This window comes from Mangrovimonas futianensis (assembly GCF_021245805.1).
In the GTDB taxonomy this organism is placed as follows: Bacteria; Bacteroidota; Bacteroidia; order Flavobacteriales; family Flavobacteriaceae; genus Mangrovimonas; species Mangrovimonas futianensis.
In genome coordinates this window covers 288,358-346,028 of record NZ_JAJJNF010000003.1, presented here as the reverse complement: position 1 = coordinate 346,028, position 57,671 = coordinate 288,358, and the positions used below count along the sequence as shown (strand labels likewise).

Sequence of the window (57,671 nt, the reverse complement as noted above, 5' to 3'; positions counted from 1 at the left end):
TTGTCCCCATAGGTTCTTGGGGATGGGTTCGTTCAAAAAAACACACAAGTCTTGCCAAGAAAGGTTTTTTATATCTACGCTCAAAACTTTTTCTGGATGCTCTTTTTTATAGGAAACAAAATGGTCATAGTACTGCTCAAAAAATCCCAAAAAGGCCTCTTGGTTCTCCTTAGATTTCGCTATCTTAAAATAAGGGTATGACAAATAATTAGTATCCTTTCCACCATAAGAATCATAAAAACTTCGCCACCAAGCGGCTTTTTCTCTTTTTAATTCAATAAACAAAACCCGATCATCTTCTCGAAACCGCCACCATTCAAAACACCAAGGGTAATCTTGAAAGCCATCAAAAATTTCAAATTGTTTTTTCAAATATGGTGTTTTCCCTATTTCAAAATGAATATCGGGTCCAGTGACTTGATATCCCAATATCCGTAACATAACGGTTATAGTCGAAGTTCCTGTCTTGGGTAAGCCTATAACAATGACTTTAAATTTTTTAAAACTCAAATCAAACTACCTTTTATAGAATTCAACAAATTTCCTTTGCTGCGCTTCCATATTAAACTTATCAGAAACCCGTTCTTTTGCCATATTTCTTATTTCTGTTAATTTACTAACATCCATCAAAAGAATCTCCTTTATTTTATTGGCTAAAATAATCGGGACTCTTTTAGGTATTACCCAACCTGTTTTCCCGTCTAATATATTCTCAGCCAATCCTTCGGCATTAGATACCACACAAGGTATGCCCATGGCTTGAGCTTCCAAAACCGCATTGCAAAAGCCTTCCTGAATACTATACTGTAGATAGATATCGGCCTCTTTGTAAGCCTGTTTGACTTTTGCAGGCGATTGCTTGCCTAAAAACCGAACTTCCTTTACTAAATCCAATTGGTGAACAGCAAAGACTAGGCGCTCATATTGATCACCTTCACCGATTATTGTATATTTAAAATCAATTCCCTCATTTTTAAGATGAGCTAATGCTTCCAAAGTATATTCCAAACCCTTTTTCCAGTGTAACCGAGTAACACTTAAAAACTTTATGGGATATGAAAACACTATGTCATCTACTTCTGAACGAAAAAAATCAACATCAATAGCAGGATAGATAACCTCTATTTGATTTGAATTCACTCCCTGATTAGTAAGGTCCAATCTCATTTCCTGTGAAAGTACATGATACCTACATGAAGTCGCAAATAATTCCTTATAAATATCGGGTTGTTTCAAAGGTGAAAGATATAAATCATATCCCCTAAAACTCACTGCCATGGAAGCTCCAATTACCTTAGCCACAAATTCCCTATTAACAGCCAAAACTCCAAAGCCAAAATGCAGCCAATCCAAGGATTCATTTAATAAGGGTTGAGCAAGAAGAACATTTTTGAAACTTCTAACTCTTGACCTTAAGGATTTTCGATGCATTCTAAAAAGCTTGTAAGACCTTTGTGGATGTGAAAAAAGGATATTCCATATCGAAAGAACCATTTTTAAATATCGCTTCCATTTCAAAGGATCTCCATAAGGCATACATTTTATTTTACAAATGAAATCCTTAGGAATTCCTACACTTTGATCTACAAAGAGAATAACCTCAATGCCTTGATTCTGCAATCCAACGATTTTGTTTACCAAAAAAGTTTCAGAATAACCGGGAACACGCGTCAATACAATACCTATTCTTTGGGGTTTATTCATTTATCAAAAAATAACGTTTTAGAATAAAGACCTATCATTTTATTAATCATTTCTTCAATATCGTGCTGTCTTTCAATCGTGTCCCTTGCATTCATCACTATGGTTTCATAAGTTGAATCCGTCATTTCAGATACTTCCTTCAAAGCCTCTGCAATAGCCTCTGGATCTCTTACAGCCACCAATAGACCGTTAACCTTGTGTTCGATAACTTCATTCATCCCTCCGCAATCAGAACTCACCACTAAAGTGCCCAAAGCCATAGCCTCCAAAACCACGTTAGCGATCCCTTCCTCAATACTAGGCAATAGCAAAACATCAGCCTCCTGAATATAAAAACGAACTAAATCCATAGGCAAGTGAGATTCTATTTTCACATGCGATTCCAAATTAGAATCTTTAAGCTGATATAATACTTCAAAATCTGGATTCAAACCAACAATTTGATAGTGAAAATCCATTCCTTGATTCTTTAATTTGCTACATGCATCCAAACTATAGTGGTAACCCTTTTTCCAATGGTCCCTTCCTATGGATAAAATTCTAAAAACCGGAGATTTTGATCTTCTTTTAGAAAATGGAAAGCTTTTTAAGTCCAAACCACTTAAAATGGTTAGTATTTTATTTTTATCAGCCCCATAAATGACTGCTTCCTTTCCAATGGCATTTGAAACAGCATGAAACGCATCCAATTTTGGGAAATTTTGTTTGTATACTTCTGCCAAATTTCGATCAGCAAGAGGCGAATAATTTATGTGCGCACCTCTCAAACTTAAAATTATTTTTATACCAAAATCCTGAACCCACATCCAATCTTGAATACCCTTTGCCCATTGAATATGAAAAATATCAGGTTTATACCAAAGAACAGGATAGACTTTTATCAAAACATTTAAGTGATATCTTGATAACTTTTTTAATTTAAGGTGTAAACGTTTCTTGTCCCTATTTCTAAAAATTGTAAGCCTTAACCAATAACTTAGTAAATAAACAATCTTAAAAAACCTGTTATTTCTATAGCCAAAATTCTTAACATTCTTCTTATTTGGATAATGGTTTGATGCTTTCACCCCAAACAAAAGAACATGGCAATCACTCCTTTCCAATCCATGAATAAGACGCTCAATAAAGGTCGTGCTTGGAATTTCTCCAGAATAAACAGCTATTTTCATGGGCCTTTTCATTTCTGTATAAGATTCAAATATAACACCTGGTGATTTTGAATAAATTCTTCAATTGAAAAAGATTCTATAACATGGTTCCGCATCCTTTTGGCCAATTTCTCTCTTGCCTTTAAATCAACCGAATACCAATAAGCAATTTTCTGTGCCAGCTCATTAATGTTGTCTGCCATAAACATACAATCTTGAAATTCTTCCAAGATATCCTTAATTCCTGATATACAAGAGCCCAACACAATACGTTCCATTGCCATGGCTTCTAATGGTGCATTAGGAATACCTTCTTTTCTACCTACATCTTTGGTTGGTATCACAAACAAATCCGATAGCGCCAAAAAAGGTTTGACATCCAATTGTTTGCCCATAAACTTTATAAAACTCTTATTTGAATAAATAGATTTTATTCTTAAAGCATATTCATTAGTATCATCTCCTACTATAAGAACCTTTATTTGAGGGTTATTTAGTTTTATTACCGCCTCTATTAAGGTTTCAATGCCTTTTACTTTTACCAAATTTGCAACGGTAATTATAACAAAATCATTTTCTAAATATCCTAATTCTTTTCTCAAATATAACGTGCCTGAGTTTGGTGCATAAACCTTAGTATCAATTGCTAAAGGAAAATTAGAAACCTTATGAGGTATATTGGTGAAATATTCCTTCATCATATCCTTGTTTACAGCAATGATTTTGGAGCTTAACCTTGATCGCCATTTCCAAAACCTGCTATGCCAGCCCATGGCTTTCTTGGTGTATACATAAGGTATTCCTGCTATTTTTGCCGCTAAAGGCTCACTAATATCAGAACTCCAATGCCAAGAATGAATCAAATCGAATTGGTTGCTTTTAAAAAACCGACTTATTTTTAGCACACGAAAAAAGAAACCTGAATAAGGTTTATAAGTGGTTGTAAAAGGAAATAAGTGAATCTTTACTCCCAAGGCTTCAATTTCATTATAAAAAGCCCCTTTTGCATGAAAACAACAAACTTCGGGTTCAAAAATAGAGCGATCTAACCCTTTTACTAAATCATAAACTGACCTACCACTACCTGCGGTATTAAAATTGGGGATTGTATATAGAATCTTAATCCGTTGACTCCTCATTTAATTACCTTTAAAATTCCGTTGATACCAAACAGATAAAGTCAACAACATACTTACTGGATGAGAATAAGGAATAGCATTAACCTTCCTAAACCTATTGTAAAAATCTTCAATAATAGCTCTTGGAATCCATTCATTAAACTTCTCATTATACAAAAAGTCTTTCAAACATTCCTCATTGTTTTCACCAAGAAATTGTAATTCCCAGTTTCTTTGAACGTAGGGATGTCCTAAAAAGCCTTGACCCAATCGCTTAAATTTACTCAAAACTCTATAGGGAAGGTTAAAAGGCATCTTATTTATAGAATAATTGTTGATATTAAATGGTCTTTGAGCTTGCCAAGTTATATTTGCGATCGTTTTATCTTGTCTTAAATGGCCAATTTGAAGTCTTCTATCAGCTAAATAGGCTTCTGGAATGGAACAAATAAATTCACACATTCGGTTATCATAATAAGGCATCGATATAGGGTGAGCTTCCTTGAAAATGGATAAATTAGTAGTTGTCCAACGATGCCCCCATTGGATTGTTTTAAATGCCCGTACTTTGGCACTTATATTGTCAATTTTTATTTTTTTCAATCCTGTTTCTATACGAGCTATTAAATATGATTTGAAATCTCCATCCAACCCCCAATGTTCCCACAAGCATTGGGCTAACTCTAGCCCCTTAGGTTTAACCATTTTTTTAAACACAAACGAAACTATCTCAGACTCATTAATACCTTCAGGCACCCCTCTATCAAATAACACATCGCCCCAATGTCCTAAGGAAAAAACTCCTTGGACCTGTTTTAATTCATCTAAAACAGCCATTTGACGGGGATGAGTGAATTCAGAATAACAACCATTGATGGTCGCCAAATCCTTAATACAATTCCAAAGGTATCCTTGTTTTATTATAAACTCCTTAAAATCAAAACCACAGACAGAGGCTACTTGTTTTGCTATTTGATGTTCTGGATATCCGTTTTGAAATGAATAACTAAATGCATGAACTGGATTTGTTAACTTTTTAAGAACCAATGCCTGACTGCGGCTATCCAAACCTCCCGACAATGGAAGGATAACTTCTCTTCCATTAGTTTGTTCTTTCAAAACTTGGGTTAATAGAGCAACATATTCTTCTAAAGCTTGATCAAAACTAATTTTCCTAGGAGTATAATGCCATTGAAAATTTGGGGAACTTTTAATAAGTCGTCCATTTGAATCAAATTCATGGTCATGTGCAGGAGCTAAACAAACCAAATCCTTCCAATAAGTATCTTCATCCATAAAAAAGCCGGTAGCCACAAAGACACAAATAGCCTCTAAATGAAGTGTGTGTTTTACATTTGACTTTTTTGCAAAAACATGTTCTTGAGGAAGAATAGAAGAACTAATTACCATAACTATTTATAAACAACGAATATAGCAATTATCATAAAACTCGATATTCTCATAAGTATTAATACCTAGAAATTACTTTAATTTAGTTGATTCAACCCAAGTATCAAATGAACTCAAATTTAAATGTTCTTCCCTAAACTTATTTAAAATTGAAAATTCGTAAAATTCGTTTTGAATACCATCCTGAATTTGATTAAAAAACGGATAGGGATGCTTGGATAGGACCGCCACTCCCCAATCGCAATCAAAACAAATAGTAAATAAATCTCTTTGGTGTCTTACTTTATAATAGGCTTTCCAAGTAGTTCCATTCCAAAAAGATCTAGCTGGGGACCACATAAAACCATAGGTTTCCCTTTGATGGTATTCAGTGGGAGGATTACAGTCATGCAAAATGATGACTCCTTTTTCTGAAAGATATTCAAGGCTATTCGAAATATCTTTTTCCACTTGATTGGCCAAGTGCAAACCATCAATAAAGATCACATCAAATTTTTCTTGAGGATTAATTTCTAATTCATTCTTTGCAAGCTTCTCAAAAAACAAATCCGAAGTCATCTTAAAATCAACTGGGTTCTCTTCAAATTCCACACCAGGATCTACAGAAAACTTTATAGGACATTGAAGTCGGTTAAAATTTTTTTCAGGGTTTCTAACTCCGATTTCCAAATATCTCTGTGCATCAACGAAACCGATAAAATAATTGATAATTTCGGTACGTCTCGGGGCTTTCAAAATCTCTAATTGAGAAAGCTCTTTAGTTTTGTTGAAATAAACGTCTGAATCTATGGCCTTCCCTAACTTATAAAATTTGGTCTTTTCAACTAAAAATTGCTTTAAAGGATTTATCATTTTAAAAATTTACTACGAATGCGACTTGTTATGTTATTAATGTACCGTCTATCTGTTGGACATTTTAAGTAATACTGAAACCATTTAAAAAGATATGATGTGCTGGATTTTCGGCCTAATTCTAATAGATATTGTGTTCTCATAGCATAGTCGAAGTCCTCCTGTTTAATATACTGAGGAAATTCATAAGCAAAAGCCCGTAGCAATTCCCTAGTTGCTTTAAACTGTTTCGTTTTATTAGAAGTCACTGAATCCCGGTCTGGTCGGCGGTCCAAACGTACGAGAACTTGTGGCAGACCATGTATGTTTGAAACAAGCGAAAATCGTAAGATGTAAGTCCAGTCTATACTTATACTAGGATAGTGTTGAGTAAAATACAATCCTTTATCTATATGAAGGCATTTCCTAAACATAATACAACTATTCACAACCTTTAAGTGATTCCTATAGTTTAGCAAAAACATTTCAACACCTTGTGGATACTTCTCCCCTCGAACTAAGAGCCCAGGAAATTTACCAACTACCTTCCTTCCATTATAAAATTCAGCGATCCCAGAAACCAAGCCAATAGACGGATTGGTATTCAACACATCAACTTGAAGCTGCAATCTTTCAGGATAGTAATAATCATCTTGTTCAGCTATGGCGATATATTTTCCCTTAGCCTCATGAACTAACCTGTTCATTGTTGGTCCGAGACCTCGGTTTAATTCATTTTTTAGAATAGTTATTTTTTTGAACTGAGCCCCATACTCCCTTAAGATCAGTTCAGAATTGTCTTGGCTGCCATCAATACAAGCAATAACTTCAAAATTCTTGTAGGTTTGAGCTAATAAACTGTCTAACGTACTGCAAAGCGTTTTTTCTCCGTTATAAATTGGCAATACAACCGATACTTCTATCATACCTGCTAATATAATAGAGATTTAACCAAACACAAAGGTCTACAACGACATAAATTTATTTCATCAGCTTACTTGAATAAATAGCGATTCCATTTCAGAAATAAAGAATCAGAAATTAATTGATAACGATACAGAAAAAGTAGAATAATTCCTTGGGCGGATTGATAAAAATTAATAAACCTTTTCTCCCTAAAAAGTATTAGACTTTGTTTGACAAAAACAACATCGCTTCTATTCTTTGTTCTTTGCAAATTTTTCACACAGGCAAAATAGTAAGCCTGCAGCAATTTAATCTGGCTAGCATTCAAAGAGTATCTCTGTTCTATCTTTGAAATCAAATAATTTACTGACCGACAAGACCTTTCAACTATGTCTGTTTTTGATCGAATTGGATTCGGAGTGTAATAAAAATCAATTTTATTATCTATCACTTGAAACTGATTACCAAGAAGCAACCCTCTAATAGAGAGCTCAACATCTTGCAATCGCTCTAAATTGGGATCAAATTGCCCAATTTGATTAAAAAATGATTTCTTCCACAAAATAGTACTCGTTTGCCATATAAATTTAGCATTCAAAAAACAGTTTAAATAGTCTTGCCTTTTGGTTCCCTTATTTACTTGACTACCATCTGCACCCAAAACAGCCCAATTTTTAAAAACCACAAAATCATTAAAAACCAAATGTCGATTCTTTACAAAATCTTTAGAAATTGTGTCATCAGCATCCAAAAATACCAGGCTTTCAAATCTTGCTTTAGTTGCCCCTTGATTCCGACACACTGATGCATTGGTTTTTTCAGAATTACAAACAAGAAGCACACGCTCATCATTAATTTGTTGATACCATTTTTTAGTAGCAGTTACTATAGCTTCATCAGAAAAATCATCCACAATAACCCATTGCCAATTCTTAAGAGTTTGCACTTTCAAGCAAGAATAAATTTTCTCTAGCCCCATTATATAATTATAATGGGGAGTGATGATACTTAAACCGTAATTCATTAACTAGCTATATCCATATTAAATTAATAGTTATTACGAATATAAAAACATATTTAAGCAAAACATGGATATCTAAAAACCAATTCTTAATACCTTCAAAATTTATAGGTTTTTTCTAAGAAAAAATTAAATTGCAATAGAACTGGTTGTGTGACTCAAACAATATTAAAACTATTAATTTATGATCAACTAATAATTGATTGAATATATATAAATGACAACTAGAAAATATTTTCATTGCTATGCAACTGCTAATGATTCTCGCTTATATCTAAAAGATTTGAGGAATCTGAATCGAATAAAAAATATGGACTCTGGGGTTGACAAAGTATTTTTATTTATTGGTATTAGTAAGGTTCATAATGTGAATTTTTTTGATAAAATTTTTGTGTGTATTATAAAAGTTATGTTCATGAATCATCATTCAATAGAGCTTAAACAGATTTTTTATAAAAGTAATCTTGGTAGAGATTTTAGCTCATATCAAATGATGCTTGAAAAAATTAAACCTATATCCACTGAAAATGATTATATATTTTTTCAAAATAGGAGTGGATATGGTCCTTTTCGAAAAAATTGGTACAAAAAATTCATTGAACAATTTGAAAAATTCGAGTCGATTGCTATAAGTGGTAGTACAATTAACTTCACTGATCATCCTTCTAGAAGCTTAAGAAATGATTTACCTCATGTACAGACTTATTCCTTTATTTCAAAAATGTATTTCTTAAAAATGCTTGATAATGAATTCCCTGGTGTAAAGGAGAAAATTAAAAGACATATTATTACCAATGGGGAAATAGAATTAAGTCAATTTTTTCTTAAAAAAGGGTATAAAATAACTTGTATTGAGTGGCCAGATATAGCTATTACAAGTCAAACTCCTACATTATGTAATTCAGATATTAAGAAAAATGTAAAATCAGAACATTATTTCTACCATAGAACATATTTTAAAAAGGAAAATGCATAATAAAAAGTTACATTCAGTGCCATAAAATAATGGTTTCATTGAATTGAATAAATTATAATTTAAGTTTAATACTTAATTTATAAAAGAGTAAGTGTTTTATTTGAAGTACTCAATGTAAAATAATGTTGAAAAACAATAAGATTAAAGTTTCAGTTATAATACCCAATTACAATCATAAACTGTATTTAAAGCAGCGTATAGAGAGTATTTTAAAGCAAACATATCTAGACTATGAAGTAATTATTTTAGACGATTGTTCTACCGATTCGAGCAAAACAATAATAGAAAGCTATAGAAACCACCCAAAGGTTTCAAATATTCTGTACAATCAAGAAAATTCAGGCTCTCCTTTTAATCAATGGATGAAAGGAATTGACTTGGCAAAAGGAGATTACATATGGATAGCTGAAAGTGACGATTACGCTTCACCTAATTTTTTGGAAGTAATCATGAAAGTCTTTACTTCTGATGAGAAAATTGACGTAGTTTTCACAAAAACAACTAATGTTGATAAACATGATAAGGATATTGGAAATACTACTCGAATAGAACGTAAATATAAAGACTTACTATCTTGTGATTTTAAGATTAAAGGAAATGACTTTTTGAAACTTTTCTTACCAGATTATTGCATAATTCGAAATGTTAGTAGTGCGGTTATCAAAAAAAAACACGCTATTTTGATAAGGAAAGTTAAAGACTACAAGACAATAGGTGACTTTTATTTTTGGATTAAACTATGTCTAAAGAATTGTAATTTTTGCTATGTTAACGAAAAACTTAACTTTATGCGAAGCCATTCCGGGAATGTTAGGAATAATCCAAAAAAAACTACATTCAAAAAGGCAGAATATAAACGTATACATTGGGAAGTTTTTAAAAAGCGATGGTATTATTTTTCTGTATTGCAAATTCTCCTTATTCATTATTTGAAAAAGCTTCATTCTAAATTATGAAGATATTATTGGTCACAGCAAATTTTTATTGGTCTGAAGGTACTATAGCCAAAGCAATCGTTAAAATACTTCCTGATTTTGAAATCTATTTTTTTTCTATTCATGAGTTCAAGTACCGTTTTGATGAATTTAATGAACTCCTAGAAAAAGTAGACGTTATACATTGGTTGTTTAATGTTGTTCATCTGGCCGAAAATTACAAACTATTTTTTAGGGAAATATCTATTCCTCAAATCTCCACCATACATCATGTGTGTAAAGAAGAATTCCAAAAAATTGAAGAGGCCTCTAAGGCTACTCTAATTCATGTAGTGGCACCAGAATGGTTAAGCTTTATAAGACAAAAAACAAATACTCCTATATTTTTAGCCTCTTTAGGAATTAATATAGAATCCTTTAAAGGAAGAAAAATAAACCTTTATCACGGAGAAGGTGTTTTTAAAATAGGAATGATGGGATCTTATCCTGGAAAATATAATAGAAAACGTTTGGATGTTGCCTTTGATGTGTTAAGTGAATTAATAAAAAAAAATGAAAATGTAGAACTGATTTTACAAGGAAATGGTTGGGAAAATTTATATGAAGTTATGGAAAGTCTCAATATTAAATACACCCATTTTAGGCAAACCTCTGACAAAAATGCCCATAAATTTTTTGAAAAAATACATCTTTATTTATGTACATCCGATTACGAAGGTGGTCCTTTACCTGTATTAGAAGCAATGGCTTGTGGAATTCCTGTCGTTTCTACAGACGTAGGAATGGCATCTGTGGCCTTATCTAAAGGAGGAGGTATTTTATGCCCTAGAGGAAATATCAAAGCTATTACTAAAAGCATACTTATTCTCAAAAATAATAATAAGCAATATTTAGATTATGCCAATCAAACCAAATTATTAATCAAATCTTTTGATTGGAAACAACAAAAAAACTCATTTGAAGAATTATATAGAAGTGCTATAATATTGTGGGAGAAAAAGAATAAAAGGTCTTGGAGGTTTAAAGAAAAAAAAACGAAAGCTATAAAACAACGTAAAAAGGAATTAATTTATGATAGTTACAGAGAGTCTATAAGCTTATTCCAAAAAGGTAATTTCAAACAAGGCCTTTTAATAAGTTCAAAGTTTTTGTTTAGTTCTAAGGTGGATTTAATTAGAAAAAAAATGATGCTTTATAGAATTTTAAGAATAATTGTAAAAACCAAATGAGTTAGTCACAAAAAACATAGAAAAGAAATAAAAATCAAATCACAATACAAGATAACTATTATATTTAAAAATCTTAGCATCACCCCAATTTTAGATAAAAAAGCTATTAAACACCTCAATATGACTTTCGATCAAGTAAACCAAAAAGTTAAAGGCGTGCCTTACATCTCAAAAAATAACGCCAAATCTCTATATGATTTCATTATAAAAAACAGACCCAAACACATTTTGGAATTGGGCATTGCTCATGGCACTGCCAGTTGCTATATGGCTGCAGCACTTGATGAAATTGGAGGAGGAGAGCTAACTTGTGTAGACCTTTTAGAGGTCAAAGACAGTTTCAAACCCTCCATAGAAGAACAACTTAAATCATTGGATTTGGAAACTTATGTAGAAATTCACAGAATGACCTCTGGATACAATTGGTTCTTGCATAACGATATTAAATCCAGCTCCACCAATGAAAATAAAATCTGCAAACCAAAGTATGATTTAATCATCATTGATGGGCCAAAAAACTGGACCATCGATAGTAGTTCATTTTTTCTTTGTGACAAGTTATTGAATCAAAACGGTTGGATCATTTGGGACGATTATAAATGGACCTATGCAAGAGCAAACAAAAGAAAAGATGCTACTGACGGGATAACCCATAGAAGCATGTCTCAACAAGAATTGACAACACCTCATATTAAGGAAATTTTTGAACTGTTGGTTATGCAACATCCCAATTACGATAATTTTATAATTCAAGAAGATTCTGATTGGGTATGGGCACAAAAAACCAAACAGACATCAACTAAAAAAATAACATATTCCCATTCCCACTCCATTCAATATTACATCATTCAGAAAATAAGAAAATTTCTAAGAAACTAAATACCCATGCTATTTAACTCCATCGATTTTGCTATTTTCTTACCAATTATTTTTTGCCTTTATTGGATCGTTACCAAAAATAATTTAAGGCTACAAAATCTTTTAATTGTCTTAGCGAGCTATGTGTTTTATGGTTGGTGGGATTGGCGGTTCTTATCCTTGATTGTTTTTAGCACCTTGGTCGACTATACGATAGGCCTTTCTCTACAAAAAGAGTCCAGGCAAATTAAGCGTAAAGCTTTACTATGGACAAGTATTTTGGTTAATTTGGGCTTTTTAGGCTTTTTTAAATATTATAATTTCTTCTTAGAAAACTTTATAACCGCTTTTTCCTTTTTTGGGCACAAATTAAATGTCAAAAATTTAAACATTATTTTACCTGTAGGAATTAGTTTTTATACCTTTCAAACATTGAGCTATAGCATCGATGTATATCGAAAAAAACTAGAGCCAACTAAAGATATTATTGCCTTTGCCGCTTTTGTTAGTTTCTTTCCTCAATTGGTTGCGGGTCCCATTGAGCGTGCCACCAACCTATTACCTCAATTTTACATTAGAAGACAATTTCAGCATGCCAAAGCCGTAGATGGGTTGCGACAAATACTTTGGGGGTTATTTAAAAAAATGGTCATTGCAGATAACTGTGCTGCTGTGGTTAATACAGTTTTCAATGAGCCTCAAGATTTCTCAGGAAGCACCTTGGCTTTAGGAGCTATATTTTTCGCCTTCCAAATTTATGGCGATTTTTCAGGCTATTCAGATATCGCCATTGGTACGTCCAGACTTTTCGGGTTCAACCTCAAGCAAAACTTTGCATTCCCTTACTTTTCTAGAGACATCGCCGAATTTTGGCGTAGGTGGCACATCTCTCTCTCCACATGGTTTAGAGACTATCTATACATTCCACTAGGAGGCAGTAGAGGCTCTAGAATAAAAGTGATTAGAAATGTATTTATCATCTTTATTATAAGTGGCTTTTGGCATGGTGCCAATTGGACCTTCATTATATGGGGAGCTTTAAACGCCATATACTTTTTACCATTATTGTTGACCCATAGAAATAGATCTCATTTGGATGTGGTGGCATCTCACTCTAGATGGCCTTCCTTTAAGTCATTCTTAAGCATGTTGGGGACCTTTGTGTTAACAACTATTGCCTGGATTTTCTTTAGAGCAGAAAACATGCACCAAGCCATTTTATACATAAAAGGTTTATTCAATAAATCCCTGTTTTCTATCCCTGAAATAAGACCAACAAATATTTTAGTTCTCCTTATGATTTTCATTTGGATCGAGTGGCTGGGAAGAAGAGATCTGTATGCTATTGAAACACTGGGTCTAAAATGGAAACGACCTTTGAGACTGGCGTTTTATTACATCGTGGTCATTATCATTTTCTTGTTTAGTAAAAACGAAAAAACGTTTATTTATTTTCAGTTCTGAACCAATGAAGGCATTTACAAAAAAAACAATCTTCTTTTTTAGCCTTCTTTATATAGGTATTCTAGCATCAGTGGGCTTGAGTAATGGGGTCATCAATTCAAAAGCTAACTTCAAACTAGAACCTAACATCAACAAAATAGTCTTAGGCAACTCCCATCCTGCAGGCACGTTTAATGATTCCTTGATTTCAAACTTTAAAAATTTGGCAGACCCTGGGGACTGTTATTTTTATGGATACCTAAAATTAAAAGAGCTATTAAAACAAAATCCCCAAATAGATACCGTTTTTATTGAATTCAATCCCAAAACCATACTCAAGTGGGAAGATAGCAAGCTATGGCGAAAACATCAAATACCAAATTACCTCCCATTTTTTGAATGGCAAGATCATTACTTACTTGCTAAAAGCAATGCATTAGCTTATCAACAAGAACTGATAAAAGGAATAGTCAAAAACATAAAACGCATCAAAGAAAACCAATACCAATACATTGATTCCATTGGTGGTTTTAGGCATGTCACTGCCTCCCGTATACATGCTATTCTTGACACCATTACATACAACCCAAAGAAACAATATAAAATGTCGGATATCCAGCTTTCGGAATATGACATAAAATATCTTAAAAAAATGGTAGCATTGGGAAAGGATAAAAACATTCAATTAATTTTTGTAAGATCACCCTACCATAAAAAATTTGATGCTCGCAACTATGAAGACCTATTTCAAGCCTATAGAAAAGCGCATTTTGGAACGATTCCTTTCTTAGATTTTAAGGACTTCAATGTTGATGATTTAGAGTTTAAAGACCCTGAACATTTAAATTATAAAGGAGCTAGAAAATTCTCGGTTTGGTTTGAAAAACAATCTCTAAAAAATGAGTAATATGAATTATTTATTTCTCATCAATCCAGTTAGCGATGATTGTTGATACAACCTTTCCTGACTCTTTTTGTAAATGATTCCCATCAGTATAATGAAATTCTGTATTTAGCGATGTCATATCGAGATAGCCGTCACACAAATCAATAGCACTTTCAATATCTTTATCAAAATAAGGCATTAAGTAATCATCCAGTTCCATCATTTTAGGATGCACGGGTAACCTGACTAAATAAACTTCTCCATTTTCTTTTAGAAATTTAATCGTTTCCTTCAAATACTTAAACCGGTTTTGTGAAAATTGAGCATTTTGAAGCATCCCTTCTCGGTACTTTTTAACTTTCTTAGAAACATTTTCTATTTCAGTAAGGGAATCAAGCTCTACATTAACTTCAAGCCACCCATTGTCATGTAAAAACATATTTGATTGCTTATCAATTATTAAGTCGTAGTACCTGCCTTCCCTATTTAATAATAAATAAAAAGGATTAGGTTTAATATTTACAACGGGAGTATTTCCTAGTGCCAATTTTACCTCTCTAAAGGATAAAGAATCATCAGGTACTTTTGTAAAACTACTCAAGCTCCAAGGGTCTACTGTAACTATAAAAATACCTTGCTTTGAACTAGTGTCTAGTTTTTTCTTAACACTGTTTAAATAAGTACTACCATAAGGGCTGTGTAATACCGAAAAAGAATAATTAGAAAATTTTATTTTAAGGATAGAATCAAATACCTTTGGTTGCAACCCTTGTGCCGCCCTTGAAGTACCTAAAATTAAGCTGCTTTGTTTTGGGGTAGTAAACTTAATATAAAAAGAATCTGAGTATCCATCGGCTTTTGAAAAAATACCAAACAGTAATAAAAGAGAAACAAACAAAAAGACACCTGTTTTGAAGATAAAAGGTTTCATGCTTGGATAAATTTATTTTTTATAAAACCATTTACTTAAAACCTCCTGTTCAACAAGCTCATCTAAGCCCAATAATTCATTATAAAAATAAGTGTCTAAAAATTTTTTGGTTTCAGGGTTTATAACGGGTGGCGCCTGCTCTTTTCTCGGATTTAATTTTGAATGAAGTTTATTCACTACCTTAACGAAAAATGGCCGGTTTTTCTCTTCCTGAGCCCAGATAAAAGGCAAGTCATTAGTGTATTTCATATTACCCAAGCCACGTAACAAATTATTTTTTTGAATTTGAAGCTTGGTACTTTTTGGTAGCACAGCCTTATTGGTATGGTTATCCCAGACTTGTTTGGGAAATTCAGCAAACTCTATATTTAGAAATTCGCACAAATCTTTGATAACAACCTGTTGATTACTGATTAAGTCTTCAAATACAATAATTTTAATTTTTTCTTTAGGAATAAATTTAAAGTAATTTTCAATCTGGTCTTTATAAAGACTTCTATGGACTATAGAAAAGGGATTAAATCTTAAGGTATCCTCAAAAGTATAAGTAGCTCTTCCCGTTCGTAATAGGTGGTAATAATTGGAATAGGCTCTCATGGTTGGCTGTCTTAAAACAAAAATAAGTTTAATTTCCTTCTTCTGTAAGGCAATCCTTTTAGCGGCTACTTTAGAGGCTAAATAGGTAGTTGAGTCTTCTCCCTTTAACAAAGATTCCTTACCCCTAAACTTGCTATGATACCAATCCCACATGACCCTAGGATTTTCTTCCATAGATTGAAAAACCCACTTTTTATTATTGTAAAAATTGAAATCACTATGTTCTAATATATTGTCAATATCAAAAAAACCAATCTCCTTTTTTGGGATAAATATTTTAGGGTGACTGCTTAAAATTCGGTGAATCGTACTCGTTCCGCTTTTCATAGCACCTCCAATAATAAAATCTGGTAACAAGTCTTCTTCTGGAGCAATCCAATTAGTCATAAGTTTTAATTTTTGTACAAATTAATAAAGCGCTCAGTCATCAATTCCAATGAGAAATTAGTCATAGCAAAGTCTCTTGCTTTTAGACTCATCTTCTTGTATAGAGACTGCTGTTCTAAAAATGTCAAAATAGCCTGAGCATAAGCTTCTACATCCTTTTCTTTAACCAACCTCCCTGTTTCACCATCCTGTATGGTATAGGGAATGCCTCCATTATTAAAGGCAACCACGGGCAAGCCCATGGCTTGAGCCTCTGCTGTTACTACCCCCTGGGTCTCACAACGTCCTTTAGAATCGGTTATGGAACACATTAGATATAAATGATGGGTTTCTAATTCTTTTTTAATCTCCTGTTGAGACAACCTCCCTTCTAATTTCACTTTGTCTTTGAGGCCTAAAGCCTCTATTTGTTGCCGCAAACTAATATCTAAAGGCCCATCACCCACTATGGTATAAACCACCTCAACTCCTTGATCAATCAACAATTTAACAGCTTGAATGGCATAATTAAAACCTTTAAACTCAATGAATCTTCCAACTGATATTAATCTTACAGCTCCTTTAAGCGGTAATTCCTTGCCTATTTCCCCCTTAAAATAACCCAGATCAACCCCCATTGGGATAACGTGTATTCTTTCCCTTTTACATCCCAATGCGAGAACCTTATCCTCCAAATAAGGAGTATTTACCGTTACATGTTCACTTTCTTGAAACAAGGTTTTATATATACGTTTCAGATGATTTAGTTCATTAGCGTTTTTAACATGGGCATCATGCCCATGAAAGGTGGTGATAATTTTGCCCTTAATGAGACCTGCCTCCTTCATTTCCGAAAGACCTATACCTCCCGAGGCAAACTGCACATGAAACACATCAATGCCTTGAAGCTTTCTGTAAAATCTAATCAAGTAAGGTCTGTTTAATAGACCATGTCTTAAGGTTCCCTTGAAAGATTGCCGCCAATATTTAAAAAATCGAACAGCCAAAATCCCTCCCAACAATAACTGTTTCCATTTTGTTTCAGGAATATGATAATTAATCATCAAAGTATCCTTTAATAAATCATGAGCTTCAAGAAGTTCTTTCTGTGATGATTGTTCTAAAGATCCCAACCTATGGGTTAAGACCTGTACATTAAATCCCCGGTTTTTAGCCGCTATCATTTGATTGACCACAAAAGTTTCAGATACACTGGGAAAGTCTGGCACAACAAAACAAATGGTTTTCATGAGATTTAAAATAACTTCAAATAATCAATAGAAAGCTCTTTTTTTAAGAGCCCAAATAGGTTGCAACCAATTATAAAATTGTGCCCCACGATAAAGTCCAAACCATTGGATAAACCTCCAATAATAAGTTTTTTCACTTAAAAAACTGGGAGCCCTAATGTCATCAAACCGTTTAGCAGCCCGCTTAGCTAATTTAGGAAACCTTTTCCTTATTCGCCTATATTGCATGTAATATAAGCGTTTGGGATAGCTCAACAATAAAGGATCACAATCAACCAATAACGCTTCTATTTTAATGTAACTATTAAAAGATGATTTTACCTTAGCTTCACTATTTAATTTCCCCAAGCTATTAGGCAACTGCCTATAGTAAGCTAAGATTTCGTTACAACAAACTACTTTTTCAGCCCAAAATAATATTCTCGAAAAATACTCACCATCATTATTGTTCAATATGTTAACATCCCATATACCCGCTTTAGTAATCAAGGACTTTTTAACCAGCCAAGAAACGGTAAGTATAAACCAGTTCTCCATCCCAAAACTAATCATTAGTTCTTTCCCAGTTCGAACCTGATCATGTTCTAAGTAAGTAAAACGAAATTGCTTTTGGGCATCTTCCAAAGTGTTTTTAAAATTTATCCAAGGACTATAACATAAATCAGCATCATGCTGCTGCATGAGGTTTATCTGTTTTTCAATTTTAGTTGGCACCAAAAGATCATCGGCATCCAAGAACTGAAAATAGTCCCCAGTAGCTTTGCCTAAACCAAAATTTCGAGCATTAGAAGCGCCACCGTTAGGGATACTGTAACATTGAACCCCTTGAGATTGAAATTCAGGAAACAAATCTAGGGTGCCATCGGTAGAACCGTCATCCACCACTATTATTTCAATATGCTGAAAGGTTTGGTTTAGGGCACTATTAACTGCTTGCTTTAAATAATTCTTTGAATTAAAGGTTGGGATGATAATGCTTACTAAAACATTACTTTGAATCATATTCTTTTCTTTAATAGTAGGCTTTCTTTTCGCTTCTGTAGCCATAAGGCAATTTTAACTATTCTATGACCCCTCAATTTATTATAAGCTTTGTTCTGTTTTTTGTATTCCTTGAGGAGTTTCAAAAAATAGGGGTCAAAATTTTCCCGTAAATAACGTTTACGTTCTTGATGTCTTAACTCAAAATCACTACTTATGCCAGGGTTTTCAAAATAGCAAACAACCAAATCTATGTACCTAGAAGAGGCATTTTTGAAAATTATTGCTTGGATGGTTAAATTCCTATCACTGCTGCATTTATAACTAGTATCATATCTCAAACCATCTTGAAACAACGATTGTTTATAAAACTCCGCTTGATGAGCTAGAGTATTAACCAAAACAGTTCCAATGTTTAAAGTTGTGGGCATATATTTCCTACTCCATCCTTTACCACTTCTTACCAAAGGATCGCCATAAACAATGTCTTCTACAGGTTTAAAGGCAACAAAATTTTCTATGACTTTAGAGTGTACTAACCAGTCGCCACTATTTAAAAATAATAGGTAAGCCCCAGTAGCTTTTTCAATGCCTTTGTTCATGGCATGATAAATCCCCTTATCAGGTTCACTCACCGAATAGGCCAATTGGTCATTATTTTGCTCTATAACCTCCACACTGCCATCGGTAGAGCCTCCGTCAATCACAATATATTCTATTAAATCATAGGTTTGCTCCAACACACTGGTCATGGTTTTTTTCAAACCTTCATCATTATTGTAATTTATGGTGATAATGGAAATAGTCATGACAGTTAATTAGTTCATTTTAAATAGCCGTTGAACCGCCTTTAAAGGTTTCAATATTAAATCACCAACTTGAAAAGTAGTAGAAGACCTTATGTCATTTAATTGCCTGTTCAATTTCCAAATCAAATCTTCCATATTAAAAAAGGTATTGAAGGTCTTTGTTTCTTGTCCTCCATTACTTTTATAACCTCCGTATTCAAACAAAAAATCCTCCGTTAAATAAGCCTCATACCCCAATAAAAATTGATTGGTAAAATAAGATTCCCTATTAATATCCGTACTTTTTTTAACCGGCTTTACAGAATTTTGCCTTGGATCACCAAACTTCCCTTTATACTTAATATTATTAGTGGTTTCTAAAACTTCTTCTGAATACTCAATATCCAACCATTTGTATAGTTTTTGAGTCGTTCCGCTCAAATCTGATATTAGTTCTTCATAGGTCAACCCAAAAACTTGAGGGTTGTTGTTGTTTTTCTGTAGAAATTCATGTAGAACTTTAGGTGCCAACAATAAATCTCGTTGAAATCTAAAAAGTTTCTCTATAGATGTTGTATTCCAAGTATTTATGATTGACCTGCCCACATCCAATGGATTACGTTTTAGTACAATGAAATGGCTTTTAGGAAACAATGCCATGAGTTCTTCAATTATCTCCCAATACCTTGGAGTTTTATCTATTACAAAATCATAACCTGAAGCCATAGGCTGATATAGTTGCAAAACAAATGATTTCAACCTCTCGTTGAAATCTAACTCTGGATACTTTAATAAAAATTCTTCAAATGCATCATAAGTCCAACGCTGATTATACCCTGACTGAATCAATTTAGGTTTTAAAAATGGAGTGAAATTGAGCATAATCCATGGTTCGCTACAAGTATTTACTTGGTTGTTATTAGACAACAAATTCTGCAAATAGGTTGAACCACTCCTAGGTTGTGAAATAATAAATATGAGCTTTGACTCTTCCAATTTTCAACAATAACTTTTAAAGTAATTTTTCGTGAATCCAATCATGCCTTGTCCAAACAAACCCCTTACTATTGGTCAAAAGGTGTCCACTATTATATACATCGAATGGTTCAACTTCAAAAGAAAGTACATTATCTACCTTAAAAAACCAGTTCATATTAGCTCTTGTAAATCCTAAATTCAACCAATACTGTCCACCCGTTAAGGGTAATTCATCTATTTCCAAAATCATTTTACCTTGTTCATAAAGTGAATCGATAGGCTTCCCACTTATTGGAAAGTTACTAAATCTCATCATTTCTACATCATTTTCATTCATTATCTGCACCACAAAGGATGGACTTATTACCTTCTTTTTCAATGAATAAACGATTTCTATTTGAAGGTCAAATCCAGACTGTATTGTTCTGTGTTTTGATTTGAGGGAAATATCTTCAATTTTAATTTCCTGAGATTCACAGCTCAACAATTTTGTATTATTTAAACCGAAATTAATGACGCCATCATTCAAATATCTATTTACCACTTCTTCTGATGTACCTTCAAATACAAGTTTACCATATTCTAGCATAATAGCCCGAGTACACAAGCTTTTAACCGCTGCCATATTATGGCTCACAAACAAAACGGTACGCCCTTCACCTTGACTTATATCCTGCATCTTCCCAATAGCTTTTTTTTGAAACTCGGCATCTCCTACAGCCAAAACTTCATCAATAACCAAAATATCAGGCTCTAAAAAAGCAGCTACTGCAAAAGCCAGTCGAACCCGCATCCCACTGCTATAACGCTTCACTGGGGTATCCACGTACCGAGCACACCCGCTAAAATCAATAATGGCATCTTCTTTGGCACGTATTTCCTTTTTGGTCATGCCCAAAATTGCTCCGTTCAAATAAATATTCTCCCTACCCGTGAGCTCGGGGTGAAACCCAGTTCCTACTTCCAGCAAACTGGCAATCCGTCCTCGGGTCTTAATCTCCCCTGTAGTAGGCGACGTCACCCGTGATAGTATTTTAAGCAGCGTACTCTTACCGGCACCATTCTTACCAATAATTCCCAACACCTCGCCTTGTTGTACTTCAAAATTAATGTCCTGCAACGCCCATACATAATCGCTATCAGCCTCCGTACTTCTATCATTAACTGAACCTACCTTCAAATAAGGATCCTCCTTTCCTCTCAATCTATGCCACCACCTGTTAAGGTCATGACTCAAAGTACCCGTACCCACCGTTCCTAGGCGGTATTGCTTGCTAATGTTTTCGGCTTTTAAAATAACTTGACTCATAAACTACACAGAATCCACAAAGGTTTTTTCAGTTTTATTAAAAACAAGCAACCCAATAAAGAAAGTAAAAACGCTTATGATAAAAGTAAGCAACAACTTATCCCAATCAAAAGTTCCCGAACTTAAAAACATAAAACGAAATCCTTCCACAATTTGAGAAACCGGATTATACGCAACAAACTGAGCTACAAAATCTGGGAATTTTCTATGGGCTTCAGCAATAGGATAAGGTACCGCCGAAAGATACATCAATAAAGACACTCCAAAACCCAATAAAACATTCAAATCTCGATATTTGGTGGTCCAAGAGGAAACCAACATCCCCAATCCCAATCCCAGCAAAGCCATCATTAGTACATAGATAGGAAACAACAACAAGTAAAAATTGGGACTAATGGTTTTCCCATCAATAACATAATAAAGATAAAAACAACCGAAAATAAATAATTGAATGCCAAACTTAAGCAAGTTGGAAAAGGTAATAGATAAAGGCATAATAGCCCTTGGAAAATAGACCTTCCCAAAAATCCCTTGGTTCTTCAAAAAGGTACTTGAAGTCCCCATAAAGCATTCCTTAAAATAGTTCCAAGCAGTAATACCTGCCAAATTAAAAAGAAATGGTGGAACAGGACCCGTTTGAATCCCTCCCATACGGTTAAAAATTAAAGTAAAAATAACCGACGTGAACAATGGCTGAATAAGATACCATAAAGGTCCTAAAATGGTTTGCTTATAAACGGTAACAATATCCCGTTTCACAAACAAAAACAACAAGTCGCGATACCGCCAAATCTCCTTCAAATTGAGATCCAACAACGAATGCTTAGAAGATATGGTATAAAGCCAAGGGGCTTCTTGCTTGGTATTCAAAAATAGCTTGATTAATAGGTTGATGCTAAGATAAGAATTGCAGAACCTTATAAAAATGTTTTGGTGAAAAATGGATGAAGTTGTTAATAAAATGAATGTTTTTGAAAAAGTATGAAATTGAAGGTAGAAGTTAAGTGATGTTTAAGCAAATAAGATAACCACAACTCAATCCCACTTGGCTTGGTTCTCGATACACCTCCCTACAGTCGGTACTCGAACTGACAACGTCTTTTTAACCTCCCCATGTCACTTCGAGTGATTTAATGGAGCGCAGCGGAATAAAATTGTATCGAGAAGCTTGTCACTTCGAGCTTTGTCACGACATTCATCGTCGGGATGGTTCGAAGAGCAACGGAGAACGATTGTATGGAGAAGTCACCAAACACCAACAACTAAAAACCAAACACTAAAACAGTTAATTAACTACGCTGAACCTCCAATTTCAAGTTGACAGATGTCTTTTCAACTTACTAGCGCAACCTCGTTTTTCATTATTCATTATTAATTATTCATTGAACATAGTCTTGGTTCTAGGCTCTCACAACTAAACATTAATCAGAAATCAGGAATTAAAACCACATTACTAATCGTTAATTGATAATTGTTAATTGCTTAAGCTATTTCCTGAGCTTCATCATCCTCCAACTCCTGATCCCTATTCTTTAAAGACTTCGGACTACAAAAAATATCAAAATCGGGATGGTGTAAATAAGAATTCACATCAATTTTTCCTTCCTTCATCATATAACCTTGACGCAATTCTTCTTGGGTCATCGAAGGTAAATTTTCAAATCGCGTGGAGTTAATATATTCAAAAACCACATTCAAGGGCACCGAAAAACAATAACAAAAATCATAAATACTAACAGGCGATCGGGAAGTCAATCCACGTTCATCACGCACATACTTCAACATCCTTCTAGCAGATCGAATGCATTGACCTGTCATATGGGATACGTCCGTAGAATCAATAAATAACTTCTTTTTTTTAGGGGACATGCTCATAACATAAGACTTTAAAATTCAATAAATTAACTAATGAATCCCAAGCTAATAAGTAATACGTTTAAAAAATATAGAAAGCAAAAACTTTCGACAAACAACATTATTTAAACATGTTTTTTCTGACATATTGTAATATTTGTAAGAAATTTTACGTATTAACCTACTTTTTAAAACGCTTCATCGATTAACATATACAAACATCGATAAAATATAATTCATCCTACAATTTACAATTTCATGTTTAAATGCGGTATAGCTTAAGTATGGCTCAAGTACGGATAGTGTATGGTAAGTGTATGAAACCCCAAAGCAATTTGACCCTTTCAACAAGGTCCTTGAGCCATAAAACAAGAAAGTTTTCCAAATTTTAAGACCTGTTTCGGACAAGAAACCCCAAAAAGGTCATATTCGGACATCTGGAAAAATCCACTGCCCTTTAATTCCCAACTTGCTTCTCGAAACAGAACAGCTCCATAGTCCCAAAGGCGCCAGGGTAAGAAAGCGAGCAGTTCCTTTCAAAAGTTTATATATTAATTTTAATAATTTTAACATGGCGAAACTTCGCAGCTTAATAAAGATCGAGGGAACCCTGGACGATCTTACCTTTTACAAGGGCAAAGAGGGGTATTTGGTGAAAACCAAAAGTGGAGTGAGTGCAAACAGAATCAAAAACGATCCTGCTTTTGCCAGAACTCGTGAGAACGGATCCGAATTTGGAAAATCGGCTTCTAGTGGTAAAATACTTAGAAGAGCCATTTTACCATTGATGGAAGATGCCAAAGACAGTCAGGTCACCGCACGGTTAACCAAAGTGATGACCCAGATTAAAAATTTGGATACCACCAGTCCTCGTGGACAACGTGTTGTGGAAGTGGGAATTACTACTCCTTCAGGTCAACAAACCCTAAAAGGGTTCAATTTTAACGACCGGGCCATTCTTAGCACGGTACTGCTGAGTGATGTAGGTTTAGATACAGCCACAGGAGAAATCACTTTAACCGATTTCATCCCAGCTCAAAACCTATCGGTTCCAGTGGGAGCAACCCATGTAAGCTTAACAAGTGGTTTTCTAAATTTGGATTTCGAAACGGGAGATAAGGACTTACAACTTAGTCCAGTTTCCAACTTACCTATTGATAATACAACCACCACGGTGACCCTAACCCCTGCCGCTGTTCCCACAGGAACCGGCACCCAAGGGTATTTCCTAAAAGTGGCCTTTTATCAAGAAGTAAACGGAATCCAATACCCGTTAAACAATGGGGCATATAATGCCCTGGAAATTATGGAAGTCTTATAACCAAAAAGACTCCCGCTCCAAAAGACCGCCCCTAATCAAGGCGGTCTTTTTTTTTTAAAAGGCTCCCCTCTTTAGACAAAGAGGGGTGGACAGCACCAAGCATACTTGGGGCTGAACGGGGTGTTTGACCCTAAGCCAAAAAAAATAATGATTCACCGTGTCTCCCCGAGCGCAGTCGAGGGGTTACTTTAAAATCAATTTCCTTCTAAGAGGTCTCGACTGCGCTCGACCTGACAACTAACTTTTAATTATTAAAACGCCTGTCGTCCAGAACTGTCACACTGAGCATGTCGAAGTGTTGTTTCAGGATCTCCTTGAACTCCATTTCGGCAACGCCGAATAACCACCGACCTAGTTTTTAAACCGTAGTAAAATCAAAAAGCTGCTTTGCTTGGGTAAAGGAGCGCCGGACAAGCGTAGCGATTGTGGCGCACAGGATAAAGCAGATTTGTCAGATTTTCATGGTGTAAAAAGTAAGTAGTAAATTCCAATAAAAAGGAACAAAATGTAAGGCGCTTCGACAAGCTCAGCATGACAAGGAATGTTTGAAGTAATATTGAAGAATCATTTCGGCAACGCCGAATAACCACCGACCTAGTTTTTAAACCGTAGTAAAATCAAAAACCTGCTTTGCTTGGGTAAAGGAGCGCCGGACAAGCGTAGCGATTGTGGCGCGCATGATTAAGCAGGTTTGTAAGATTTTAAAGGTGTAAAAAGTAAGTCTAGCATTTTTTGTTACTTTTTTGGGCGATGCAAAAAAGTAAATCCAAATAAAAATGAGCAAATATGCTTCGACAAGCTCAGATGACAAAGAAAGTTTAAAGAAAACAGGGCGCCCTTTTTGGTTCTCGATACACCTCCCTCAGTCGGCACTCAAACTGACAGACGGCTTTTTAATTCACTTTCTTGTCACTTCGAGTGATTTTATGGAGCGCAGCGGAATAAAATTGAATCGAGAAGCTTGTCACTTCGAGCTTTGTCACGACATTCATCGTCGGGATCGTTCAAGGAACAACGGAGAACGATTGTATCGAGAAGTCAATTAACAAAGGACTCACTATTCCCCATTCACTATTCTATTTTCTATGCTCTATATTCTTTTCTCTTAAAAATAATCCGTCTTGACTCCTAGCTCTAGCATCCTGTATCTCCAATTGATAATTGTTAATTGCTAATCGGTCATTGTTCATTGAAAACCTTCCAGGTCAAGCCCAACCCTTCCTTCACAGTTACCTCGGGTTCATAGCCCAACAAGCGCTGACCTTTAGAAATATCTGCCAACGAATCCCGCACATCTCCCATACGTGGCGGACCATAAATGGCTTCAAGATCTGATTCTGCGGCTTCCTTTAAAGTATGCCACAAAGTATTGACCGAGATTCGCTCCCCACAAGCTACATTAAACACCTCATTGGCAGCCTCCTTGCCAGCAAAAAAACCTTTTACATTGGCTTGTACTGCATTGGCTACATAAGTGAAATCACGGGTCTGCTCCCCATCGCCATTAATCTTAGGCGGTTGCTTTGTTTTCAGCGCTTGCATAAACAAAGGAATAACCGCGGCATAGGCACCATTTGGACTCTGCTTGGGACCAAACACATTAAAGTAGCGCAGTCCAATGACATCAGTACCATAGGTTTTACCAAACACATCGGCATACAATTCATTCACATACTTGGTTACAGCATAGGGCGATAAAGGCTTTCCAATAATAGCTTCCACTTTGGGCAAACTGGCACTATCGCCGTAAGTGGAACTAGATGCCGCATAGACCATTCGTTTCACAGACGGACTATCTTTCAAGGCAATCAACATATTCAAAAATCCTGAAATGTTCACGGCATTGGTAGTCGCTGGATCATCAATCGATCGAGGCACCGATCCCAAAGCTGCTTGGTGAGAGACATAATCCATCCCTACCATGGCTTTATGACACATATCCAAATCACGAATATCCCCTTCCCATAGCTCAAATTGAGGGTGCTCCATAAACTCGGTAAGATTCTCCCGGTATCCATTGGAAAAATTATCCAACACGCGCACTTTCTTGGCTCCATGGGCCAATAAATAGGCTACTAAATTAGAACCGATAAAACCTGCACCACCAGTCACTAAAAATGAACATTCCTTGATTAGATCTGTTACCATACCTTGTCTTTAAGTAACGTAAAGATAGCGCTTTATATAGGCTTTAAAAATCATCTAGCCAGATTTTAATCGAAATTATGGAATGAAGAAAGTTCCCTATCCCTTTATATTCACTCATTATCTTCACTAAACCTGAAAGCTCCCCTCTTTAGTTAAAGGGAGGAGCCATATCTGATATCCTTAAGACTACAATGAAAACCCATTGCAATAGTTTTTATCCGTATAAAAAGTCAAAACCATATTTCGGCAAAGCAGAAAAACCGATGTTTTTGAATCGTTTTGGATTAAGGTAATTACGAAGCATATCATGATTCCATAAAAAATAATGATTCACAATGTCTCCCCGAGCGCAGTGGAGGGGTTAATTTAAAACCGTTATTCTTCCAAGAGGTCTCGACTGCGCTCGACCTGACAACTAACTTTTAAATATAAAAACGCCTGTCATCCTGAACTTGTTTCAGAATCTCCTTGAACCCCTTTCCTGCAAAGCCGAATAACCACCGACCTAGTTTTTAAACCGTAGTAAAATCAAAAAGCTGCTTTGCTTGGGTAAAGGAGCGCCGGACAAGCGTAGCGATTGTGGCGCGCATGATTAAGCAGGTTTGTAAGATTTTCAAGGTGTAAAAAGTAAGTCTAGCATTTTTTGTTACTTTTTTGGGCGATACAAAAAAGTAAATCCAAATAAAAATGAACAAATATGCTTCGACAAGCTCAGCATGACAAGAATGTTTGAAGTAATATTGGAGAATCATTTTGGCAAAGCCGAATAACCACCGACCTAGTTTTTAAACCGTAGTAAAATCAAAAACCTGCTTTGCTTGGGTAAAGGAGCGCCGGACAAGCGTAGCGATTGTGGCGCGCATGATTAAGCAGGTTTGTAAGATTTTCAAGGTGTAAAAAGTAAGTCTAGCATTTTTTGTTACTTTTTTGGGCGATGCAAAAAAGTAAATCCAAATAAAAATGAGCAAATATGCTTCGACAAGCTCAGCATGACAAGGAATGTTTGAAGAAAACAGGTAGCCCTTTTTGGTTCTCGATACACCTCCTTACAGTCGGCACTCGAACTGACAGACGGCTTTTTAATTCACTTTCTTGTCACTTCGAGTGATCGTTCGAAGAGCAACGGAGAACGATTGTATCGAGAAGCTTGGCAATTCGAGTGGTTTTGCGACAGTAGAGAGCAAAATTGTATCGAGAAGTCTATTATCTATTTTCTTTGTTCTATAATCTTAAAAACCAATCTATCTTGGCTCTTGACTCTTGGTTCTTGCTACTTAAACCTGAAACATTAGGCTGGCTAATGCCCACTAAGCAACACATTGCTCATTGCTCATTGTTAATTGTTAATTGAAACTGTCACAACCTCGCATCCACCAACTCCCTTGGCAGTAAAGACTTCACATCAAAAACAACCGTTTTATTTGCTTTCATCCTGGCTATATTCAAATCTAAAAACTCCTTATGTGATACCGCCAAAATAACAGCATCATAGGTGGCTGCCAATTGGGAAGCGTCACTTATTAAGGGAAGCCCGTACTCCTCACGCACCTCATCCTCAGAAGCCCAAGGATCATAAACATCCACTTCGATATCATAGGTTTGAAGTTCTTCAATAATATCAATTACTCGCGAATTACGAATATCAGGGCAATTCTCTTTAAAGGTAATACCGAGTACCAAGACCTTAGCTCCTTTAATAGTTGCTCCTTTCTTGATCATCATTTTCACGGTTTCGGTCGCTACATAACCGCCCATACTGTCATTCATTTTACGACCAGCTAAAATAATCTCAGGATCATAACCCGCTTCAATGGCTTTTTGTGCCAGATAATAAGGATCCACCCCGATACAATGACCTCCTACCAATCCTGGGGTAAATTTGATAAAATTCCACTTGGTTCCTGCTGCTTCCAAGACCGCTTGGGTATCAATATCCAAAAGACGGAAGATTTTAGAAAGTTCATTGACAAAGGCGATATTGATATCCCTTTGGGAATTCTCGATCACCTTAGCTGCTTCTGCCACTTTAATGGAGGGGGCTAAATGCGTGCCTGCTGAGATAATGGAACGATACAAAGCATCGACTTCTTGGGCTACCTCGGGTGTACTTCCAGAGGTCACTTTTAAAATCTTGGTAACCGTATGCGTTTTATCTCCAGGGTTGATACGCTCAGGAGAATAGCCAGCAAAAAAGTCCTGATTGAAAGTCAAACCAGACATCTGTTCCAAAATAGGGACACAAAACTCTTCGGTAACTCCAGGATACACGGTCGATTCATAAATAACAATGTCGCCTTTTTTAAGCACTTGCCCCACGGTTTCACTTGCCTTTTGCAAGGGGATAAGTACAGGTCGCTTCAGAACATCAGTGGGTGTGGGAACCGTGATAATAAATATTTGACTATCCGCCAAATCCCTTGTCTGATCGGTGATAAATAAGCCCTTATCATCTACAGTATTAGCAAGCACCTCCTTTAATTCTCCATCAGATACTTCTAAAGTATGGTCAGTTCCTGAACGTAATTCCGCTACCCTCTTTTGATTGATATCAAACCCTACAGTAGGGTATGTTTTACCAAACTCAACAGCCAAAGGGAGTCCCACATACCCCAAACCAATTACTGCAATCTTTTTATTACTCATTTTATTGTATATCGTTATTAAATTCTTTTTAAAAACTGCTTAACCTTTTCCCATTTCGAAACACGTCCATTTTGATGATAGGCATTTCCATAAACACCATAGCCATAGCCATACCCGTAACCATAGCCATACCCGTAACCATAATTATGATTGGATTTATGCTTATAAAAGTTAAGCACAAAATGAACATTCTTCATCTCTCCATTGCGATACTTAGCATTTACCAATTGCAACATCCCTTTTTTGGTGTAATCCAACCGCACCATAAATAAGGTCGTATCGGCATATTTTGTCAATTCCAGAGCATCTGTTACCAATCCCAATGGTGGCGTATCCAACACGATGATATCATAATTCTGTTTGAGTTCAGCCATCAAGGTGGCCATTTTCGGACTCATCAACAATTCCGAAGGATTGGGCGGAATAGGTCCCGAAGTGACCACATCCAAATTTTCGATATGGGTAGCACTCTTTACATCTTCAAAGCTCCTCTCCCCTATAAAATAATTAACCAACCCATATTCGTTGGTCAAATCAAAATCATCAAAGATTTTAGGCTTCCTTAAATCCAGACCTAACAAGATGGTTTTCTTTCCAGAAAGCGCATACACCGTCGCCAAATTAATCGAACAAAAGGTCTTTCCTTCTCCACTGACTGAGGAGGTAACCATAACTGTTTTTCCTCCAGTTGACTCCTCTTTATTCAGGATAAATTGCAAACTAGAACGAATGGCCCTAAAGGATTCCGCGACTGCCGATTTCGGCTTCTCAAACACCACCAAATTATTGTGGTATCGGTACTTACCCAACAAACCAATAATCGGAATTCGGGAAAGGGTTTCCACTTCATCAGACCCATGGATGGTATTATCCAATAAAAAGAGAACAAAAATAAAAGCCAAAGGAATAAAGGTTCCCATCATCAAGGCCATCATATAGTTCAAATTGTGATTGGGACCAATACGTCCGCCACCAATATCCTTGGCTTCATCAATCACCGTAATATCCGATACATTGGCTGCTTTGATAATGGCTGCTTCACTGCGCTTCTTCAAATAAATATCATAAGCTTCCTGGCTTAAATCCAATTCCCTTTGAATTTTCAAAAAGGTCTGCTGTTCCTCAGGTAGGTTAGAAAGTTTGCCATTCAAACGCCCCATTTCCTTTGAAATACTATTTAAATTAAGTTGAATGGTATTCCTAGTAGCATCAATGGTTTCCAAAAGCACGTTCTTCTCAGAATCAATCCGTCGATCCAGTTCATCAAACAATTCTGAATCCTCACGGGTGGTATATTCCAAATTTTGTCGTTCAATGGCCAGTCCCGTAATTTTACTGACGCTGCTTAGGATATTCCCTTCATTGATTCCTACCGAAGTGGGAGCCGCAATATTGACATAGTTGTCTTTGGTTCTTAAATAATTTTCTAAATTGTCTAGATACAAAATCTTAGCCTCCTCCTCACGCTTTTGTTGTTCAAACCCTTTTAGGCGCGACGAAGTCTCCAACATTTCATCCTGTATCGTAAGCACCTGATTCTTTTTCCGGAATTCATTCATCTGGTCATTGACCTGAACCAAGTCGGTATTGACCTTATTTAGGGTACTATCTATAAATCGAATGGTATTGGTGGCATAAAGGTTTTTTCGTGCCAACTCCTCCCGACTTAAAATAGCAGCGGTGGTATTCAAATAATCGACAATCTTGGCTTTATTGGTACCTGATAAGGATAATTTAATTACTGAGGAAGCATTTTTCTCATAAGGAGCAACCTTAACAAAAGTTTTATATTTATTGACTATACCATCAAAATTCAAAAACTGCACAAAAAACTCACTTCCGGGTTTGACCGGCTTCACCAATTTGATGGTTCCATTGAAAAATGGCAGGTGAATGGGTTGGTTTATAGCAAAGGTTTCTTTGTATTCCCCCTCAGGAAGAGTGACTCCTGCCTTTTCCTTCGTTGTATAATTTTGAACAGTTCCACCTGAGTTTTCAAAAGTAGCAAACAGTTCCACCTTGTTACCTTCCAAAAAGCGCAATCCCAAAGGAAGTCCTAGTAACTGCCCTCCCGTGGTATCCAAACTCACCCGAAAGGGAGCCTGATGGTAGATATCCTCTTTGCGGTATTTCCCCTCCTTGAGATACTCCATATAAAACTGCAAGGAGTCAACCACTTTTTCATTGTGATTACGGGTTCCCAAGGTGGTCATGGTTTTCCCCATTTTTCCAGAGACACCACCCCAATTAAAGGAAATACTGGTAGTCGTTGTAAAAAACGGGCTTTGGTCGTTTTCCACAGATATTAAGGAGGTCAAAGCATAGACATTGGGCTTTCTCACGTTCACCATATAGGCCACTAACATGGCTAGACCAATACATACCAAAATCAGCTTCCAATTATTCAAGATTTTAAACAAATACCCTCTAAAATCAAAAGTGATTCGAGATTCTTGGGTTTCTAAATCTTGTATATCAAATTGGGACATCTTACAAACGATCGATTAAAAGAAGTGTGGTTGACACAACTGTAATAATTGAAAAAACAGTCAAGAAAGTATCCTTCCCAGTGGTTCCAAAACCCCAACTGACTTGTTTCAATGGTTTCACATAAATAATATCATTGGGCTGGATATAATAGTAAGGAGACTCCATCACTTTCAAATCTGTCAAATCAATGTGATGAATTTGTTGTCCTTGGGGGTATTGACGAATTATCAACACATCCTTTTTATTTCCAGTCATAGGAATCTCCCCCGCGTTGGCAATGGCTTGAAACACATTAACACGCTCCTGAAACAAAGTATTTGTTCCTGGATTTCCTATTTCGCCATTGACGGTATATCGTAATCCGGTTAATTTTACAGTCACAAAAATTTGGGCAGTCTCCTTAAAATGTTCAGTTAATAACTTCTCCTTAATCATGCCTTCAATCTCCTCCAAGGTATAGCCCAACACATTCATTTTACCTAATAAAGGAATACGAATTTCTCCGTGTAAGTCCACCGTAAACCCATCAAAATAGGCTCTTTGATCACTATCGGCATTCAGGTTTTCTTCACCCACCGGATTAAAGATGGTCAGTTTCTCTTGATCCAATCCCCGTACACGAATGTTCAACACATCATTGATTTGAACCCGATAGGGTTTCTGGGTTTCTGTAATACGAGGAATCGTATCGGCTCCATAAGCCTGTTCCTTATTTTGTAAATACACCAAATCCTTATGGGGAATGCAGGAAGTAAAAAAAAGGGTGATCACCACCCCTACAAGCATACACACGTTCTTCATTTGAAAGCGCCTAGTTTAGTAACAAATATAAGTTTTAGATACTAATATCAAAACTAAAGGAGCTAAATTTGGGTTTTATACGTTTATTTGCAAAAAAATAGCACCCTTGAATTATTTAACGGTTGAAAATATAGCCAAATCCTATGGGGAAGTCACCTTGTTTCAAGACCTCTCCTTTAGTGTCCATAAAGATCAAAAAATTGCGTTCGTTGCCAAAAACGGAACAGGTAAAACCTCTATCCTTAACATGTTGGCAGGAAAGGATGTCCCCGACTCTGGAAACATCATTTACCGAAACAATCTAAAGGTAGCCTTTCTACCACAGGAACCAGAGCTAGATGATACACTTACAGTAGAGGCTTCCATTTTTGATGGAGACAATCCCATTTTGGACGTCATCAACCGTTATGAAAAGGCGCTTTTAAATCCGGAAGATACCGAAGCATACCAAAAGGCTTTTGAAGCCATGGACCGCCACCAAGCTTGGGATTTTGAGACCCAATACAAACAAATCCTGTTTCAATTGAAATTGGAACAATTGGATCAAAAAGTTGGGATGCTTTCCGGAGGACAAAAAAAACGTTTGGCCTTGGCCATGGCCCTATTAAAAAAGCCAGACCTTTTGATTTTGGATGAGCCCACCAACCACCTAGACTTGGAAATGATTGAATGGTTGGAGTCCTTTTTTGCCAAAGAACAACTCACCCTTTTCATGGTAACCCACGATCGCTATTTCTTAGAGCGCGTGTGTAATGAAATTATAGAATTAGACCATGGGCAACTCTTTAGCTATAAAGGGAACTATTCTTATTACCTCGAGAAAAGAGAAGAGCGTATCGATCGTGAAACGGTTGAAACTGGAAAAGCAAAACAACTTTATAAAAAAGAATTGGACTGGATGAGGCGCCAACCTAAGGCCCGCACTACCAAATCAAAATCCCGAATAGACGATTTTCACGATATCAAACAAAAAGCGCACCAACGTAGAAAAGACCATGTAGTGCAATTGGAATTGAATATGGAGCGCTTAGGAAACAAGGTGGTGGAATTCCATAAGGTTTCCAAGAGTTTCAAAGACAAGACCATTCTCAACCAATTTGAATACAATTTTCAACCAGGCGAACGGGTGGGTATCATCGGAAAAAATGGAACTGGTAAATCTACCTTCCTCAACCTTTTAACAAAATCCATTGCTCCAGATGCCGGAAAAATTGTGCATGGAGAAACGGTCAAATTGGGATACTATACCCAACAAGGGATTAACATAAAACCCCAGCAGAAAGTAATTGAAGTCATCAAGGAGTTTGGGGAGTTTATTCCTTTGAAAAAAGGAAAACAAATCAGTGCGCAACAACTCTTAGAGCGCTTTCTATTTGACCGAAAGAAACAATATGATTTTGTGGAGAAGTTGAGCGGTGGAGAGCGGAAGCGCCTATACCTTTGTACCGTCTTAATCCAAAATCCCAACTTTTTGATTCTGGATGAGCCTACCAACGATTTGGATATTGTCACCTTAAATGTCTTAGAAGATTTCCTTTTAGATTTTCCAGGTTGCCTTATAGTGGTTTCTCACGACCGGTATTTTATGGATAAAATTGTGGATCATTTACTGGTATTTAAGGGAGAGGGAGAAATTGACGACTTTCCAGGTAACTATACCGATTACCGAGTGTATGAAGATAGCCGACCACAAGAAACGGAAAGTGATAAAAAGGAGAAAAAGGAGTGGAAAAAAGACAGCAATAGCAAACTATCTTACAATGAGCAAAAGGAGTTCAACAATCTGGAAAGCAAAATAAAGGCTTTGGAAAAAGACAAGTTGGAATTAGAAAGCCAGTTTCATGATACCAGCCTAACCACTGTCCAAATCCAAGAGCTATCCCAAAAACTCCAATCCCTATTGGATGATATTGAAGAAAAGGAACTGAGATGGCTAGAACTCTCCGAAAAAATGGAAGACTAGTATAGTGTATTGTTGTTGGTTGTTGGTTGTTGGTTGTTGGTTGTTGGTTGTTGGTTGTTGATCCTAAATACTAATGAATCATTACTAATTGTTTATTGTTTATTGCTAATTGTAAATGATCTACCAAATTATTTCTTATTTAAAATTTCTGAAGCGCTCCACCAACCAGCATGGGGTGCATTCGCCATTTGTCTATGATTTGGTCACCAAGTGCTTTTACCTAAAACAACCATTTTACGATTATAAAAGACTGAAAGCCTATCGCAAAACCTTGCTCAAAGACAAACAACCTCTAGAAATGCTGGATTTGGGAAAGGGCTCCCGAAAAACCCAATCGCAATTTCGTACCCCATCAGAATTGGCCAAAACAGCTGGAACCTCATTAAAAAGAGCCAAACTCCTCTTAAGATTAACCAATTACTTTCATTTTGAGACTATTTTGGAATTGGGAACCTCCCTAGGAATGGCAACCCATGCCATGACCTTAGGAAATCCAAAAGCTCAAATAACCTCTGTGGACGGAAACACAGAAGTGGCCGCTTATGCGGCAAATAAATTGGCCAAATGGAAGAACATCCATATTCTTAAAGGAAGTTTTGAGGAACACCTCCCAAATTTAAAAGAACAAAAGTGGGATGCCATTTTCTTTGATGGGAATCATACCAAAAAAGCCACTCTGGAATATTTTGAAACCCTTCTCCCTTCTGCACACAAAGACTCCGTTTTCATCTTTGATGATATTTATTGGTCTCCAGAAATGACCGAAGCTTGGGAAATCATTAAAAGCCATCCGCAAGTGACCGTTACAATCGATACATATTACTGGGGGTTGGTATTCTTTAGAAAAGAACAACAAAAAGAACATTTCACCATCCGGATTTAATTTATCCTACATACTGTCTAGTTTCTGCTGTCCACTGACTGGTGTCTACCGTCTACTACTTACTGCCCAATAACTTCTTTGAATTACCTACCATAAAACGTACCTTTGAATCCACGAACATTCGAAACTAATTTTATGAAAATATATACCAAAACTGGAGATCAAGGCACCACCGCATTATTTGGAGGAACACGGGTAAACAAAAACCACATCCGCATTGAAAGCTATGGTACTGTTGATGAGCTGAACTCATACATCGGTCTAGTTAGAGATCAAGACATCCCTATCCAAGACAAGGAGCTTCTAATACATATTCAGGATCGCTTGTTTACCGTTGGAGCCATTTTGGCCACAGACCCTGAAAAAGCGACCTTAAAAAATGGTAAAGACCGTTTAAACATCCCAAAAATTTCAGAGGAAGACATCCTGCGGTTGGAACATGAAATGGACCAAATGAACGAGTCCTTGCCTCCTATGACACATTTTGTGTTACCCGGCGGACACCAAACGGTGTCATTCTGTCACATAACACGATGTATTTGCAGAAGGGCTGAGCGATTAGCCGTGTCATTAAACGAGGTAGAACCTGTTGATCCAAACACTTTAAAGTATTTAAATAGGCTTTCAGATTATCTATTTGTGTTGGCACGGAAATTGTCTCATCATGTGCATGCCGAAGAAGTAAAATGGATACCCGAAAAATATTAATCCATTAATGCCCGGGGTATAAAACCGTTAAAAACGAATGCATTACCCTTGTTTTACGGCACCTTTCAAACGTTCTTAATAATAATGTATAAATAATTCATTTTTTTCTTGACTTTTTGAAGTAAAAATTTATTTTTGCAGAAATTAAAAAAACTAATGAATCATGTATTGGACTTTAGAATTAGCTTCCTATTTAAGTGATGCACCATGGCCAGCAACTAAGGATGAATTGATTGATTACTCCATTAGAACTGGAGCACCGCTTGAAGTTGTTGAGAACCTTCAGTCTATTGAAGATGAAGGAGACCAATATGAATCCATCCAAGAGATTTGGTCAGATTATCCAACAGACGAAGATTACCTCTGGAACGAGGATGAATATTAATAACATCACTGTTTAAAAAGTCTCTTCAAGAGACTTTTTTTTTATTGTTAACTATTCCTAAAAACCATACAGTAACTTATAAATCGCCGTATTTTTACAGCGGTAAGATCTTATTATCATGGTTGGAGACAACCATAAACATAAAAACATCAATAATATGAGTATTTTAGATTCCGTACTTAAAATCTTTGTCGGAGACAAATCAAAACAAGACGTCAAGGCTATTATGCCTATCGTCAACAAAATAAAATCCTTTGAGGGAGACTTGGAAAAGTTATCCCATGACGAACTGAGAGCCAAAACCACCTATTTCAAAGACCAAATTGCCGAAGCACGAAAACCCTTCATGGATCACATTGCTGAACTGGAATCTAAAGCGGAAGCCACTGAAGATATCGATGAACGCGATGAAATCTACCAAGAAATAGACCGAATTCAAGATGATATTTTTGAAGCTACTGAAAAGGTGTTAAACGACATCCTTCCAGAAGCTTTTGGAGTGGTTAAGGAAACGGCCAAACGTTTTGTTAACAACACCGAAATTACAGTAACAGCTAGTGCTTTTGACCGTGAGATTTCAGGAACCAAAGCCTATGTAACCCTAGATGATGACAAAGCCATTTGGGCCAATTCTTGGGATGCCGCTGGAAAAGAGGTGACTTGGGATATGGTGCATTATGACGTGCAGTTAATTGGAGGTATCGCTCTTCACCAAGGTAAAATTGCCGAAATGCAAACAGGGGAAGGTAAAACTTTGGTTGCGACCTTACCTGTTTATTTAAATGCCCTATCAGGAAAAGGGGTTCACCTTGTAACGGTGAATGACTACTTGGCAAAAAGGGATAGCGCTTGGATGGCGCCTATTTTTGAATTCCATGGTTTGAGTGTTGATTGTATAGATTACCACCAACCGAATTCCGCAGCCAGAAAGAAAGCCTACAATGCTGATATTACTTACGGAACCAACAACGAGTTTGGTTTTGATTACCTTAGGGATAACATGGCCCATTCACCAAATGATTTGGTACAACGCCCCCATCACTATGCCATCGTCGATGAGGTGGATTCGGTATTGGTGGATGACGCTAGAACCCCATTGATTATTTCGGGTCCCATTCCGCAAGGAGATAGACATGAATTTAATGAACTTAAACCCAAAGTAGATAGTATTGTTGGGGTTCAAAGAAAATATTTAACAGGAGTCTTAGCCGAAGCTAAAAAACTGATTGCTTCTGGAGATACTAAGGAAGGTGGATTCCAATTGTTACGCGTGTACAGGGGGATGCCTAAAAACAAGGCTCTGATCAAATTCTTGAGTGAAGAAGGTGTGAAACAATTACTTCAAAAGACCGAGAATTTCTACATGCAGGACAACAACCGTGAGATGCCTAAGATTGATGCCGAGTTGTACTACGTAATAGACGAGAAAAACAACCAAATCGAATTAACCGATAAAGGGGTTGAATTCTTATCAGGTGCAGACGATCCAAACTTTTTCGTCATGCCTGAAATCGGAACGGAAATTGCCAAAATAGAGAATAAAAATTTAAGCAAAGAAGACGAAGCCGCAGAAAAAGAAGAGTTATTCCGTGACTTTGGAATCAAATCAGAACGTATCCATACTTTAAACCAATTACTGAAAGCTTATGCCTTATTTGAAAAGGACGTGCAGTATGTGGTTATGGATAACAAGGTAATGATTGTAGATGAGCAAACCGGACGTATTATGGACGGTCGTCGTTATAGTGATGGATTACATCAAGCCATTGAAGCCAAGGAAAATGTAAAGATTGAGGCCGCCACCCAAACCTTTGCAACCGTTACACTTCAGAACTACTTTAGAATGTACCGCAAACTATCTGGTATGACCGGTACAGCGGTAACAGAAGCGGGAGAGTTCTGGGAAATCTATGAATTGGATGTGGTGGAAATTCCTACTAACAGACCCATCGCAAGAGATGACAAAGACGATTTGGTTTATAAAACCAAACGTGAAAAATACAATGCCATTATTGATGAAGTCACCAAAATTTCTCAATCGGGTCGCCCTGTTTTGATTGGTACCACATCAGTAGATATCAGTGAATTGCTATCAAAGATGCTTCACATCCGTAAGGTGCCTCATAACGTATTGAACGCCAAATTACATAAAAAGGAAGCCGATATTGTAGCTGAAGCTGGTCAGGCAGGTCAGGTTACCATAGCCACCAACATGGCGGGTCGTGGTACTGACATTAAACTACAAGGGGCCGTTAAAGATGCTGGAGGTTTAGCTATTATTGGTACTGAGCGCCACGATTCTAGACGTGTTGACCGTCAGTTAAGAGGTCGTTCAGGACGTCAAGGAGATCCGGGAAGTTCTCAATTCTATGTCTCACTGGAAGATAACTTGATGCGCTTGTTTGGTAGTGAACGTATTGCCAAAATGATGGACCGTATGGGACTGCAGGAAGGTGAGGTGATTCAACACTCCATGATTTCTAAATCCATTGAAAGAGCCCAGAAAAAAGTAGAAGAAAACAACTTCGGGATCCGTAAACGTCTATTGGAATATGATGACGTCATGAACTCGCAAAGAGAGGTGGTTTACAAACGTAGACACCACGCATTATTTGGTGAACGCCTACGTGTGGATCTAGCCAATATGATTTATGACACTTCTGAAGGTATTGCTGAATCTAATAAAGCGGCAAATGATTTTAAGAACTTCGAATTTGAATTAATTCGTTTCTTCTCCATGAGCTCGCCTATTTCTGAAGAAGAATTCGGAAAAATGACTGCTATGGAAATGGCAGGTAAAGTTTACAAAGCAGCTTTCCAACATTATCGTGAGAAAATGGAACGCAATGCAGAAATAGCATTTCCAGTAATCAAAAATGTTTACGAGACCCAACGCGATAAATTCAAACGTATTGTAGTGCCATTTACAGATGGGGTTAAGACCTTACAAGTAGTCACAGACTTGGAGAAAGCCTATGAAACTCAAGGAAAACAACTTATAACCGATTTTGAAAAGAACATCACTTTAGCCATTATTGATGATTCTTGGAAGACCCATTTACGTAAAATGGATGAATTAAAACAATCGGTTCAGTTGGCTGTTCACGAACAGAAAGATCCTTTATTGATTTATAAATTTGAGGCATTTGAATTGTTCAAATCCATGATTGATCAAGTTAATAAGGATGTTATTTCTTTCCTTTTCAAAGGAGAATTACCATCTGAAGACTCAACTGCAATTAGTGAAGCTAGACAGTCTAAACCGAAAGAGAAATTAGAAACTTCCAAAGAGGAGATTCCAAATATGGACGAAAGAGCTGCTCAAAATAGAGCCGTTGGAAACACTCAAAAACACGAGGTTGTAGAAACCATTGTTAGACAACAACCCAAGATTGGAAGAAATGAAAAAGTGACGATTAAACATGTCATGAGCGGTGAAAATAAAACCCTAAAATTCAAACAAGCAGAACCTTTAATTTCCAATGGTGATTGGGTGATTGTAGAAGATTAATACACACTTCATTTTAAAGGAAAAGCCAAGAATTTGATTCTTGGCTTTTCTGTTTATGGGCATGATGTCCGAAAAATAATCGTTTTAACGAAAAGCTAACATTTCACTCCTAAAATTCCTCAATTATTTACTAAATTCACACTCCAATCCTCCCTGATAATTTTTTTCGATTAATAGCGCCAGTACAACAAATCTTGAAAAAAATTGTAAAATGTCTTTTAATTGTTTAAAAACAAACCATTTAGCTAGATGGGCATTCCTAGCCATACTAAGTATTTTTTGGTCCCAACACACCCATTCACAAACCATTAGTTTTGGTTCTACCGGCCTCATTGGTGAAGGAGTATTAAATCCTACCTCTTTAGAATTTGGCCCTGATGACCGCTTGTATGTTTCCCAACAAAACGGAACTATTTGGGCTTATACCATAGAGCGCGATAATGCACCTGCGGGAAATGGCACCTACACGGTTACAGATGTTGAGGAAATTACCATGATTCGTGACTACACGAAAAACCACACAGATTTGGGTGAATTAACACCAGTTATCACTAGACAAATCACTGGAATTAAACTTTCCGGAACAGCTGAAAACCCAATTATCTATGCCTCTTCATCAGACAACCTCATCGGTGGTGGTGGTGCTGGAGAAGACACCAATTTAGATACCAACTCTGGAGTACTTTCCAGATTAACTTGGGACGGCTCCAACTGGATAAAAGTAGATTTAATAAGAGGATTACCAAGATGTGAAGAAAACCACTCTACCAATGGTATGACCCTTTTCGAACGTGAGGGCACCGAATTTATGTTACTCTGCCAAGGAGGAAATACCAATAAAGGGGCTCCTTCAAACAATTTTGCTGCAACCCCTGAATATCTTTATTCAGGTAATGTGTTGATTATTGACATGGACCAATTGGAATCCATGCCCATTTATAATGACCCAAGAACAGGAACTGATTTTGTTTATGATTTGCCCACTTTAAACGACCCAACAAGAGCTGACATTGATAATACAAGCCCTTATTTTCCTTATCCTTCTGGTCACCCTCTTTATAACGCTACCATCGATTTAAACGATCCCTTTGGTGGACATAACAGTTTAAATCAAGCTATTTTTGAGGCAGGTTCACCGATTGAAGTCTTTGCTCCCGGTTTTAGAAACACCTATGACATCGTGGTCACAGAGAGCGGAAGAATCTATCTATCTGATAATGGTCCAAACAACACCTGGGGTGGAACTCCTAAAATTTACGATATCAATACCGATGAATTTCTAGGTTACCAAAACACCGTAGATTATGATCCTGCCAACCATTATATCACTAACGAGTTAAGCGAAGAGAACAGTTCTTTATATGGAGATCCGCTTCATTTTGTAGGGACCATAAACGATGCCAATTTCACCTATTATGGCGGGCATCCAAACCCTATTTTAGCATTCCCAAATAAAGCAGGAATCATTGGTTACCTCAATTCTGGAGGTACCTGGATAGAAGAATACAATGGATCATTGGAATCTCTTTTAGGAGGTGTTACCGGATACTTTCAATCCTCTTTCATTATAGAGGATTTCCCAGTAAGACCAGAACTAGGAGAATACCAATGTGATTTACCTGTTTCCAGTCCTGAAAATAATATTTTGGATGTGATCAACTTTTCAACAAATGGAATTGCTGAATATACAGCGACCAATTTTGAAGGGGCTATGCAAGGAAGTATCCTTACAGCTTCTTTTGGAGGTGATATCAACAGGTATGTTTTTAATGAAACAGGAGACCAAGTCATCGAATATGAAGCCATTTTCTCAGGTTTTGGTAGCATCCCATTGGATGTCATTGCTCAAGGCGATGCTGATATTTTTCCAGGAACTGTTTGGGCGGCTACCTATGGCTCAAACAGCATCACCATTTTTGAACCTCAGGATATTGATTGTATAGATCCTCTGGATCCAGCATTTGACCCCTTGGCAGACTATGATGGTGATGGATTTACCAATCAAGATGAAATCGATAACAATACCAACTATTGTTCACAAGGAAGTAAGCCAAACGATAATGATGGCGATTTTATTTCAGATTTGAATGATGACGATGATGACAATGATGGCATCTTGGACGTGAATGATGCTTTTGCTATAGATGCTGATAACGGAACAACCACCAACCTTCCTATTCTTTATCCATTTTGGAATAATGATCCAGGAACTGGAATGTTTGGTTTAGGTTTTACAGGATTAATGCTAGACCCAACCGGATCTACTGATTATTTAACGCAATATGACCCAAATGATTTATCTTTTGGAGGTGCTGCCGGAAAGGCAACCGTTGATTACATCTCTCCAGGTGATTCCTTTGAATCCTTTAATGATCAGCAATACGGTTTTCAATTTGGAGCCAATGTAGACACCAATTCCAATCCTTTTACGATACATACCCGAATAGAATCCCCCTATTTTGGAATTAATGGTTCTCAAACCAATCCTCAAGATTTTCAATCCTATGGATTACAAATTGGAAATGGCGATCAAGACAATTATTTGAAAATAGTTATCATGAACGGAACTTCTAATGCAGATAACATTAACGGACTACAAGTGGTTCTTGAGGAAGATGGCGTTGTAACAACGAACTATACAGAGGATGTAACAGACCTTTTAACAGCTAATGCCATTGACTTATACTTTGCCATTGATCCAGCTACCAATTCAGCACAACCCTATTATTCGTTGGATAAAGGGCAAAACTTATTTTTATTTGGATCGCCAATAACCCTACCTACTTCCTTTTTAGATCCTACAGATAATCAAGGATTGGCCGTAGGAATGATAGGGACTTCAAGAGGTTCTGATTATTTTGCCGCTACATGGGATTTTATAAATATAGAAGAAAACGAAAGCGGTATCCTATCCACAACCCCTAGTTCCATTGATTTTGGGCATACCCCTAACAATATCAATTATCGTATTAAGTACTTTGAATTACAGAATAATGGAGGTCCGACAGATGATCCAATCACTATTACAGATATGTCTATCACTGGAACAGATGCAGCCTTATTCAGTATTGATGCAACCACCCCTATTGTTCTGAATCCGGCAGCTTCCATGCAAATCCCTGTACTATTCCATGCGGATGGAACAGTTGGTACAAAAGAAGCCCTGTTGACCATTACCCATGACGGAAACAACAACCCCATTTTATTTGATTTGGCTGGAGAACTTACAGAAAATTACTCACCCGTTGTTCGTATAAATTCTGGCGGACCAGGATTTGATGCCACAGATGGCGGCCCTAATTGGGAAGCTAACCCTACCGGAGATGGTGGAATTGGAGAATCATTTGTAGTTGATGGCGGTGGCGGAACATATACCAACGGACCTTTAGATTACAGTATAAAAGACCCTTCCATCCCTGATTATATTGATCAATCAACCTATGAGGCCATTATGCATACTCATAGAAATTCATTGGATATTACGGTTCCAATGACCTATCACATTTCTGTGCCTAATGGAAAATACATTGTAAACCTTTATGAAGCCTCCCTTTATGGTGGTTCTTCGCAACCTGGTGAAGTAGTTTTCAGCATCAATATGGAAGGTCAGCGTGTGTTTTCACATTTTGACCCTAATGCGATGTTTGGACATTCGGTAGCTGGAATGCTTCAATTTAATGTAACGGTTACAGACAATGATTTAACCATTGAATTTATTGAGGAGATTGAACGCTCTAGAGTGGTTGCCATTGAAGTACTAGGTCTCACCTTCCCTCCTTTGGAAATTGATCCTCTTGAAAATATAACCAGTTGTGAAAATGCCATTGCAGATATCACTGCTTCGGCTACGGGCGGAAATCCAGCAGACAATTTTACCTATGCCATAAGTGGGCAACCAGATGGTATTGGAATAGAACCAACAAATGGTATCATTTTTGGTCAAATTGCATCTTCTTCTTTGACAGGTGGACCTAATGGTGACGGCGTGTTTAATGTAACCGTAACCGTTTCAAAAGACAACAGTTTTGATGCAACCGAAACCTTTACCTGGACCGTATTTGAAGACATTGAAAATCCAACTATCACCTGTCCAGAAAACATTACAGAATTCATTGATGAAGGTGAAATAGAAGGCTTAGTTACTATTGAAGAACCAGCAGGATCGGATGACTGCTCCTTAGGGTCACAGCTTGAATATTTAGGAACTCGAGCTGATGGCCTAGAGTTAACTGATCCGTTTCCATTAGGAGACACCATTATTACATGGACCGTGACAGATGCCAGTGGAAACACTTCTGACGCATGTGAACAAACCGTGACCGTGGAGGTGGGACAATATACCTTGGATCTATCTGTAACACTTCAAGGAAGAATAGACTACTCTGAAGATTATGATATTATACTTTACCGTACCAACGATTTAGTAACACCTGCCTACATTTTTAGTGAAACAGCAGATAGTTCTGGAAATATTTCTATTGGAAGTACGATTGGGCAAGGATCATATAAAGTGCTAGTGAAAACGTCCTTGTATTTGCAACGCGTTATGACCGTTGAATTGACAGAAAACAAATCTGAGATAGTTCCAGAGTTGTTGGCTGGTGACTCCAATAATGACAATCAAGTAAATATCTCAGATTTGGGAATTTTTTCACCAGCTTATAACAGTGCCAATGGAGATTTAAATTTTAACACCAATGCTGATTATAATAATGATTTACTCATCAATATATCAGACTTAGGGTTGTTTTCAGGAAATTACAACACAACCGGACAAGACCAAAACAATTAAAAAACATCAAACTATGAAAAAAATACTTAATATCATTTTATGGGCTTTTCTTGCCATTACCATGCAAAGCGGATTTGGGCAAGTAGATATGGTCGCCTCGGTCAACGTTATGCCCCCACTTTCCATAGGGCAAACCTTTACCTATACCTTAGAAGCCCAATCATCAGGCACCGAATATACAGCGGTTAGGGTTCGAATTAACTATGATCCTTCCTTGTTACAGGTGAACTCATTTACAAATGGAGATTTGTTTGATTTGGTACCCGTTCAAAACACGGATACACCAGGCTTGGTTCATTATGAAGCAGGAAGTTTGGGAAATATTCAAACAGGAAATGGCACAATCTTTTCAGTGGAATTCCAAGTTCTTAATGCAGATGAAACAATCATAATATCAAATGATACCAATGCTTCTAACGGAGCGTTTGTTTCAGACCCTGAAGGCGACAATGTACTTGGAACTACTAATGATGTGGTTCTTGAAACTTTATCACTAAACGCTAAATGGAAAGCCCAATTAAAAGTCTTTCCAAACCCTGCAGACAAAGATCTCTTTATTCAACTATCTGAACCTTCAAAAGTATCCCAAATCAATCTTTATTCCTTAGAAGGAAAATTGGTAAAAACTTTTGATCAATTGGATGTAGAGGATAATCAAATTCATTTAAAACTACAGAACATCCCAAGTACCTTCTACTTGGTAAAAGTCATTTCCCATTCAGATGAACAGGCCACCTTTAAAATATCGGTGTCCCATTAAAAACTTTTAATAGCAAATTTGGATCTGGGCATAATTCTTTGAATTTGTCCAGATTTTTTTTGCTACAAACACCAGGAAAATCACCATAATATGCCTGCATATCCCTAATAATTTGAAAATGTAAATGAGGCGCATAATCACCATTTACTTCTGGGGCTCCCAAAGCAGCAATAATTTGTCCTTTTGAAAATGATTGACCCACTTCCAAATTGGTAATAGATTCCCTAATCAAATGTCCGTAAAGAGTAAAGAAGCGAATTCCTTGAATATGATGTTCCAAAATAATTGTTGGTCCGTAATCCCCAAATTGAATATTATCCCTAAAGCTATGTATTTTCCCATCTAAAGGTGCGAGAATAGCGGTTTCTTCAGCTGCCCAGAAATCCATACCTAGATGAATGTTTCGTTCTGTCTCTTTATCAGATTTATTAAAATGCTTGCTACGCTTGTATATATCTCTCGTTTCCAAATAGCCTCCGTAAGCTACCTGTGCCTCATGCTTTTTTAAATAATCATTGATAAAGACTTCCCAATCCTTTGAAGAGGTGACATCAAATTGATGCAATTGTGCTTGGTTTTCAGAAATATCTATGGAAACATAGGATGACAAAGGAATCGTGTCATCAATTACCCTAAGGGGTTCTGGAGAAATCTGGGATAAAAAGGAGTTGAATGTGTTTGGGTCCATAGCCCAAAGGTAGGAAACTATTTCATAACCACTTGGCTAAACTTGGCGTTTACCACAATGGTTTTACCACTGCCCAAATCTCCAGTAGAAAAAGAAGACACCATGGCTTCATTGGTTGACTTTGGGTGCTTAAAACTAGAGTTTTTCCCTTTGAATTGTAGGTTATAATTTGTTTGAGGAAGTGAAATTAAAGCATCACTGTTTTCTAAAACAATATTTAAATTCTGAAACCCAGAATCAATGTCACCTATAACCAAATCTCCAAAGCTCCCATCAATAATAGCGCTACCTGAAAGTTTGTCTAAAATAATGTTTGAAGAATTAGCACTTAAAACCAATTGCTTCACTTGATTAATTTGGGCATCATCCACATATTTAAGTTTTAGTTCCCCAGCCAACCATTGGTTTATTTTTACGGGGGAATAGGAGGCATTGATGGAAGTTTTACTTCCATCAATGCTGTTGGCTACTAAAGCCGTATAAGTTAGATCTGCTTTTAAATCCTGAATATTGGAAGCAAATTTCAATTCACCATGCCTTACATTCATATTTAATTTGGCCTTTTTAGGTATCTTAATTCTTATCGTCTTAATTACACCTTGGGAATCTGGACCAACATGTCTTAATTTATAATTCCTAGACTTTTCTCTCATTTTTTGCCTTTCCTCTTGCATTTTTTCACGCTCCACTTGCATTTTTTCTCGTTCATGAATTCGCTGTTGTCTTATAGCTTCTCTTTGTTCCAGTCTATGAGCTTGTTGTTCCATTTGACGACCAAATTGTTCTCCCCATCGTTCCATATCCTTCCCAAATTGCTCACCCCATTTCTCCATGTCTTTCCCAAACTTTTCACCAAATTCTTTACCAAATTGTTCTCCCCACGCCTCCATTTGTTTTTCAAACTCACGCATTTCTGGACTCTCTTCCCATTTCTTAGCCCATTCTTCCATTTTTTTGGCATATTCATCACCATACTTTTCTCCATATTCCTTGCTCCATTGTTCCATATAGGTCTCTCCTTCCCTTTGATATTTTTCATAATCAAATTGATATTCACTCACTCCTTTTGGTAATTTTGGAAGCTTAGGCATTGCAGGAAGAGGTGGCATATCAGACAACCCTTCTAAGGTAGGTGCTACGACCAATTCAGGTAACCTAGCCAGTTCTAATTCCAAAATCCTTAAGGCATCTGAAGATTCGTCATCAAAGTATACAAGCCTGTTGTTCCAAGAGCCGTACATGCCTTCAGTAGTGATTGATACTTGATCTTTGGATCCATCTACAGAGATTTTCCAATCTTTTAAAACTTCATTCAGTTCCTCTTTTGAAAGTTTATCGCTTTCAATATAGGCTTCCACCTCAATAATGTCTTTATTCCAGGTATCTATAACCAAATTGGTATAACTGGTATTGAGGTCGATGACCACCTCATCATTAACATTAATAGACTGCGATATCTTTTCAAGCTTTTGCTGTGCCGACATACTCAAGCAAATACAAAAGATGCATAGGTTCAATAGTGTTTTCATAATATATTAACTCGTTTTTTGATTGTATTGATTTTCGTTTAATAATTTTAATTGTTCTCTAAGGCGGTGCAACAAATTCAAACGTAACTTTAAATTATTGATAAGTGCTGTCACGGTAAACTCGTTTGGTCCTTTTTCAGTCAGTTCAACCGAAAGTTTTTGATATTCACTATTCAACTCTTCCAATCTTTTAACATAGCCGTCAAACAATTCTTTGTTTTCAGGAGTAACCTTCACTTTTGACAATTCAAAATTGATGCTCGCCAAATAATAGTCCTCCACTTGCTTTAATTCTGGAGACACATCTCCCAAAGATTTTGTTTCCTCTTCATTAGTTTTTGACGGTGTATCCACAACTTGTGGATTGGTATCCAATGGTTCATTATCCATCCACTTAAATCCAGAATACACCAACCCAACAAGCACCACGATACTTGCTGCCACATACATCCAAGATCGATTTTTAACTGGTTTTTCCTTTGGAAATTCCTGATCCAAACGATCCATGAATCGGTTTCTATGACCTTCTGGCATTTGCACCTCCTCTTTGCCTTGGTTTTCTTCAAAGAGTTTTCTAATATCTTGAGCCATGTCTTAAGGGATTTAAAAGTTCTTGTAATTTTGCACGTCCGCGAGATAACTGGGTTCGGGAAGCGACTTCCGTGATGTCCAAAATCTCTGAAATTTCTTGATGATCATATCCTTCCAAAATGTAAAGTGAAACGACATACCGGTACTTGTCTGGCAATTGGTCTATTGCCTTCTGAACATTCTCTTTGGTAATCTCATCTTCTACCAACCATTTGTCTTCATAGGTTGTATCGACCACTTTTAAATGGTTTTGCTGTAACTCAATAAGCTGTTGCTTTCTAGATTTCAGCACATCAATACATCTGTTGATGACAATACGTTTTAACCAAGCCCCAAAAGTCACCTCGGCATTGAATTGATGCAGTTTTCTGAAAGCCTTTATAAAGGCTTCTTGAACCACATCTTCAGCTTCTGCTTCATTTTTCATAAATCGATAAGCCACAATGTACATCCCATGACAATATTGGTCATATAACTGCATTTGAGCTAAACGATTATTCTCCTTGCATTGTTCAATAATGCTATCTAGAAGCATAAAATCACTTTTGGTTTATGATTAGTTCACTTGAAAGACGATAGAAAAAAACGGATGTTGCAAAAAATTAAAAGTTTTTTTAAGTTACGTAAAATCTGTTAAAGATTATTGAATGCCAATACAACTTGGTCGTGTAATTAAGTATCTTTATCAATCAAAAAATTTTTCTAAAATGAATAGATTTTTAAAGTGGGTCTTGTATTTCTTGGTTTTTGTAGCCGTTGGAACCTTTATATATGCCTATTTTGTGGATGATAGCTTGTTTCAAAAACGTCTAAGTCCTAAGGACACTGTTTCTTTGGTGAAAAACGATTTGAAAATGGAAGTGTTTTACAACAGACCTTCCAAAAGAGGTCGTGAAATTTTTGGGGGCTTAGTACCGTACGAAAAGGTATGGCGTACAGGGGCGAATGAAGCAACCACTTTTAAAACAAACAAAGCTTTAAAAATCAAAAATGATTCCCTTCCCGCAGGAAAATATACCCTTTGGACCATCCCTAATGATTCAACTTGGCATGTCATGTTTAACTCCAAAGATTATCCTTGGGGTGTTGATATGGAAATGAATCCAATGAGAGAACCTCAATTTGATGTAGTAAATGTGGAAGTTCCTGTTGAAATGATTAATACCACTGTTGAGGAATTTACTATTGGTTTTGATAATTCTTTAGATGATTTATCGCTAACCATGGTTTGGGATGACATCAAGGTGGCAGTCCCTATTGAAACCTACAACTAATTCCTTAAGAAAAATATTTTTTATACCAGGCAACCTGCTGTTCAACAGCTTCTAAAAGTGTTGTTTGCGGATTGTAATCTAACAATTTTCTTGCTTTATCAATATTAGCTTTAGTTCGTAATTGGTCTCCTGGACGCTTTGGAATAACATTAATTTCAATTTGCTTACCAAGCACCTTTTCTACGGCTTCAATACCTTCTTGTGTAGTATGTTCAACCTCAGTACCTAGATTAATAACCTCACCATCTACTTGAGATTCTTTACCAATAACGCTAACCACGCCATCAACAATGTCACCAACATAGGTAAAGCTTCTTAAATGCTTATCACTACCTTCAAAAAGAGGGAAAGCCTCGTCATTCAAACCGTTGGCAATTAATTTAGTATACATCTTCTCAGGACGCTCCCTTGGACCAATCACTGAATACAATCTCAAGGAACATGCTTTCATTTGTTTTTCCCTGGACTTCTGAAGCACTAATTGTTCGGCAGCCAATTTAGTGACACCATAATGGGAAGCTGGCTTGGGAGCACGCTCTTCTGGGTAGGTTGCCTCCAAACCATAAATGGAAGAAGTACCAATATTTACAAACATTTTCAAATTGGGCAATTGCAACGCATAATCAATCAGATTTTTTGTTGCAATAATATTGTTTGAAAAATAATCTTCGAAGGTAGATGTTGACGAAATTCCTGGTTGAGCTGCATAATGAAATATGTATTCCACATCCGTAGGTAACTTCTCAATTAAATTAGCTTCTCTTAAATCTAATTGTAATACTGAAATTCCTAAATCATTAAGAGCTTTTTCATTCAGTTTTTTTAATTCCTCACTATAATAAGGAGAGAAATTATCAACCCCAATAACTTGATGCCCCAATTTTTGAAGCCTTTCCGAAGTATGTGAGCCTATAAACCCAACAGCCCCTGTAACAAGAATTTTCATAATGATTGATTGTCTAACAAAGAAACATTTTTTTTTCTAAAGAATATAATTATTCAAAAAAGAATACTTTTGTAACGTAACTAATATTTCATGACATACGAGTTCACCATTATTGTTCCTGTTTATAATGAAGAAGCCAATTTGAACCGAGTTGAAAAGGAACTTTCTGATTATTCAAAAATAGCCTCAAAACCCACAAAAATTCTTTTTGTTAACGATGGATCTAAAGACCGAAGTCAAGATATTATTGAGGATATCTGTTCAAGACAACCTAATTTTCAATACATTTCTTTTGCTGAAAACAGAGGCCTAAGTGCTGCAATTAAGGCTGGATTTGATCATGTGGACACGCCTCTATTGGGATATATTGATTCTGATTTACAGACAGCTCCAGAGGATTTCAACCTATTATTGGAACATATCGGGTCTTATGACCTAGTGACAGGTGTTCGTTCCGATAGAAAAGATTCCTTTGTAAAAAATATGTCCTCCAAAATTGCCAACGGCATTAGAAGATCTTTCACTCATGATGGCATGGACGACACCGGATGTCCGCTTAAAGTGATTAAAACAGAATATGCTAAACGCATCCCAATGTTTCGAGGGTTACACCGCTTTCTACCGGCGATGATTTTGTTGCAACATGGGACAATCAAGCAAATTCCGGTGCGACATTTCCCAAGGATAGCGGGTACAGCTAATTTTGGACTTTGGAACAGATTATTGGGTCCTTTAATGGATTGTTTTGCCTATTTATGGATGAAGAAAAAATACATTAATTATACGGTAGCCAAAAAAGGATAATGGAAAATCATTGGTTGGTATATAGCGTTGGATTTTTGGCTCAAATATTATTTTCCTCCCGATTGATCATCCAATGGATCACTTCTGAAAAGCAAAAACGAGTCATAACACCTAGTTTGTTTTGGGTGCTGAGTTTGATCGCTTCTTTTCTGTTATTTGTTTATGGGTATCTCAGAAATGATTTTGCCATAATGTTGGGCCAAGCCCTCACCTATTACATCTACATAAGAAATTTACAATTACAGGGGCATTGGAATAAATTACCTAGACTAGGGAGATGGATTTTATGGATTTTCCCAGGATTGATTGTCATTTATTATTATAACAATAACATCATTGATATTGAACGGTTATTTCAAAATGAGAGCATCCCATTATGGTTGTTAACACTTGGTATAATTTCGCAAACTGTTTTCACTTTTCGATTTATTTATCAATGGCTATATTCCGAAAAAAATAAGGAATCTTCCCTGCCTTTAGGATTTTGGATTTTGAGCATCACAGGATCTTTGTTAATTTTAAGTTATGCCATCTTTAGAAAAGACCCTGTTTTATTTGTTGGGCATTTGTTGGGAGCCATTATTTACACCAGAAATTTGATTATTCTTCATAAACAACATGACTGATTTTCTTAAAAAACATCCCATTTTAACCATTTGTCTTTTCACGGCAGTGATGCTTCTACCCAACCTACATGTCATGGATGTGACAATCATGGAGGCTAGAAATTTTATTTCCGCCAGAGAAATGGTCCAGGATGGCCATTGGCTGTTAACGACCATGAACGGTGAAGCTCGATATCAAAAACCTCCAATGCCCACATGGATAACAGCTGTTTCAGGTTCCCTATTTGGAATCAGCAGTGTTTACGCTTTACGACTTCCTACTGTATTTTTTGTCATGCTCATTGGTATATTTATCTATAAGATATCCCTTTTACTCGTGAAAAATAAATCACATAGTTTAAGAAACGGCCTTATTGGGGCAACTTCCTTTTATGTTATTGGAATCACCATGGAGGCACCTTGGGACATTTACACCCATGGTTTTATGATAGCTGGAATATATTTTTTAATTAAAATTTTCAGCTTCAATGATTTAAAAATAAAATGGATTGCTTTAGCCACCCTATTCCTAGGACTATCATTTTTATGCAAAGGTCCTGTTTCCTATTACGCTTTAATGTTGCCATTTCTAATCGCCTATGGATTTACCTATAAATATCAATGGTCTGGTAAATTAGTTTTAACCTTCCTTGGAATTTTAACCCTCTCTTTAGTCATTGGAGGTTGGTGGTTTATTTATGTAAGACAAGCAGACCCAGCTACTTTTGAATCGATTGCTACTAAAGAAACCTCCAATTGGGGAAGTTATAATGTAAGACCCTTTTACTATTATTGGAGCTTTTTTGTACAAAGTGGACTATGGACTATTCCAGCATTTATTAGCCTTTTATACCCTTATTTAAAATCACGCGTCTCTCATTTAAAAGCCTATCAATTTAGTTTACTTTGGACATTATTTGCCGTTGTATTACTTTCCATAATTCCAGAAAAAAAATCCAGATATTTAATGCCTGTTTTAATTCCATTGGCAATCAACATTGGGTTTTACATTCAGTATTTAATCACACATTTTAAGGAACTTAATAACAAAAAAGAAACAGTTCCTGTTTATTTCAATTTTGGACTTATTGGATTAATCGGACTCGCATTTCCCATTTTAGGATATATCCTTTTAAAGGGACATTTCCATTCCTATTGGATTTCTTACCTTTTGGCATCCTTAGTTCTTTTTGGACTGGGGCTCATGATTTATGTCTTTCTGATTAAGAAAAATATGAAAATGGTTTTTTATTTGACGGTTACGTTCTTTGCCGGTATTCTGGTTACGGCATTACCTTTAAGTAAAGCAACCACTACTGAAAATTTTAAGCCCATTTGGAATCTAAAAAATCAATTAGAATCGCAAAAGCTCAAACTTTATGGCAATAATGTCTCACCCGAAGTAATTTGGCATTACGGCACAACAATCCCATTTGCCGATTTGAATAACATGCCTAATGAAGAGGAATTTGGCTTTATCACAGGAACCTTAAGTGAATCTTCAATGGAGAAGATACAAGAACATTATACTATTGAAGAAAAAATGGTTTTTGATATGAACCGTGTGGAAGTTTCTTCAAGTCGTCACAATGACCGTTTGCGAAATGAATATTACTTGCTAAAAAGAAAACCTTAAAGTTGGTATTTCTTTCTAACAAACTCATTGAGCTTATAAAACATCCATCCGGCAAGTCCTCCAAAAATGAGACCACTAACCACATCCAAAGGGTAGTGAACCCCTATGTAAACTCTACTGTAGGCCATAAGTATTGCCCATAAAATCATAAGAGGCATAAGATATTTAAACCTACTTTTAAGGAGTAGACCACTAAAAATAGCTACTCCCATGGCATTAGACGCGTGTCCCGAAAAATACCCATAAGCACCACCGCAATACGATTTCACCAATCTCATTAAATCTATAAGACCTTCTTCATGACAAGGTCTAGGTCGCATAACATTGTGCTTAAAAAAATTGGACACTTGGTCTGTAAAAGTGACTAAAGCAGCAATAATAACCAAAGTCACCAAAAACATTTTCCAATGCTCTTTTTTGAATATGAAAAACACCAAAAGCGCATACAGGGGAATCCAATAGAATTTGGTGGTGTAAGCCATCCAAAATCCATCCCATCGCTCGGTACCAAGGCCGTTTAAAAATAAAAATAGCTGTTTATCTAATTCAATAATTTGATCTAACATATCTATTCTTCATAACGTTCTACTTCCCTATCATAAAAATCCATGGCCTGCTGAATTAAGTTTTCAGCCTCCATTTCTAGCTCTTCCTGATCATGTTGATCAAAATCCTCCAACCATTCAACATCATCATTTTCAAGATTAATAATGAATCTTGGAAAATCTGTATGAATCACAAAAATAGCATCAGGAAAATCGGTGTTATCACCAAGTAAAAATTTAGGAAGTTCCATGTTTTGTTTCGATTAATTTATTAGTTAAAAAGTGAAATCTAATATACAATAAAATTGCCGCCGATGTCAATCCGGCCAATAATCCAATCCAAATCCCTACACTTCCCAATCGGTCTTCTTTTCCCAAAAGTATCGACACAGGAAAACCGATAACCCAATAGGCTACAAAAGTGATAATGGTTGGAATTTTAACATCCTGCAACCCTCTAAGCGCACCCAAAACAACTACTTGTATGCTATCACTTATTTGAAAAACGGCTGCTACCAATAATAAGGTTGCTCCTATTTTTACCACTTCCAAATTGTCTTGCAGATTATTTAAATCACCAAGATCTACATACAGTCTTGGTAGGAATTGGTGCATGACCGTAAAAAATAGCCCAAATAGAATGGCAAATAAGGTTCCCATAATAAAAATAGAAAATGCAATTCTTTTGAGTTCGATATAATTTCCCAATCCTTTCTGGTTTCCAACGCGAATCATGGCAGCAACACTCAAACCTGTAGCCACCATAAAGGTCATGGATGATAAATTTAAGGCTATTTGGTTGGCAGCCTGTGGGTTCTTGCCCAATAAACCACTTAACCAGATAGCTGCTGTAAAAATCGCCACCTCAAAAAACATCTGCATGGAACTGGGAGCGCCCAAATGAATAATTTTTTTCAACATCAAACGATCCAATTGGAAAAACTTGATTTGGATGACATAATTAACTGATTTATTGTTTTTAGTTAATAACCACCAAAGCAATACAACCAATACAAACCGAGAAATAAGGGTGCCATAGGCAGCACCTACAATTCCCATCGCTGGAAAACCAAATTTTCCAAAAATAAGAATGTAATTAAAAAATACATTGACCACATTGGCGAGCAACGTGGCATACATGGGATACTTTGTTAATGAAAGTCCATCACTGAATTGTTTAAAGGCTTGAAAGACCACCAGTGGAATTAAGGAAAAAGCCACCAAATCCAAATAGGGAATTGCATAAGCTACAACCTCTTCTGGCTGGTTCATTAAATACATAATGGGTTTGGCAAAAAATACCATTAAAAACAGACTGATACCCAAAACGGTACACAAAAACAACCCATGTTTAAATGAGGATTTTCCCTGCGCAAAATTTTTAGCTGTATCCGCCTCGGCAACCAATGGGGTAATAGCAGTAGAGAAACCTATACCCAAAGACATGGCAATAAACATAAAACTATTACCTAAAGAAACGGCAGCTAATTCTGCGGTTCCTAATTGCCCTACCATGATGTTGTCTATAAAGCTCACAAAAGTGTGACCTAGCATACCCAACATTACTGGAGCCGCCAATTTCCAGTTGTATTTAAATTCTTTGGTGTAGTTTTCTAAAACCATTGTGCAAAAGTAAGAGATAGTATTTGTTTTCCCTCTCTTTCCTCCTTATTAATTAGAATTTCCCAATTACCACATTTTTTAATTATGTAACTTCGCTTGAAATTCCAAAAAATGCCAAAAAAAGCCATCCTATTCATGATTATAAGTGCATTAGCATTTACACTGATGAATATCACTGCTAAAAAAATGGCCCATTATTCTCCTTTTCAAATGGTATTTTTTAGATCATTAGGAACCTTAGTATTCACTTCGTCCTACCTCGTCTATAATAAAATCAATTACTGGGGAACCCATAAAAAATTATTGTTTTTTAGGTCTATCGCGGGTATGACCTCCATGTTATTGTTCTTTACATCCTTATCCTACCTTCCCGTAGGAACAGCAGTTACCCTAAGGTATCTTTCCCCCATTTTTGCCGCTATTTTTTCAGTTTTTCTGATAAAGGAAAAAATTGTTCCCATTCGCTGGCTATTTTTCATTCTTGCCTTTGTGGGAGTACTCATCTTAAAGCTTACCGATCTTCAATTTAACATAATTGGCTTAGTAGTCATTATAGGATCAGCAGTTTGTGGTGGACTGGTTTACAATTCCATTAAGTTAATTGGTGACAAGGAGCATCCTTATACCATTGTCAATCATTTCATGCTGCTTTGTGCCCTTGTTGGCGGTATGGTTTCCATATTCCACTGGAAGCCTATACAGAGTGAAGATTATATACCATTGTTGAGCTTAGGTCTCTATGGATATGTTGGACAATTAAACATGACCAAAGCATTTCAATTGGGAGAAATAAATAAGGTGGCCCCAATAAAGTACACCGAAGCCATTTTTACCTTGCTCATTGGAATTTCATTTTTTGGAGACAGTTACTCCCTTTGGAGTCTGATCGGCATGGGTTTGATCATAACCGCTTTACTATTGAACCTGCTTTTTAAACCTAAAGGTTCTTAACTTCATTTTTGGCACGTTCAAATTCAGAAATCATATCATCTACAATTTCTGATACAGGTTTGATATCGTGAATCAATCCTGCAATCTGTCCGATTTCGAGTTCGCCATCTTCTAAATCGCCTTCAAACATACCTCTTTTTGATCGAGCTCTTCCCAAAAGTTCCTTGAGCTGTTCTACAGTTGGTGCTTGTTTATAAAGTTCTTGAACGTCGTTAAAGAATTTATTTTTGATCAACCTGACAGGAGCCAATTCCTTCAATGTTAACATGGTATCCCCTTCCTTGGTGTTTACGACCACTTCTTTGAAAGCTGGATGCGCCGAACTTTCTTCACTCGCCACAAATCGGCTCCCTACCTGTACACCATCTGCTCCCAATACCATAGCTGCCAACATAGCTTTACCCGTGGCAATACCACCAGCTGCTATCAAAGGAATTTCCAACTGCTCTTTTACCATAGGAATCAAGGTTAAAGTAGTGGTTTCATCACGACCATTATGTCCACCAGCTTCAAAACCTTCGGCCACGATAGCATTCACTCCAGCTTCTTGAGCCT

General features: G+C 36.5%; 49 protein-coding genes (2 of these 49 only partly in view). 19 read left to right on the top strand and 30 right to left on the bottom strand.

Annotated elements, in window-relative coordinates:
* The 8 genes from LOK78_RS06905 to LOK78_RS06870 all read right to left on the bottom strand — a co-directional run.
* A protein-coding gene (locus LOK78_RS06905; RefSeq protein ID WP_232634433.1) for a sulfotransferase crosses the window boundary here: on the bottom strand, positions 1–510 show its 5' portion. It extends 156 nt beyond the left edge of the window; only the first 510 of its 666 coding nucleotides appear in the window; it begins with the start codon at positions 508–510; its stop codon lies beyond the left edge, outside the window.
* A 6-nt stretch (positions 511–516) separates the two neighbouring features.
* The gene (locus LOK78_RS06900; RefSeq protein WP_232634432.1) at positions 517–1,704 is read right to left on the bottom strand and encodes a glycosyltransferase family 4 protein; all 1,188 of its coding nucleotides are present in this window, start codon (positions 1,702–1,704) and stop codon (positions 517–519) included.
* Positions 1,701–2,873, bottom strand: coding sequence for a glycosyltransferase family 4 protein (locus LOK78_RS06895; protein ID WP_232634431.1), 1,173 nt, complete (start codon positions 2,871–2,873; stop codon positions 1,701–1,703). The genes LOK78_RS06900 and LOK78_RS06895 overlap by 4 nt, the downstream gene beginning before the upstream one ends.
* Before the next feature lie 8 nt (positions 2,874–2,881).
* Positions 2,882–3,991 (bottom strand): glycosyltransferase, encoded by a 1,110-nt coding sequence (locus tag LOK78_RS06890; protein ID WP_232634430.1) that lies wholly within the window; start codon positions 3,989–3,991, stop codon positions 2,882–2,884.
* Positions 3,992–5,380 carry an asparagine synthase-related protein gene (locus LOK78_RS06885; RefSeq protein ID WP_232634429.1) on the bottom strand — a complete coding sequence of 463 codons (1,389 nt, stop codon included), beginning with the start codon at positions 5,378–5,380 and terminating at the stop codon, positions 3,992–3,994.
* 72 nt (positions 5,381–5,452) lie between these two features.
* Entirely contained in the window at positions 5,453–6,232 is a 780-nt protein-coding gene (locus tag LOK78_RS06880) for a class I SAM-dependent methyltransferase (RefSeq protein ID WP_232634428.1), read from the bottom strand.
* On the bottom strand, positions 6,229–7,137 hold the full coding sequence (locus tag LOK78_RS06875; RefSeq protein WP_232634427.1) for a glycosyltransferase family 2 protein: 909 nt from the start codon (positions 7,135–7,137) through the stop codon (positions 6,229–6,231). The genes LOK78_RS06880 and LOK78_RS06875 overlap by 4 nt, the downstream gene beginning before the upstream one ends.
* 68 nt (positions 7,138–7,205) lie before the next feature.
* Positions 7,206–8,141, bottom strand: a complete 936-nt coding sequence (locus tag LOK78_RS06870) for a glycosyltransferase family 2 protein (protein ID WP_232634426.1) — start codon at positions 8,139–8,141, stop codon at positions 7,206–7,208.
* A 214-nt stretch (positions 8,142–8,355) separates the two neighbouring features.
* Between LOK78_RS06870 and LOK78_RS06865 the strand changes: the two genes are divergently transcribed.
* From LOK78_RS06865 to LOK78_RS06840, 6 genes are all read left to right on the top strand, one after another.
* Positions 8,356–9,114, top strand: a complete 759-nt coding sequence (locus LOK78_RS06865; RefSeq protein WP_232634425.1) for a hypothetical protein — start codon at positions 8,356–8,358, stop codon at positions 9,112–9,114.
* Between the two features lie 122 nt (positions 9,115–9,236).
* On the top strand, positions 9,237–10,070 hold the full coding sequence (locus LOK78_RS06860) for a glycosyltransferase family 2 protein (RefSeq protein WP_053972489.1): 834 nt from the start codon (positions 9,237–9,239) through the stop codon (positions 10,068–10,070).
* A gap of 251 nt (positions 10,071–10,321) precedes the next feature.
* Positions 10,322–11,278, top strand: a complete 957-nt coding sequence (locus tag LOK78_RS06855) for a glycosyltransferase family 4 protein (RefSeq protein ID WP_232634424.1) — start codon at positions 10,322–10,324, stop codon at positions 11,276–11,278.
* 120 nt (positions 11,279–11,398) lie between these two features.
* Positions 11,399–12,157 (top strand): class I SAM-dependent methyltransferase, encoded by a 759-nt coding sequence (locus LOK78_RS06850; RefSeq protein WP_232634423.1) that lies wholly within the window; start codon positions 11,399–11,401, stop codon positions 12,155–12,157.
* 6 nt (positions 12,158–12,163) lie between these two features.
* A complete protein-coding gene (locus LOK78_RS06845; RefSeq protein ID WP_232634422.1) occupies positions 12,164–13,600 on the top strand; it encodes an MBOAT family O-acyltransferase in 1,437 nt (478 codons plus the stop codon).
* 4 nt (positions 13,601–13,604) lie between these two features.
* Positions 13,605–14,486 (top strand): LB_356 family protein, encoded by an 882-nt coding sequence (locus LOK78_RS06840; protein ID WP_232634421.1) that lies wholly within the window; start codon positions 13,605–13,607, stop codon positions 14,484–14,486.
* 10 nt (positions 14,487–14,496) lie between these two features.
* Here LOK78_RS06840 and LOK78_RS06835 read toward each other — a convergent pair whose 3' ends face one another.
* The 9 genes from LOK78_RS06835 to LOK78_RS06795 all read right to left on the bottom strand — a co-directional run bounded on the left by LOK78_RS06835 (position 14,497) and on the right by LOK78_RS06795 (position 23,540).
* The gene (locus LOK78_RS06835; protein WP_232634420.1) at positions 14,497–15,396 is read right to left on the bottom strand and encodes a hypothetical protein; all 900 of its coding nucleotides are present in this window, start codon (positions 15,394–15,396) and stop codon (positions 14,497–14,499) included.
* Positions 15,397–15,408: 12 nt separating this feature from the next.
* Positions 15,409–16,380: a sulfotransferase family protein gene (locus LOK78_RS06830; protein ID WP_232634419.1), complete on the bottom strand. Its 972-nt coding sequence runs from the start codon at positions 16,378–16,380 to the stop codon at positions 15,409–15,411.
* Positions 16,381–16,385: 5 nt separating this feature from the next.
* On the bottom strand, positions 16,386–17,609 hold the full coding sequence (locus LOK78_RS06825) for a glycosyltransferase (RefSeq protein WP_232634418.1): 1,224 nt from the start codon (positions 17,607–17,609) through the stop codon (positions 16,386–16,388).
* Positions 17,610–17,633: 24 nt separating this feature from the next.
* Positions 17,634–18,656: a glycosyltransferase gene (locus LOK78_RS06820; protein WP_232634417.1), complete on the bottom strand. Its 1,023-nt coding sequence runs from the start codon at positions 18,654–18,656 to the stop codon at positions 17,634–17,636.
* On the bottom strand, positions 18,608–19,399 hold the full coding sequence (locus tag LOK78_RS06815) for a glycosyltransferase family 2 protein (protein ID WP_232634416.1): 792 nt from the start codon (positions 19,397–19,399) through the stop codon (positions 18,608–18,610). The genes LOK78_RS06820 and LOK78_RS06815 overlap by 49 nt, the downstream gene beginning before the upstream one ends.
* A gap of 9 nt (positions 19,400–19,408) precedes the next feature.
* A complete protein-coding gene (locus tag LOK78_RS06810) occupies positions 19,409–20,374 on the bottom strand; it encodes a sulfotransferase family protein (protein WP_232634415.1) in 966 nt (321 codons plus the stop codon).
* 16 nt (positions 20,375–20,390) lie between these two features.
* Positions 20,391–21,665: an ABC transporter ATP-binding protein gene (locus LOK78_RS06805; protein WP_232634414.1), complete on the bottom strand. Its 1,275-nt coding sequence runs from the start codon at positions 21,663–21,665 to the stop codon at positions 20,391–20,393.
* Between the two features lie 3 nt (positions 21,666–21,668).
* Positions 21,669–22,535, bottom strand: a complete 867-nt coding sequence (locus LOK78_RS06800; protein ID WP_232634413.1) for an ABC transporter permease — start codon at positions 22,533–22,535, stop codon at positions 21,669–21,671.
* Between the two features lie 612 nt (positions 22,536–23,147).
* Positions 23,148–23,540: a hypothetical protein gene (locus LOK78_RS06795; protein WP_232634412.1), complete on the bottom strand. Its 393-nt coding sequence runs from the start codon at positions 23,538–23,540 to the stop codon at positions 23,148–23,150.
* A gap of 550 nt (positions 23,541–24,090) precedes the next feature.
* Here LOK78_RS06795 and LOK78_RS06790 point away from each other — a divergent pair.
* Positions 24,091–24,840, top strand: coding sequence for a hypothetical protein (locus tag LOK78_RS06790; protein WP_232634411.1), 750 nt, complete (start codon positions 24,091–24,093; stop codon positions 24,838–24,840).
* A 1,179-nt stretch (positions 24,841–26,019) separates the two neighbouring features.
* On the opposite strand, the gene LOK78_RS06785 is transcribed toward LOK78_RS06790, so the two are convergent.
* The 4 genes from LOK78_RS06785 to LOK78_RS06770 all read right to left on the bottom strand — a co-directional run bounded on the left by LOK78_RS06785 (position 26,020) and on the right by LOK78_RS06770 (position 32,922).
* The gene (locus LOK78_RS06785) at positions 26,020–26,988 is read right to left on the bottom strand and encodes an SDR family oxidoreductase (RefSeq protein ID WP_232634410.1); all 969 of its coding nucleotides are present in this window, start codon (positions 26,986–26,988) and stop codon (positions 26,020–26,022) included.
* Positions 26,989–28,344: 1,356 nt separating this feature from the next.
* Positions 28,345–29,631 carry a nucleotide sugar dehydrogenase gene (locus tag LOK78_RS06780; protein WP_232634409.1) on the bottom strand — a complete coding sequence of 429 codons (1,287 nt, stop codon included), beginning with the start codon at positions 29,629–29,631 and terminating at the stop codon, positions 28,345–28,347.
* A 17-nt stretch (positions 29,632–29,648) separates the two neighbouring features.
* Positions 29,649–32,120 (bottom strand): exopolysaccharide transport family protein, encoded by a 2,472-nt coding sequence (locus tag LOK78_RS06775; RefSeq protein ID WP_232634408.1) that lies wholly within the window; start codon positions 32,118–32,120, stop codon positions 29,649–29,651.
* A gap of 1 nt (position 32,121) precedes the next feature.
* The gene (locus tag LOK78_RS06770) at positions 32,122–32,922 is read right to left on the bottom strand and encodes a polysaccharide biosynthesis/export family protein (RefSeq protein WP_232634407.1); all 801 of its coding nucleotides are present in this window, start codon (positions 32,920–32,922) and stop codon (positions 32,122–32,124) included.
* A 106-nt stretch (positions 32,923–33,028) separates the two neighbouring features.
* Between LOK78_RS06770 and LOK78_RS06765 the strand changes: the two genes are divergently transcribed.
* The 7 genes from LOK78_RS06765 (at position 33,029) to LOK78_RS06735 (ending at position 45,924) form a co-directional block, all read left to right on the top strand.
* Positions 33,029–34,885 (top strand): ABC-F family ATP-binding cassette domain-containing protein, encoded by a 1,857-nt coding sequence (locus LOK78_RS06765; protein WP_232634406.1) that lies wholly within the window; start codon positions 33,029–33,031, stop codon positions 34,883–34,885.
* Positions 34,886–35,000: 115 nt separating this feature from the next.
* Positions 35,001–35,768, top strand: a complete 768-nt coding sequence (locus tag LOK78_RS06760; protein ID WP_232634405.1) for an O-methyltransferase — start codon at positions 35,001–35,003, stop codon at positions 35,766–35,768.
* Positions 35,769–35,903: 135 nt separating this feature from the next.
* The gene (locus LOK78_RS06755) at positions 35,904–36,476 is read left to right on the top strand and encodes a cob(I)yrinic acid a,c-diamide adenosyltransferase (protein WP_232634404.1); all 573 of its coding nucleotides are present in this window, start codon (positions 35,904–35,906) and stop codon (positions 36,474–36,476) included.
* 163 nt (positions 36,477–36,639) lie between these two features.
* Entirely contained in the window at positions 36,640–36,861 is a 222-nt protein-coding gene (locus tag LOK78_RS06750) for a DUF2795 domain-containing protein (protein WP_053972467.1), read from the top strand.
* Positions 36,862–37,018: 157 nt separating this feature from the next.
* A complete protein-coding gene (secA, locus tag LOK78_RS06745; protein WP_232634403.1) occupies positions 37,019–40,372 on the top strand; it encodes a preprotein translocase subunit SecA in 3,354 nt (1,117 codons plus the stop codon).
* A gap of 211 nt (positions 40,373–40,583) precedes the next feature.
* Positions 40,584–45,164, top strand: a complete 4,581-nt coding sequence (locus LOK78_RS06740; RefSeq protein ID WP_232634402.1) for a malectin domain-containing carbohydrate-binding protein — start codon at positions 40,584–40,586, stop codon at positions 45,162–45,164.
* A 13-nt stretch (positions 45,165–45,177) separates the two neighbouring features.
* The gene (locus tag LOK78_RS06735) at positions 45,178–45,924 is read left to right on the top strand and encodes a T9SS type A sorting domain-containing protein (protein WP_232634401.1); all 747 of its coding nucleotides are present in this window, start codon (positions 45,178–45,180) and stop codon (positions 45,922–45,924) included.
* Here the strand turns inward: LOK78_RS06735 and LOK78_RS06730 are convergent.
* Genes LOK78_RS06730 through LOK78_RS06715 form a run of 4 tightly spaced genes read right to left on the bottom strand, consistent with a single transcriptional unit; the run spans position 45,902 to position 49,267 of the window.
* Complete coding sequence (locus LOK78_RS06730) at positions 45,902–46,612, bottom strand: peptidoglycan DD-metalloendopeptidase family protein (RefSeq protein ID WP_232634400.1); 711 nt, start codon at positions 46,610–46,612, stop codon at positions 45,902–45,904. The two genes, LOK78_RS06735 and LOK78_RS06730, sit on opposite strands and share 23 nt — an antisense overlap.
* A 17-nt stretch (positions 46,613–46,629) precedes the next feature.
* Positions 46,630–48,141: a hypothetical protein gene (locus tag LOK78_RS06725; RefSeq protein ID WP_232634399.1), complete on the bottom strand. Its 1,512-nt coding sequence runs from the start codon at positions 48,139–48,141 to the stop codon at positions 46,630–46,632.
* Positions 48,142–48,147: 6 nt separating this feature from the next.
* Positions 48,148–48,732 carry a hypothetical protein gene (locus tag LOK78_RS06720; RefSeq protein ID WP_166959617.1) on the bottom strand — a complete coding sequence of 195 codons (585 nt, stop codon included), beginning with the start codon at positions 48,730–48,732 and terminating at the stop codon, positions 48,148–48,150.
* Positions 48,716–49,267 carry an RNA polymerase sigma factor gene (locus LOK78_RS06715; protein WP_053972461.1) on the bottom strand — a complete coding sequence of 184 codons (552 nt, stop codon included), beginning with the start codon at positions 49,265–49,267 and terminating at the stop codon, positions 48,716–48,718. Before LOK78_RS06715 ends, LOK78_RS06720 begins: the two co-directional genes overlap by 17 nt.
* Before the next feature lie 172 nt (positions 49,268–49,439).
* Here LOK78_RS06715 and LOK78_RS06710 point away from each other — a divergent pair, with 172 nt between their 5' ends.
* Positions 49,440–50,006: a DUF2911 domain-containing protein gene (locus tag LOK78_RS06710; RefSeq protein ID WP_053972580.1), complete on the top strand. Its 567-nt coding sequence runs from the start codon at positions 49,440–49,442 to the stop codon at positions 50,004–50,006.
* Positions 50,007–50,010: 4 nt separating this feature from the next.
* Here LOK78_RS06710 and LOK78_RS06705 read toward each other — a convergent pair whose 3' ends face one another.
* Positions 50,011–50,952, bottom strand: a complete 942-nt coding sequence (locus tag LOK78_RS06705) for an NAD-dependent epimerase/dehydratase family protein (protein ID WP_166959614.1) — start codon at positions 50,950–50,952, stop codon at positions 50,011–50,013.
* A gap of 90 nt (positions 50,953–51,042) precedes the next feature.
* On the opposite strand from LOK78_RS06705, the gene LOK78_RS06700 reads away from it, so the two are divergent.
* The 3 genes from LOK78_RS06700 to LOK78_RS06690 are packed head-to-tail and all read left to right on the top strand — an operon-like array spanning position 51,043 to position 53,997.
* Complete coding sequence (locus tag LOK78_RS06700; protein ID WP_232634398.1) at positions 51,043–51,756, top strand: glycosyltransferase family 2 protein; 714 nt, start codon at positions 51,043–51,045, stop codon at positions 51,754–51,756.
* Positions 51,756–52,382, top strand: a complete 627-nt coding sequence (locus tag LOK78_RS06695) for a lipid-A-disaccharide synthase N-terminal domain-containing protein (protein WP_053972458.1) — start codon at positions 51,756–51,758, stop codon at positions 52,380–52,382. The genes LOK78_RS06700 and LOK78_RS06695 overlap by 1 nt, the downstream gene beginning before the upstream one ends.
* Positions 52,375–53,997 carry an ArnT family glycosyltransferase gene (locus LOK78_RS06690; protein ID WP_232634397.1) on the top strand — a complete coding sequence of 541 codons (1,623 nt, stop codon included), beginning with the start codon at positions 52,375–52,377 and terminating at the stop codon, positions 53,995–53,997. The genes LOK78_RS06695 and LOK78_RS06690 overlap by 8 nt, the downstream gene beginning before the upstream one ends.
* Here LOK78_RS06690 and LOK78_RS06685 read toward each other — a convergent pair.
* Genes LOK78_RS06685 through LOK78_RS06675 form a run of 3 tightly spaced genes read right to left on the bottom strand, consistent with a single transcriptional unit; the run spans position 53,994 to position 56,165 of the window.
* Positions 53,994–54,563, bottom strand: coding sequence for a phosphatase PAP2 family protein (locus LOK78_RS06685; protein ID WP_232634396.1), 570 nt, complete (start codon positions 54,561–54,563; stop codon positions 53,994–53,996). The genes LOK78_RS06690 and LOK78_RS06685 overlap by 4 nt on opposite strands.
* 2 nt (positions 54,564–54,565) lie before the next feature.
* A complete protein-coding gene (locus tag LOK78_RS06680) occupies positions 54,566–54,793 on the bottom strand; it encodes a DUF8828 family protein (protein ID WP_053972455.1) in 228 nt (75 codons plus the stop codon).
* Entirely contained in the window at positions 54,780–56,165 is a 1,386-nt protein-coding gene (locus LOK78_RS06675) for an MATE family efflux transporter (protein ID WP_232634395.1), read from the bottom strand. Before LOK78_RS06675 ends, LOK78_RS06680 begins: the two co-directional genes overlap by 14 nt.
* A gap of 111 nt (positions 56,166–56,276) precedes the next feature.
* On the opposite strand from LOK78_RS06675, the gene LOK78_RS06670 reads away from it, so the two are divergent.
* Positions 56,277–57,116, top strand: coding sequence for a DMT family transporter (locus LOK78_RS06670; RefSeq protein WP_232634394.1), 840 nt, complete (start codon positions 56,277–56,279; stop codon positions 57,114–57,116).
* On the opposite strand, the gene LOK78_RS06665 is transcribed toward LOK78_RS06670, so the two are convergent.
* On the bottom strand, positions 57,103–57,671 hold the 3' portion of the coding sequence (locus tag LOK78_RS06665) for an NAD(P)H-dependent flavin oxidoreductase (RefSeq protein WP_166959599.1). Its footprint extends 376 nt past the window's final position; only the last 569 of its 945 coding nucleotides appear in the window; the start codon falls outside the window, past its right edge; it ends in the stop codon at positions 57,103–57,105. The two genes, LOK78_RS06670 and LOK78_RS06665, sit on opposite strands and share 14 nt — an antisense overlap.

What these genes read in the sequence shown, in the direction of transcription:
- LOK78_RS06900 (WP_232634432.1), bottom strand. Translation starts at nt 1,704, where the DNA reads ATGAATAAACCCCAAAGAATAGGTATTGTATTGACGCGTGTTCCCGGT.
- LOK78_RS06895 (WP_232634431.1), bottom strand. Translation starts at nt 2,873, where the DNA reads ATGAAAATAGCTGTTTATTCTGGAGAAATTCCAAGCACGACCTTTATT.
- LOK78_RS06890 (WP_232634430.1), bottom strand. Translation starts at nt 3,991, where the DNA reads ATGAGGAGTCAACGGATTAAGATTCTATATACAATCCCCAATTTTAAT.
- LOK78_RS06885 (WP_232634429.1), bottom strand. Translation starts at nt 5,380, where the DNA reads ATGGTAATTAGTTCTTCTATTCTTCCTCAAGAACATGTTTTTGCAAAA.
- LOK78_RS06880 (WP_232634428.1), bottom strand. Translation starts at nt 6,232, where the DNA reads ATGATAAATCCTTTAAAGCAATTTTTAGTTGAAAAGACCAAATTTTAT.
- LOK78_RS06875 (WP_232634427.1), bottom strand. Translation starts at nt 7,137, where the DNA reads ATGATAGAAGTATCGGTTGTATTGCCAATTTATAACGGAGAAAAAACG.
- LOK78_RS06870 (WP_232634426.1), bottom strand. Translation starts at nt 8,141, where the DNA reads ATGAATTACGGTTTAAGTATCATCACTCCCCATTATAATTATATAATG.
- LOK78_RS06865 (WP_232634425.1), top strand. Translation starts at nt 8,356, where the DNA reads ATGACAACTAGAAAATATTTTCATTGCTATGCAACTGCTAATGATTCT.
- LOK78_RS06860 (WP_053972489.1), top strand. Translation starts at nt 9,237, where the DNA reads ATGTTGAAAAACAATAAGATTAAAGTTTCAGTTATAATACCCAATTAC.
- LOK78_RS06850 (WP_232634423.1), top strand. Translation starts at nt 11,399, where the DNA reads ATGACTTTCGATCAAGTAAACCAAAAAGTTAAAGGCGTGCCTTACATC.
- LOK78_RS06845 (WP_232634422.1), top strand. Translation starts at nt 12,164, where the DNA reads ATGCTATTTAACTCCATCGATTTTGCTATTTTCTTACCAATTATTTTT.
- LOK78_RS06840 (WP_232634421.1), top strand. Translation starts at nt 13,605, where the DNA reads ATGAAGGCATTTACAAAAAAAACAATCTTCTTTTTTAGCCTTCTTTAT.
- LOK78_RS06835 (WP_232634420.1), bottom strand. Translation starts at nt 15,396, where the DNA reads ATGAAACCTTTTATCTTCAAAACAGGTGTCTTTTTGTTTGTTTCTCTT.
- LOK78_RS06830 (WP_232634419.1), bottom strand. Translation starts at nt 16,380, where the DNA reads ATGACTAATTGGATTGCTCCAGAAGAAGACTTGTTACCAGATTTTATT.
- LOK78_RS06825 (WP_232634418.1), bottom strand. Translation starts at nt 17,609, where the DNA reads ATGAAAACCATTTGTTTTGTTGTGCCAGACTTTCCCAGTGTATCTGAA.
- LOK78_RS06820 (WP_232634417.1), bottom strand. Translation starts at nt 18,656, where the DNA reads ATGGCTACAGAAGCGAAAAGAAAGCCTACTATTAAAGAAAAGAATATG.
- LOK78_RS06815 (WP_232634416.1), bottom strand. Translation starts at nt 19,399, where the DNA reads ATGACTATTTCCATTATCACCATAAATTACAATAATGATGAAGGTTTG.
- LOK78_RS06805 (WP_232634414.1), bottom strand. Translation starts at nt 21,665, where the DNA reads ATGAGTCAAGTTATTTTAAAAGCCGAAAACATTAGCAAGCAATACCGC.
- LOK78_RS06795 (WP_232634412.1), bottom strand. Translation starts at nt 23,540, where the DNA reads ATGAGCATGTCCCCTAAAAAAAAGAAGTTATTTATTGATTCTACGGAC.
- LOK78_RS06790 (WP_232634411.1), top strand. Translation starts at nt 24,091, where the DNA reads ATGGCGAAACTTCGCAGCTTAATAAAGATCGAGGGAACCCTGGACGAT.
- LOK78_RS06785 (WP_232634410.1), bottom strand. Translation starts at nt 26,988, where the DNA reads ATGGTAACAGATCTAATCAAGGAATGTTCATTTTTAGTGACTGGTGGT.
- LOK78_RS06780 (WP_232634409.1), bottom strand. Translation starts at nt 29,631, where the DNA reads ATGAGTAATAAAAAGATTGCAGTAATTGGTTTGGGGTATGTGGGACTC.
- LOK78_RS06775 (WP_232634408.1), bottom strand. Translation starts at nt 32,120, where the DNA reads ATGTCCCAATTTGATATACAAGATTTAGAAACCCAAGAATCTCGAATC.
- LOK78_RS06770 (WP_232634407.1), bottom strand. Translation starts at nt 32,922, where the DNA reads ATGAAGAACGTGTGTATGCTTGTAGGGGTGGTGATCACCCTTTTTTTT.
- LOK78_RS06760 (WP_232634405.1), top strand. Translation starts at nt 35,001, where the DNA reads ATGATCTACCAAATTATTTCTTATTTAAAATTTCTGAAGCGCTCCACC.
- LOK78_RS06755 (WP_232634404.1), top strand. Translation starts at nt 35,904, where the DNA reads ATGAAAATATATACCAAAACTGGAGATCAAGGCACCACCGCATTATTT.
- LOK78_RS06750 (WP_053972467.1), top strand. Translation starts at nt 36,640, where the DNA reads ATGTATTGGACTTTAGAATTAGCTTCCTATTTAAGTGATGCACCATGG.
- secA (WP_232634403.1), top strand. Translation starts at nt 37,019, where the DNA reads ATGAGTATTTTAGATTCCGTACTTAAAATCTTTGTCGGAGACAAATCA.
- LOK78_RS06740 (WP_232634402.1), top strand. Translation starts at nt 40,584, where the DNA reads ATGTCTTTTAATTGTTTAAAAACAAACCATTTAGCTAGATGGGCATTC.
- LOK78_RS06735 (WP_232634401.1), top strand. Translation starts at nt 45,178, where the DNA reads ATGAAAAAAATACTTAATATCATTTTATGGGCTTTTCTTGCCATTACC.
- LOK78_RS06730 (WP_232634400.1), bottom strand. Translation starts at nt 46,612, where the DNA reads ATGGACCCAAACACATTCAACTCCTTTTTATCCCAGATTTCTCCAGAA.
- LOK78_RS06725 (WP_232634399.1), bottom strand. Translation starts at nt 48,141, where the DNA reads ATGAAAACACTATTGAACCTATGCATCTTTTGTATTTGCTTGAGTATG.
- LOK78_RS06720 (WP_166959617.1), bottom strand. Translation starts at nt 48,732, where the DNA reads ATGGCTCAAGATATTAGAAAACTCTTTGAAGAAAACCAAGGCAAAGAG.
- LOK78_RS06715 (WP_053972461.1), bottom strand. Translation starts at nt 49,267, where the DNA reads ATGCTTCTAGATAGCATTATTGAACAATGCAAGGAGAATAATCGTTTA.
- LOK78_RS06710 (WP_053972580.1), top strand. Translation starts at nt 49,440, where the DNA reads ATGAATAGATTTTTAAAGTGGGTCTTGTATTTCTTGGTTTTTGTAGCC.
- LOK78_RS06705 (WP_166959614.1), bottom strand. Translation starts at nt 50,952, where the DNA reads ATGAAAATTCTTGTTACAGGGGCTGTTGGGTTTATAGGCTCACATACT.
- LOK78_RS06700 (WP_232634398.1), top strand. Translation starts at nt 51,043, where the DNA reads ATGACATACGAGTTCACCATTATTGTTCCTGTTTATAATGAAGAAGCC.
- LOK78_RS06695 (WP_053972458.1), top strand. Translation starts at nt 51,756, where the DNA reads ATGGAAAATCATTGGTTGGTATATAGCGTTGGATTTTTGGCTCAAATA.
- LOK78_RS06690 (WP_232634397.1), top strand. Translation starts at nt 52,375, where the DNA reads ATGACTGATTTTCTTAAAAAACATCCCATTTTAACCATTTGTCTTTTC.
- LOK78_RS06685 (WP_232634396.1), bottom strand. Translation starts at nt 54,563, where the DNA reads ATGTTAGATCAAATTATTGAATTAGATAAACAGCTATTTTTATTTTTA.
- LOK78_RS06680 (WP_053972455.1), bottom strand. Translation starts at nt 54,793, where the DNA reads ATGGAACTTCCTAAATTTTTACTTGGTGATAACACCGATTTTCCTGAT.
- LOK78_RS06675 (WP_232634395.1), bottom strand. Translation starts at nt 56,165, where the DNA reads ATGGTTTTAGAAAACTACACCAAAGAATTTAAATACAACTGGAAATTG.
- LOK78_RS06670 (WP_232634394.1), top strand. Translation starts at nt 56,277, where the DNA reads ATGCCAAAAAAAGCCATCCTATTCATGATTATAAGTGCATTAGCATTT.